This is a genomic window from Streptomyces sp. NPDC107498 (assembly GCF_055582805.1).
In genome coordinates, this window is sequence record NZ_JBVJPE010000012.1 from 57,672 (window position 1) to 115,342 (window position 57,671).

Annotated in this window: 44 protein-coding genes and 2 pseudogenes (2 of these 46 cut by a window edge); 34 read left to right on the plus strand and 12 right to left on the minus strand. The window is 72.7% G+C overall.

The window, feature by feature from the left end; translation table 11 throughout:
- Positions 1 to 809, plus strand: the 3' portion of a protein-coding gene (gene hemL, locus ACZ66Z_RS21815; RefSeq protein WP_469936346.1) for a glutamate-1-semialdehyde 2,1-aminomutase. The gene continues 490 nt to the left of window position 1, outside the view; only the last 809 of its 1,299 coding nucleotides appear in the window; its start codon lies off the left edge, out of view; it ends in the stop codon at positions 807 to 809.
- Between the two features lie 58 nt (positions 810 to 867).
- On the opposite strand, the gene ACZ66Z_RS21820 is transcribed toward hemL, so the two are convergent.
- On the minus strand, positions 868 to 1,284 hold the full coding sequence (locus ACZ66Z_RS21820) for an organic hydroperoxide resistance protein (protein WP_469936347.1): 417 nt from the start codon (positions 1,282 to 1,284) through the stop codon (positions 868 to 870).
- A gap of 152 nt (positions 1,285 to 1,436) precedes the next feature.
- On the opposite strand from ACZ66Z_RS21820, the gene ACZ66Z_RS21825 reads away from it, so the two are divergent.
- Positions 1,437 to 2,531: a CaiB/BaiF CoA transferase family protein gene (locus tag ACZ66Z_RS21825; protein ID WP_469936348.1), complete on the plus strand. Its 1,095-nt coding sequence runs from the start codon at positions 1,437 to 1,439 to the stop codon at positions 2,529 to 2,531.
- Here the strand turns inward: ACZ66Z_RS21825 and ACZ66Z_RS21830 are convergent.
- Both ACZ66Z_RS21830 and ACZ66Z_RS21835 read right to left on the minus strand, forming a co-directional pair.
- A pseudogene (locus ACZ66Z_RS21830) lies at positions 2,519 to 3,150 on the minus strand (response regulator); the annotation flags it as partial. The gene ACZ66Z_RS21825 and the pseudogene ACZ66Z_RS21830 overlap by 13 nt on opposite strands.
- Positions 3,151 to 3,432: 282 nt before the next feature.
- Positions 3,433 to 3,708, minus strand: a pseudogene (locus ACZ66Z_RS21835) (DedA family protein); the annotation flags it as partial.
- Between the two features lie 227 nt (positions 3,709 to 3,935).
- Here ACZ66Z_RS21835 and miaB point away from each other — a divergent pair.
- Positions 3,936 to 5,465 carry a tRNA (N6-isopentenyl adenosine(37)-C2)-methylthiotransferase MiaB gene (miaB, locus tag ACZ66Z_RS21840; RefSeq protein WP_469936349.1) on the plus strand — a complete coding sequence of 510 codons (1,530 nt, stop codon included), beginning with the start codon at positions 3,936 to 3,938 and terminating at the stop codon, positions 5,463 to 5,465.
- Between the two features lie 162 nt (positions 5,466 to 5,627).
- Positions 5,628 to 6,356: a class III extradiol dioxygenase subunit B-like domain-containing protein gene (locus tag ACZ66Z_RS21845; protein ID WP_469936351.1), complete on the plus strand. Its 729-nt coding sequence runs from the start codon at positions 5,628 to 5,630 to the stop codon at positions 6,354 to 6,356.
- A 93-nt stretch (positions 6,357 to 6,449) separates the two neighbouring features.
- Here the strand turns inward: ACZ66Z_RS21845 and ACZ66Z_RS21850 are convergent, their stop codons facing one another.
- Positions 6,450 to 6,722, minus strand: coding sequence for an antitoxin (locus tag ACZ66Z_RS21850; RefSeq protein ID WP_469936353.1), 273 nt, complete (start codon positions 6,720 to 6,722; stop codon positions 6,450 to 6,452).
- Between the two features lie 233 nt (positions 6,723 to 6,955).
- Between ACZ66Z_RS21850 and miaA the strand changes: the two genes are divergently transcribed.
- From miaA to hflX, 6 genes are all read left to right on the plus strand, one after another.
- Positions 6,956 to 7,894, plus strand: coding sequence for a tRNA (adenosine(37)-N6)-dimethylallyltransferase MiaA (miaA, locus tag ACZ66Z_RS21855; protein ID WP_469936355.1), 939 nt, complete (start codon positions 6,956 to 6,958; stop codon positions 7,892 to 7,894).
- A 108-nt stretch (positions 7,895 to 8,002) separates the two neighbouring features.
- The gene (locus tag ACZ66Z_RS21860; protein WP_469936605.1) at positions 8,003 to 8,515 is read left to right on the plus strand and encodes a hypothetical protein; all 513 of its coding nucleotides are present in this window, start codon (positions 8,003 to 8,005) and stop codon (positions 8,513 to 8,515) included.
- A gap of 124 nt (positions 8,516 to 8,639) precedes the next feature.
- Entirely contained in the window at positions 8,640 to 9,518 is an 879-nt protein-coding gene (gene dapF / locus ACZ66Z_RS21865; RefSeq protein ID WP_469936357.1) for a diaminopimelate epimerase, read from the plus strand.
- Positions 9,519 to 9,693: 175 nt separating this feature from the next.
- Positions 9,694 to 11,832 carry a RelA/SpoT family protein gene (locus ACZ66Z_RS21870; protein ID WP_469936359.1) on the plus strand — a complete coding sequence of 713 codons (2,139 nt, stop codon included), beginning with the start codon at positions 9,694 to 9,696 and terminating at the stop codon, positions 11,830 to 11,832.
- A 121-nt stretch (positions 11,833 to 11,953) separates the two neighbouring features.
- Positions 11,954 to 13,444 (plus strand): M1 family metallopeptidase, encoded by a 1,491-nt coding sequence (locus ACZ66Z_RS21875; protein ID WP_469936361.1) that lies wholly within the window; start codon positions 11,954 to 11,956, stop codon positions 13,442 to 13,444.
- 146 nt (positions 13,445 to 13,590) lie between these two features.
- Entirely contained in the window at positions 13,591 to 15,084 is a 1,494-nt protein-coding gene (gene hflX, locus ACZ66Z_RS21880; protein ID WP_469936362.1) for a GTPase HflX, read from the plus strand.
- A gap of 98 nt (positions 15,085 to 15,182) precedes the next feature.
- Here hflX and ACZ66Z_RS21885 read toward each other — a convergent pair whose 3' ends face one another.
- Positions 15,183 to 16,346 (minus strand): trypsin-like serine peptidase, encoded by a 1,164-nt coding sequence (locus ACZ66Z_RS21885; protein WP_469936364.1) that lies wholly within the window; start codon positions 16,344 to 16,346, stop codon positions 15,183 to 15,185.
- Positions 16,347 to 16,462: 116 nt separating this feature from the next.
- A complete protein-coding gene (locus ACZ66Z_RS21890; RefSeq protein WP_469936366.1) occupies positions 16,463 to 17,635 on the minus strand; it encodes a trypsin-like serine peptidase in 1,173 nt (390 codons plus the stop codon).
- A gap of 328 nt (positions 17,636 to 17,963) precedes the next feature.
- Here ACZ66Z_RS21890 and ACZ66Z_RS21895 point away from each other — a divergent pair, with 328 nt between their 5' ends.
- From ACZ66Z_RS21895 to ACZ66Z_RS21915, 5 genes are read left to right on the plus strand one after another with little or no spacing between them, the layout of a single operon-like run.
- Positions 17,964 to 19,409: a diaminobutyrate--2-oxoglutarate transaminase family protein gene (locus ACZ66Z_RS21895; RefSeq protein WP_469936368.1), complete on the plus strand. Its 1,446-nt coding sequence runs from the start codon at positions 17,964 to 17,966 to the stop codon at positions 19,407 to 19,409.
- A 38-nt stretch (positions 19,410 to 19,447) separates the two neighbouring features.
- Complete coding sequence (locus ACZ66Z_RS21900; protein ID WP_469936369.1) at positions 19,448 to 21,670, plus strand: IucA/IucC family protein; 2,223 nt, start codon at positions 19,448 to 19,450, stop codon at positions 21,668 to 21,670.
- Positions 21,671 to 21,730: 60 nt separating this feature from the next.
- Positions 21,731 to 22,387 (plus strand): GNAT family N-acetyltransferase, encoded by a 657-nt coding sequence (locus ACZ66Z_RS21905; protein WP_469936371.1) that lies wholly within the window; start codon positions 21,731 to 21,733, stop codon positions 22,385 to 22,387.
- A 60-nt stretch (positions 22,388 to 22,447) separates the two neighbouring features.
- Positions 22,448 to 24,292, plus strand: coding sequence for an IucA/IucC family protein (locus tag ACZ66Z_RS21910; protein WP_469936373.1), 1,845 nt, complete (start codon positions 22,448 to 22,450; stop codon positions 24,290 to 24,292).
- A 37-nt stretch (positions 24,293 to 24,329) separates the two neighbouring features.
- Positions 24,330 to 26,303, plus strand: coding sequence for an ATP-dependent DNA helicase (locus ACZ66Z_RS21915; RefSeq protein ID WP_469936375.1), 1,974 nt, complete (start codon positions 24,330 to 24,332; stop codon positions 26,301 to 26,303).
- Between the two features lie 73 nt (positions 26,304 to 26,376).
- Here ACZ66Z_RS21915 and lexA read toward each other — a convergent pair whose 3' ends face one another.
- Positions 26,377 to 27,165, minus strand: a complete 789-nt coding sequence (lexA, locus tag ACZ66Z_RS21920) for a transcriptional repressor LexA (protein WP_053648539.1) — start codon at positions 27,163 to 27,165, stop codon at positions 26,377 to 26,379.
- 436 nt (positions 27,166 to 27,601) lie between these two features.
- Here lexA and nrdR point away from each other — a divergent pair, with 436 nt between their 5' ends.
- Both nrdR and ACZ66Z_RS21930 read left to right on the plus strand, forming a co-directional pair.
- Entirely contained in the window at positions 27,602 to 28,111 is a 510-nt protein-coding gene (nrdR, locus tag ACZ66Z_RS21925; protein ID WP_030325324.1) for a transcriptional regulator NrdR, read from the plus strand.
- Positions 28,112 to 28,284: 173 nt separating this feature from the next.
- Positions 28,285 to 31,197, plus strand: coding sequence for a vitamin B12-dependent ribonucleotide reductase (locus ACZ66Z_RS21930; protein ID WP_469936377.1), 2,913 nt, complete (start codon positions 28,285 to 28,287; stop codon positions 31,195 to 31,197).
- A gap of 109 nt (positions 31,198 to 31,306) precedes the next feature.
- Here ACZ66Z_RS21930 and ACZ66Z_RS21935 read toward each other — a convergent pair whose 3' ends face one another.
- Positions 31,307 to 31,837 carry a TerD family protein gene (locus tag ACZ66Z_RS21935; protein ID WP_469936379.1) on the minus strand — a complete coding sequence of 177 codons (531 nt, stop codon included), beginning with the start codon at positions 31,835 to 31,837 and terminating at the stop codon, positions 31,307 to 31,309.
- 236 nt (positions 31,838 to 32,073) lie between these two features.
- Here ACZ66Z_RS21935 and ACZ66Z_RS21940 point away from each other — a divergent pair, with 236 nt between their 5' ends.
- The 4 genes from ACZ66Z_RS21940 (at position 32,074) to ACZ66Z_RS21955 (ending at position 35,130) form a co-directional block, all read left to right on the plus strand.
- The gene (locus ACZ66Z_RS21940) at positions 32,074 to 32,808 is read left to right on the plus strand and encodes an arylamine N-acetyltransferase family protein (protein ID WP_469936381.1); all 735 of its coding nucleotides are present in this window, start codon (positions 32,074 to 32,076) and stop codon (positions 32,806 to 32,808) included.
- A 42-nt stretch (positions 32,809 to 32,850) separates the two neighbouring features.
- On the plus strand, positions 32,851 to 33,456 hold the full coding sequence (locus tag ACZ66Z_RS21945) for a YdbC family protein (RefSeq protein WP_469936383.1): 606 nt from the start codon (positions 32,851 to 32,853) through the stop codon (positions 33,454 to 33,456).
- A gap of 93 nt (positions 33,457 to 33,549) precedes the next feature.
- Complete coding sequence (locus ACZ66Z_RS21950) at positions 33,550 to 34,209, plus strand: histidine phosphatase family protein (RefSeq protein WP_469936385.1); 660 nt, start codon at positions 33,550 to 33,552, stop codon at positions 34,207 to 34,209.
- 12 nt (positions 34,210 to 34,221) lie between these two features.
- Positions 34,222 to 35,130 carry an ADP-ribosylglycohydrolase family protein gene (locus ACZ66Z_RS21955; RefSeq protein WP_469936387.1) on the plus strand — a complete coding sequence of 303 codons (909 nt, stop codon included), beginning with the start codon at positions 34,222 to 34,224 and terminating at the stop codon, positions 35,128 to 35,130.
- Positions 35,131 to 35,390: 260 nt separating this feature from the next.
- Here the strand turns inward: ACZ66Z_RS21955 and ACZ66Z_RS21960 are convergent, their stop codons facing one another.
- Positions 35,391 to 36,944 carry an MFS transporter gene (locus ACZ66Z_RS21960; RefSeq protein WP_469936389.1) on the minus strand — a complete coding sequence of 518 codons (1,554 nt, stop codon included), beginning with the start codon at positions 36,942 to 36,944 and terminating at the stop codon, positions 35,391 to 35,393.
- A 132-nt stretch (positions 36,945 to 37,076) separates the two neighbouring features.
- Here ACZ66Z_RS21960 and ACZ66Z_RS21965 point away from each other — a divergent pair, with 132 nt between their 5' ends.
- The 3 genes from ACZ66Z_RS21965 (at position 37,077) to ACZ66Z_RS21975 (ending at position 39,261) form a co-directional block, all read left to right on the plus strand.
- On the plus strand, positions 37,077 to 37,694 hold the full coding sequence (locus ACZ66Z_RS21965) for a TetR/AcrR family transcriptional regulator (RefSeq protein ID WP_469936391.1): 618 nt from the start codon (positions 37,077 to 37,079) through the stop codon (positions 37,692 to 37,694).
- 116 nt (positions 37,695 to 37,810) lie between these two features.
- Positions 37,811 to 38,521, plus strand: coding sequence for a ribonuclease HII (locus tag ACZ66Z_RS21970; protein WP_469936393.1), 711 nt, complete (start codon positions 37,811 to 37,813; stop codon positions 38,519 to 38,521).
- Positions 38,522 to 38,628: 107 nt separating this feature from the next.
- Positions 38,629 to 39,261 (plus strand): hypothetical protein, encoded by a 633-nt coding sequence (locus ACZ66Z_RS21975; protein ID WP_469936395.1) that lies wholly within the window; start codon positions 38,629 to 38,631, stop codon positions 39,259 to 39,261.
- Positions 39,262 to 39,338: 77 nt separating this feature from the next.
- On the opposite strand, the gene ACZ66Z_RS21980 is transcribed toward ACZ66Z_RS21975, so the two are convergent.
- Both ACZ66Z_RS21980 and ACZ66Z_RS21985 read right to left on the minus strand, forming a co-directional pair.
- A complete protein-coding gene (locus ACZ66Z_RS21980; protein ID WP_469936397.1) occupies positions 39,339 to 39,968 on the minus strand; it encodes a hypothetical protein in 630 nt (209 codons plus the stop codon).
- A gap of 231 nt (positions 39,969 to 40,199) precedes the next feature.
- Positions 40,200 to 42,383 carry a RecQ family ATP-dependent DNA helicase gene (locus ACZ66Z_RS21985; RefSeq protein WP_469936399.1) on the minus strand — a complete coding sequence of 728 codons (2,184 nt, stop codon included), beginning with the start codon at positions 42,381 to 42,383 and terminating at the stop codon, positions 40,200 to 40,202.
- 142 nt (positions 42,384 to 42,525) lie between these two features.
- Here ACZ66Z_RS21985 and ACZ66Z_RS21990 point away from each other — a divergent pair, with 142 nt between their 5' ends.
- The 7 genes from ACZ66Z_RS21990 to ACZ66Z_RS22020 all read left to right on the plus strand — a co-directional run bounded on the left by ACZ66Z_RS21990 (position 42,526) and on the right by ACZ66Z_RS22020 (position 52,934).
- Entirely contained in the window at positions 42,526 to 43,995 is a 1,470-nt protein-coding gene (locus ACZ66Z_RS21990; RefSeq protein ID WP_469936401.1) for a DUF4192 domain-containing protein, read from the plus strand.
- A 115-nt stretch (positions 43,996 to 44,110) separates the two neighbouring features.
- A complete protein-coding gene (locus ACZ66Z_RS21995) occupies positions 44,111 to 46,198 on the plus strand; it encodes a glycogen debranching N-terminal domain-containing protein (RefSeq protein WP_469936403.1) in 2,088 nt (695 codons plus the stop codon).
- Between the two features lie 109 nt (positions 46,199 to 46,307).
- Positions 46,308 to 47,072: an NUDIX hydrolase gene (locus ACZ66Z_RS22000; protein WP_469936405.1), complete on the plus strand. Its 765-nt coding sequence runs from the start codon at positions 46,308 to 46,310 to the stop codon at positions 47,070 to 47,072.
- Positions 47,073 to 47,194: 122 nt separating this feature from the next.
- Positions 47,195 to 49,000: an ATP-binding cassette domain-containing protein gene (locus ACZ66Z_RS22005; RefSeq protein WP_469936407.1), complete on the plus strand. Its 1,806-nt coding sequence runs from the start codon at positions 47,195 to 47,197 to the stop codon at positions 48,998 to 49,000.
- A 160-nt stretch (positions 49,001 to 49,160) separates the two neighbouring features.
- A complete protein-coding gene (locus tag ACZ66Z_RS22010; protein ID WP_469936409.1) occupies positions 49,161 to 50,048 on the plus strand; it encodes a FadR/GntR family transcriptional regulator in 888 nt (295 codons plus the stop codon).
- Between the two features lie 376 nt (positions 50,049 to 50,424).
- On the plus strand, positions 50,425 to 51,972 hold the full coding sequence (locus tag ACZ66Z_RS22015; RefSeq protein ID WP_469936411.1) for an RNA polymerase sigma factor: 1,548 nt from the start codon (positions 50,425 to 50,427) through the stop codon (positions 51,970 to 51,972).
- Positions 51,973 to 52,115: 143 nt separating this feature from the next.
- Positions 52,116 to 52,934 (plus strand): S1 family serine peptidase, encoded by an 819-nt coding sequence (locus ACZ66Z_RS22020; RefSeq protein WP_469936413.1) that lies wholly within the window; start codon positions 52,116 to 52,118, stop codon positions 52,932 to 52,934.
- Positions 52,935 to 53,112: 178 nt separating this feature from the next.
- Here ACZ66Z_RS22020 and ACZ66Z_RS22025 read toward each other — a convergent pair whose 3' ends face one another.
- Entirely contained in the window at positions 53,113 to 53,346 is a 234-nt protein-coding gene (locus tag ACZ66Z_RS22025; protein WP_030687247.1) for a DUF7455 domain-containing protein, read from the minus strand.
- Positions 53,347 to 53,779: 433 nt separating this feature from the next.
- On the opposite strand from ACZ66Z_RS22025, the gene ACZ66Z_RS22030 reads away from it, so the two are divergent.
- The 3 genes from ACZ66Z_RS22030 to ACZ66Z_RS22040 all read left to right on the plus strand — a co-directional run.
- Positions 53,780 to 55,897: a DNA gyrase/topoisomerase IV subunit B gene (locus tag ACZ66Z_RS22030; RefSeq protein WP_469936415.1), complete on the plus strand. Its 2,118-nt coding sequence runs from the start codon at positions 53,780 to 53,782 to the stop codon at positions 55,895 to 55,897.
- A 331-nt stretch (positions 55,898 to 56,228) separates the two neighbouring features.
- Positions 56,229 to 56,672 carry a DUF485 domain-containing protein gene (locus tag ACZ66Z_RS22035; protein WP_469936607.1) on the plus strand — a complete coding sequence of 148 codons (444 nt, stop codon included), beginning with the start codon at positions 56,229 to 56,231 and terminating at the stop codon, positions 56,670 to 56,672.
- Positions 56,669 to 57,671: the 5' portion of a solute symporter family protein gene (locus ACZ66Z_RS22040; protein WP_469936417.1), read on the plus strand. The gene runs 590 nt beyond the window's last position; only the first 1,003 of its 1,593 coding nucleotides appear in the window; the start codon lies at positions 56,669 to 56,671; its stop codon lies off the right edge, out of view. Before ACZ66Z_RS22035 ends, ACZ66Z_RS22040 begins: the two co-directional genes overlap by 4 nt.

Consider the following 57,671-nt stretch of genomic DNA (forward strand, 5'->3'; position numbering starts at 1 on the left):
CGCTGCCCGACACCCCGGGCGTCACCGGCGCCCAGGCGAGCGACACGATCGTCCTGCCGTACAACGACCTGGCGGCGGTCGAGAAGGTCTTCGCCGAGATCGGCGACGAGATCGCCGCCGTCATCACCGAGGCGGCCCCCGGCAACATGGGCGCCGTCCCCCCGCTGCCCGGCTTCAACGCCGGCCTCAAGGAGATCACCGCCCGCCACGGCGCGCTGTTCGTCTCCGACGAGGTCATGACGGGCTTCCGGGCCAGCCGCTCCGGCTGGTACGGCCGGGACGGCGTCGCCCCCGACCTGCTGACCTTCGGCAAGGTCATGGGCGGCGGCTTCCCCGCGGCGGCCTTCGGCGGACGCGCGGACGTCATGGCCCACCTCGCCCCGGCCGGCCCCGTCTACCAGGCGGGCACCCTCTCCGGGAACCCGGTCGCCACCGCCGCCGGCCTCGCCACCCTGCGGCACAGCACCCCCGAGGTGTACGAGCGGCTCGACCGGGTCTCGGCCGCGATCGGCGCCGAGGTCTCCGCCGCCCTCGCCAAGGAGGGCGTGGCGCACCGGCTGCAGTACTCCGGCACCATGTTCTCGGTCTTCTTCGCCGAGGACGAGGTGGTGGACTTCGACGGGGTCCGCGCCACCGAGGCGTACCGCTACACCCCGTTCTTCCACGAGCTGCTGCGGCAGGGCGTCTATCTGCCGCCCTCGCCGTTCGAGGCCTGGTTCGTCTCGGCCTCGCACGACGACCGGGCCGTGAACCGGGTGGTCGAGGCGCTCCCGGCCGCGGCGGCGGCAGCGGCGGCGGCGAAGCGCTGAGCGGTGAGCAAAGGGAAAGCCCCCGTGGACCACGGGGGCTTTCCGCTCTTCGCACGCCTTACTCGGGAAGCTCGATCCGCACCTCGACGTTCCCCCGGATCGCCTTCGAGTACGGGCAGCGCCCGTGGGCGGCGTCGGCGAGCCGCCGCGCCTCGGCGGCGCCGAGCCCGGGCAGCTCGACGGTGAGGACCACCGACAGGTGGAAGCCCCCCTCCTCCTTGTGCAGCGCCACCTCGGCGGTGACGGTGTCGTCCGTGAGCGCGGTCCCGGCCTCGCGCGCGGAGACCCGGAGCGCGCTGTGGAAGCAGGCGGCGTAGCCGGCGGCGAAGAGCTGCTCGGGGTTGGTCGCGGTGCCGGAGCCGCCGACGGCCTTGGGGCTCGACAGCGGCAGGTCGAGGAGCCCGTCGGAGGAGCGCACGGCGCCGTTGCGCCCGTCTCCGGTGGAAGCGACCTCGGCGGTGTAGACGACGGCCATGCGTCATTCCTTTCGACGGCGGAGAAAGGGGAATTCCTCCCAGTCTCCGGCGCCGCCGAATTCCCGGCGCTACGGATCTCCGCAGTCCTCTCCGGTGGAACTCCCCATAGCGTGAAGGGAATCACGCATCCATGAATTCAAGGGAGTCGGCCATGACAGGACCGCTGAGCGGAGTGCGCGTACTGGAATTCGCGGGCTCGGCGCCCACCGCGTTCGTCGGCACCGTCCTGTCCGGTCTCGGCGCCGACGTCGTACGGATCGACCGGGCACCGGGCACCCCGCCCGCGCCCGGTGCCGAGCGCCCGGCGGAGAACCCGCTCTCCCGCGGCCGCCGTTCGGTCGCCCTGGACCTCAAGGGCCCCGAGGGGGTCGAGCGGGCGCTCTCCCTCGCCGGGCACGCCGACATCCTCGTCGAGGGCTTCCGCCCCGGCGTCGCCGACCGCCTCGGCATCGGCCCCGAGGCGGCCCTCGCCCGCAACCCGCGCCTCGTCTACGGCCGGCTCAGCGGCTGGGGCGGCCGGGGCGAATGGGCCGGACGCGCCGCCCACGACCTCGCGGTCCTCGCCCTGACCGGCGCCCTCGACACCGACCCCGCGACCGGGGCACCGGTGCCGCCCCCGACCGCATACCTCTCCAGCTTCGCCGGCGGGGCCAACGCCCATGTGCACGGACTGCTCGCCGCGCTCCACGAGCGGGAGCGCTCGGGCCGGGGCCAGGTCGTCGACACCGCCCTCGCGGACGGCGCCGCCCTGATCGCCACCCTGATCCACCAGTGGCGCGCGGTCCCCGGCAACCACACCGTCACCGACGCCCCGCACTACTCCTTCTACGCGGCCGCCGACGGTCTGCACCTCGCCGTCGCCGCCATCGAACCCCGGCTCTACCAGAACCTCCTGGAGCAGCTGGGCCTGACGGAGCACGACGCCCTCCCCGACCGCGCCGACCCGGCCTCCTGGCCCGCGCTCCGGTCCCTGATCGCCGCCCGCTTCGCGACCCGGGACCGCGAGCACTGGGTCAAGCTCTTCGACGCCGTGGACGCCGGCGTGGCCCCCGTGCTGACCGCCGCCGAGGCGGCCGAACACCACCAACTGGCCGCGCGCGGAGCCTTCGTGGAGGTCGGCGGCACCCTCCAGCCGGCCCCCGCCTCCCGCTTCGACCGCACCCCGGCCGGCGTCCCGGGCCGCGCCCCGCTCCCGGGCGAGCACACCGACGAGGTGCCGGCCGAATGGGCTCGGGCCTCCAGGTAGCGCAGCACGGCCGGGATCCGGCGGCTGTAGCCGTCGGTCCGGTGGAGCTCCAGCTTGTCGAAGACGGTGTCGGGGTACTTCTCCACCGCGCTCAGCGAGAGGTGCGGCTGCCGCGCGACGGCCGCGTTCGTGCACCCCTGGGCCAGCACCTCCAGGACCTCCCGCTCGCGCGGGGTGAGCCGGGCCAGGGGATCGGCACGGGCGCTGCGCACGACGAGCCGGCGCACCACCTCCGGGTCGACCGCCGCCCCGCCCGCGTGGATCCGGTCCAGCGCGTCGAGGAACTCCTCGACCTGGGCCACCCGGTCCTTGAGGAGGTGGCCGACCCGCTCCGCGCCGGCGGCGCGGAGCCGGGCCGCGTAGCTGCGCTCGACGTACCGGGAGAGCACCAGCACCCCCGTGTCCGGCAGCCGCTCGCGGATCTCCACGGCGGCCCGCAGCCCCTCGTCCGTGTGGGTCGGCGACATCCGGATGTCGGCGACCACGACGTCCGGGCGCCGCGCCGCCACCTCGGCGACCAGGCCCTTCGCGTCGCCGAACGCGGCGAGCACCTCATGGCCCCCCCGACGAGCAGCCGCACCAGGCCCTCCCGCAGCAGGGCCGAGTCCTCGGCCAGGATCACGCGCACGGCAACTCCGCGACAAGAGCGGTGGGTCCCCCGAGGGGGCTGTCGACCCGCAGGCTCCCGTCGAGCGCGGCGACCCGGCTGCGCAGCCCGGTGAGCCCGCTCCCGGCCGGGTCCGCGCCGCCCCGGCCGGACGCCGTCGTGGAGGTCGCGCCCGATCCGCCGGCGCTCGGTGTCCACGGCCCGGACCACGGCGGCCCGGCCGAGGACGAGTTCGTCGATGCGCCGCCGCAGCAGTTCCCGCCCGGAGGGCCCGAAGCACGCGCGCGAGGCGGCCCAGAGCGCGTGCATCCGCCGCTGCCCGAAGGGCGCGCCGATCCAGTGGGGGGCCACCGCCCCGACCACCGAACCGAGCGTCGTCCAGAACAGCGCCGGGGCCGGGCCGGGCACGCCCTGTCCGGCGGTGAAGCCGGTCAGGGGCAGGACCACCTCGCCGGGCAGCGGCGGAAAGAGGTTCTCCAGCGCGATGGCGAGCCCCGCGCCCGGCCCGCCCATCGTGTCGACGAGCCCCGCGGCCCATCCGACGAACCCGTCGGCGGCCTCCCCGGCCAGGGCCGGGGGAGGGACGGGTGAGGGACGAGCGCGGTGATCGGCACGGTGGGTCTCCAAGGACGACGAGCGACTCCCGGAGCCCCTGCCCCGGCGCCCCTCCACGCCAGAAATCCCAGCTCACCGCCGGTACGAGGCTTCCCACCCGGCCACCCTGCGGAAAACCGCAGGGGCGGAGCGGGCTCCGGCGCGGTCCGGGGGCTCTCCCCGGACGGCCTACCCTTGGATCCATGACGAGCAGCAGCGACCGGAGCACCGCAGTGAGCGTTGACGGCACCAAGACCTACGAGATCCGCACCTACGGGTGCCAGATGAACGTCCACGACTCCGAGCGGCTCTCCGGTCTGCTGGAGGAGGCGGGTTACGTCCGGGCCCCCAAGGGCGCGGACGGCGACGCCGACGTCGTCGTCTTCAACACCTGCGCGGTCCGCGAGAACGCCGACAACAAGCTGTACGGCAACCTCGGCCGGCTCGCCCCGATGAAGACCGCGCGCCCCGGCATGCAGATCGCCGTCGGCGGCTGCCTCGCCCAGAAGGACCGCGACACCATCGTCAAGAAGGCCCCGTGGGTCGACGTGGTCTTCGGCACGCACAACATCGGCAAGCTGCCGGTCCTCCTGGAGCGCGCCCGCGTCCAGGAGGAGGCGCAGATCGAGATCGCCGAGTCGCTGGAGGCCTTCCCCTCCACGCTGCCGACCCGCCGCGAGTCCGCGTACGCCGCCTGGGTCTCGATCTCCGTCGGCTGCAACAACACCTGCACCTTCTGCATCGTCCCGGCCCTGCGCGGCAAGGAGGAGGACCGCCGGCCCGGCGACATCCTCGCCGAGATCGAGGCGCTGGTCTCCGAAGGCGTCTCCGAGATCACCCTGCTCGGCCAGAACGTCAACGCGTACGGCTCCGACCTGGGCGACCGCGAGGCCTTCAGCAAGCTGCTGCGTGCCTGCGGGCAGATCGAGGGCCTGGAGCGCGTCCGCTTCACCTCCCCCCACCCCCGTGACTTCACGGACGACGTCATCGCGGCCATGGCCGAGACGCCGAACGTCATGCCGCAGCTGCACATGCCGCTCCAGTCCGGCTCGGACACGATCCTGAGGGCGATGCGCCGCTCGTACCGGCAGGAGCGTTTCCTCGGCATCATCGAGAAGGTCCGGGCGGCGATCCCGCACGCCGCGATCTCCACCGACATCATCGTGGGCTTCCCCGGCGAGACCGAGGAGGACTTCGAGCAGACGATGCACACCGTCCGCGAGGCCCGCTTCGCGAACGCCTTCACCTTCCAGTACTCCAAGCGCCCCGGCACCCCGGCGGCCACCATGGAGGGCCAGATCCCCAAGGAGGTCGTGCAGGCGCGCTACGAGCGCCTCGTCGCCCTCCAGGAGGAGATCTCCTGGGAGGAGAACAAGAAGCAGGTCGGCCGCACCCTCGAGGTCATGGTCGCGGAGGGCGAGGGCCGCAAGGACGGCGAGACCCACCGGCTCTCCGGCCGCGCCCCCGACAACCGGCTCGTCCACTTCACGAAGCCGGACGAGGCGGTCCGCCCGGGCGACGTGGTGACGGTCGAGATCACGTACGCGGCCCCGCACCACCTCCTCGCCCAGGGCGCGGTCTCCTCGGTCCGCCGTACGCGCGCGGGCGACGCGTGGGAGAAGCGCACGGAGGCCGCGGCGGCGAAGCCGGCGGGCGTCCTGCTCGGCCTCCCGACGATCGGCGCCCCGGCCCCCCTCCCGACCCCGACACCCCCGGCCTGCGCCGGCCACTGACCCCCACACCCCCGTGTGGGCAATCGTCCCGCTCGAGCAGGGGGACCCCCTTCGCCCCAGCGGAACAGTTGCCCACAACGAGGGTGGGCGGGGGCGCCGCCCCCCCACGGGACGACCGCCCACAACGGGGGAGCGCCGCCCTGGCGCAGTAGGCTGCGGATCATGCTTGTCGCCGCAGCCGTCTGCCCCAGTCCCCCCCTCCTCGTCCCCGACGTCGCGACCGGCGCCGCCCCCGAGTTGGACGCCGCGCGTGCGGCGTGCGCGGATGCCGTCGGGCTGCTCGCCGCCGCCCGCCCCGACCGGCTGTACGTCGTCGGACCCGCGGACGAGGGCGCGCACGGCGGCTACCCGGCCGGCGCGACGGGTTCCTTCGCCGGCTTCGGCGTCGACCTCTCCGTACGACTCGGCGCAGAATCACCCCAGGCCCAGGCCCAGCCTCAGGACGACCGCCCCCTGCCCCCCTCCCTCGCCGTCGGCGCCTGGCTCCTGGCCCGCGCCGGCTGGGCCGACGCGCCGATCGAGGGCCTGGGCGTGGCCGCCTCGACAACGGCGGACGTCTGCGCCGGAACCGGTCGGGAGCTCGCCGCCTCCGCCGAACGCGTCGCCCTCCTCGTACTGGGCGACGGCAGTGCCTGCCGGACCGTGAAGGCACCCGGCTACCTGGACGAGCGGGCCGCGGGCTTCGACGCGGAGGCGGCCCGGGCGCTGGGGACGGCCGACGCGGCGGCGCTGCTCGCGCTGGACGCCGGGCTCGCGTCCGAGCTGAAGGCGGCCGGCCGCGCCTCCTGGCAGGTCCTGGCGGGCGCCGCCGAGGGCGCCGGGCTCGACGGCCGACTGCTCTTCGAGGACGCCCCGTACGGCGTGGGGTACTTCGTCGCGGCCTGGTCCTGAGGGACGGCGGGGAGGGCGGGGACGCCGGGGACGGAAACGGCGGACGGCCGCGGAGCGCGATGCTCCGCGGCCGTCCGCCGTGCGGAGGGACCGTCAGACGGTCGGCGGAGGCGGCGGCGTCGGCGTCGTCGCGCCACCGTCCCCGGGCGTGCCGTCGTCCTTGTGACCGATCCGGTCGATGGCGCCCTTCGCCTTGTCCGTACCGGTGTGGATCTTGTCGCTGTACTTGCCCTTGGTCTTCTCGTCCACCAGCTTCGCGGCCTTGTCCAGGCCGTGGTCGATCTTCTCGCCGTGCTGCTGCGCGAGGTCGGCGACCTTGTCCTTGGCCGGGGCGAGCTTGGCCTTCAGCGAATCCAGGAGACCCATGGGGCACCTTCCCTCCGCGGGCCTCTGGGGCCCGTGTTCCGTGACGTGCGTTCCGCGTCCTGCTTCTTCTGTGCGTCCTTCTGCGAACCCTTCAGCTGAAAGGTTGCAAAAACGGCCATACCCACTCCACAGAGTACTCGGACGGTGGGGATGTCGTGGTCGGCGACGGCCGGAACCCGGGGTGATCCACGGTCGGACCCCGTCCCGGGCGGGAGGTTTGCGAGACTGGGACGGTGAGAAGCGCAGCTCCCGCCCCGCGGGTCATCGCCGTCGTCGGCCCCACGGCAGCCGGAAAGTCCGATCTGGGTGTATTCCTGGCCCAACGGCTCGGCGGCGAGGTCGTCAACGCCGACTCGATGCAGCTCTACCGGGGGATGGACATCGGGACCGCCAAGCTGACGCCGGAGGAGCGCGGCGGCGTCCCGCACCACCTCCTCGACATCTGGGACGTGACCGAGGCCGCCAGCGTCGCCGAGTACCAGCGCCTCGCGCGCGCCGAGATCGACCGCCTGCTCGCCGCCGGCCGCACCCCGGTCCTCGTCGGCGGTTCCGGACTGTACGTACGGGGGGCCGTCGACGCCCTCGAGTTCCCCGGCACCGACCCCGCCGTCCGGGCCCGTCTGGAGGCCGAGTTGGAGGAGCGCGGCTCCGGCGTCCTGCACGCCCGGCTCGCCGCGGCGGACCCCGGGGCGGCCCGCGCGATCCTGCCCAGCAACGGACGCCGCATCGTCCGGGCCCTGGAGGTGATCGAGATCACCGGCAAGCCCTTCACCGCCAACCTGCCGGGCCCGGACTCCGTCTACGACACCGTCCAGATCGGCGTCGACGTGGCCCGCCCCGAGCTCGACGAACGGATCGCCACGCGCGTGGACCGCATGTGGGAGGCCGGTCTCGTCGACGAGGTGCGCGCGCTGGAGGCGCGGGGGCTGCGCGAGGGACGCACGGCGGCCCGCGCCCTGGGCTACCAGCAGGTCCTCGCGGCGCTCGCGGGGGAGTGCTCCGAGGACGAGGCGCGCGCGGAGACCGTGCGGGCCACGAAGCGCTTCGCGCGCCGCCAGGACTCGTGGTTCCGCCGCGACCCGCGGGTGCACTGGCTCAGCGGAGCCGCCGATCACCGCGGGGAACTCCCGCGGGAGGCGCTCTCGTTGCTCGAACGAGCGGTTACAGCCTGATCACGTGATGGCATCGGGACGCACTGCCCGTCATTTCGGCGGTCATGAGCGTGCCATCATCGAGCATCGATCGACCAAGTGGAGTCCGAGTGGGGAGGGCGCGTGGCGATGGAGGCCGGCCCTCGCGACAGAGAACAGCACGAGGCGGCCCTGGGTGACCCGACGGCGGATCCGTCGGGCGACACGCCGGGCCGTCCGACGGACGACACCTCCGTCGGGACCCCGGGGCTGACCCCGGACGGGCCCGACGACGCCGTGGGCACCGCCGTCGAGGTCGACGCCGACGAGGTCGAGGTCGAGCTGCGCCCCCAGCGCCGGCTGCGGATCTGGCAGCTCGCCCCGATCGTGGGCCTGGCCGCCGTCGGCTCGCTGATGTTCGCCTTCCCGCTCGCCTTCGGCTCGGGGGACGGCGGCGCCGTCGTCGCCATGCTCGGCCTCCTCATCAGCTCCTGCGCGGCGGGCTGGGGCATGATGGCCGCCCGCAAGGTCGGCTACACCTGGCCGGGACTCCCGCAGCGCGGTTCGGGCGAGCGCCCGGACTGGCGCGTCCTCGCCCTGTACGTGTCGACGATCGCGGCCCTGGTCGCCCTCGCGGTCTGGCGCGTGGCCCGGCTGCGCTGAGCCTCCGGCGCGGTCCCGTGCGGAACGGGGCCCGGGCCGGGGGAGACCCGGGCGCGCCCGGGGCCGGGGGCCGTCCCGTGGACGGGACGGCGGTCCGTCGGACCCGCCCCGTACAGTTGATCGCGTGACCAGCACGCAGACCTCGCCGATCCCCTTCCTCAAGGGCCACGGCACCGAGAACGACTTCGTGATCGTCCCCGACGCGGAGAACGCCGTCGACCTGCCTCCCGCCCTCGTGGCGCGCCTCTGCGACCGGCGGGCCGGCATCGGGGGCGACGGAGTGCTGCACGTGGTGCGCAGCGCCGCCCACCCCGACGCGCGCCACCTGGCCGACGAGGCCGAGTGGTTCATGGACTACCGCAACGCCGACGGCTCCGTCGCCGAGATGTGCGGGAACGGCGTCCGGGTCTTCGCCCGCTACCTGGAGCACGCGGGGCACGTCACCGCGGGCCAGGTCGCGGTCGCCACCCGGGGCGGCGTCAAGCACGTCCACCTGGACAAGGACGGCTCCGTCACCGTCGCCATGGGCCGCGCGGTCCTCCCCGAGGCCGGGGTCACCGTCACCGTCGACGGCCGCAGCTGGCCCGCGCGCAACGTGAACATGGGCAACCCGCACGCGATCGCCTTCGTCGAGGACCTCGCCCACGCGGGGACCCTGTACGACGAGCCGCCGTACGAGCCCGCCGAGGTCTACCCGGACGGGGTGAACATCGAGTTCGTCGCCGACCGCGGCCCCCGCCACGTCGCCATGCGGGTCCACGAGCGCGGCGCGTCCGAGACCCGCTCCTGCGGCACCGGCGCCTGCGCCGTCGCCGTCGCCACCGCCCGCCGGGACGGCGTCGACCCCGCCGAGAGCGGCACCCCCGTCACGTACACCGTCGACGTGCTCGGCGGGACCCTGGTCATCACCGAGCACCCCGACGGCCGGATCGACATGACGGGACCCGCGGTCATCGTCGCCGAGGGCACCGTCGATCCGACGTGGCTGGGCCCGACGGCGTGATCGCGCGCGACGGAATCGAAACTGTCAACGACTGATCTGTCGCTCGAATGGGTGATCCGTTTCACGCTGGGCGAGAGCGTGACTGCGCCGCGTGGTGGGGTCGGTAGCATCAAGCACCGGCCCCCCGGGCACGCCTGGCCCGCCCACCGCCGGTCGACGTTGCCGGAGGTGCCCCATGAGCGCAGAGGCCACCAACCCCGAGGCCGCCCCCACCGACGTGACCGTCCGCAGACGCGGACGCGCCCGGATCGACCTGCGCCGCCTCGGCCGCACCGCCCTGCTGAACGCCACCGCGGGGCCGGCGCCCCGTGACCGACTGCCCGACGCCATCGGCCATGTGGCGGAGGCGCACCGGGCCCACCACCCCGAGGCCGACCTGACGGTCCTCGGCCGGGCGTACGTCCTCGCCGAGTCCTCGCACCGCGGCCAGTTCCGCAAGAGCGGCGAGCCGTACATCACCCACCCGCTCGCGGTCACCCTCATCCTCGCCGAACTCGGCGCGGAGACCACCACCCTGACCGCCTCCCTCCTCCACGACACCGTCGAGGACACCGAGGTGACGCTCGATCAGGTGCGCCACGAGTTCGGCGACGAGGTCGCCTACCTCGTCGACGGCGTCACCAAGGTCGAGAAGATCGACTACGGCGCCGCCGCCGAGCCCGAGACCTTCCGCAAGATGCTCGTCGCCACCGGCAGCGACGTCCGGGTCATGTCGATCAAGCTCGCCGACCGCCTCCACAACATGCGCACCCTCGGCGTGATGCGCCCCGAGAAACAGGCCAGGATCGCCAAGGTCACCCGGGACGTCCTCATCCCGCTCGCCGAGCGGCTCGGCGTCCAGGCCCTCAAGACCGAGCTGGAGGACCTGGTCTTCGCGATCCTCCACCCCGAGGAGTACGAGACCACCCGCGCACTCGTCGCGGACCACCCCGACGCCGCCGACGCGCTCGACGCCGTCGCCGAACAGGTCGCCGCCGTCCTGCGCGAGGCGGACATCGGCGCCGAGGTCCTCGTCCGCCCCCGCCACTTCGTCTCCGTCCACCGGGTCCGCCTCAAGCGCGGCGAACTGCGGGGCTGCGACTTCGGGCGGCTCCTCGTCCTCGTCGCCGAGGACGCCGACTGCTACGCGGTCCTCGGCGAGCTCCACACCTGTTTCACCCCGGTGATCTCCGAGTTCAAGGACTTCATCGCCGCCCCCAAGTTCAACCTGTACCAGTCCCTGCACACCGCGGTCGCGGCCCCCGACGGAGCCGTCGCCGAGGTCCTCATCCGGACCCACCGGATGCACACGGTCGCCGAGGCCGGGGTCGTCGCCCTCGGCAACCCCCACGTGGGCCAGGAACCGGACGGCCCCCTCCAGGGACCGGAAGACGGCGAACGCGTCGACCCCACCCGCCCCGGCTGGCTCTCCCGGCTCCTCGACTGGCAGCAGTCCGCCCCCGACCCCGACACCTTCTGGACCTCGCTCCGCGCCGACCTCGCCGAGGACGACGAGATCACCGTCTTCCACGCCGACGGCAGCGCCCCCGGCACGATCAGCCTGCCCGCCGGCGCCAGCTGCGTCGACGCCGCGTACGCCCAGCACGGCGAGGACGCCCACGCCTGCCTCGGCGCCCGCGTCAACGGCCGCCTCGCACCGCTGAGCACCGTCCTCGGCGACGGCGACACCGTGCAGCTGCTGCTCGCCCGCGACGCCGTCTCCGGGCCGTCCCCCGCGTGGCTGGACCACGCCCGCACCCCCGCCGCCCGGATCGCGATCACCGGCTGGCTCCAGGCCCACCCCGAGAGCGCCGCGCCCCCCGCCCCCACCGAGCCCCGCCCGCAGGTCAACGTCCCCGCCGACCGCCGCTCCGGCGCCGAACTCCACGCCGACCTCGACGGCGAGCCGGCCGCAGCCGTCCGGCCGGCGGGCTGCTGCACCCCCGTACCGCCCGACGAGATCACCGGCTTCCGGGTCCGCGGCGGATCGGTCACCGTGCACCGCGCCCGCTGCTCGGCCGCCGACACCATGCGCGGCCTCGGGCGCGAGCCCGTCACCGTCCGCTGGGGCGACACCGCCCGGGGCAGGGTCACCCTCGTCGCCGAGTCCTTCGGGCGGCCCGGGCTGCTCGCCGACCTCACCGAGGCCATCGCCGCCTTCGGCGCCGCCGTCGTCTCGGCGAACGTCGAACCGCCCACCGAGCAGCGCGTCCGCCACACCTACACCCTCCAGCTCCCCGACGCGGCCGGTCTCGCCGCCCTCATGAAAGCCATGCGGGACGTACCCGGGGTGTACGACGTCAGCCGCGCCCGCCGCTCGCGCGGCCCGAGCTGACGACCCCCTTCGGGTGGCCCGAGCCGACGACCCCCTTCGGGTGGCCGGTGCGCGCGCCGCCCCGGTGCGCGGCGGCGGCCCTGGTAGCCGTAGGGCCATTCCTCCGGAAAGGCCCTGGCCCATGCCGCTCGTCCGAACGTCCCTGCCCCGCGCGCGGTGGCTCCGCTCCGCCGTCCTGGTCGCCGCCTCGGCCGGGCTCGTCGCCGCCGCGCTGCCCGCCCCCGCGCCGCTCGGCATCGGGGACCCGCTCTTCCCGCACCTCGGCAACCCCGGCTACGACGTCCTCGCCTACACGCTCGACCTCACCTATCCGGGGGTGAACACGAAGCCCCTCACCGCCGTCACCCGGATCGACGCGCGCGCCACCGAGGACCTGGAGCGGGTCAACCTCGACTTCACCCACGGCACGGTCTCCGCCGTCACCGTCGACGGCCTGCCCGCCGAGTACGCCACCAGCGGCGAGGACCTGGTCGTCACCCCCCTCGTCCCGATCGACGCGGGCGAGGAGGTCGAGATCACCGTCACCCACACCAGCGACCCCACCGGCCCCGCCGCCACCGGCGGCTGGGTCCGCACCAGCGACGGCCTCGCCATGGCCAACCAGGCCGACGCCGCCCACCGGGTCTTCCCCTCCAACGACCACCCCTCCGACAAGGCCCGGTTCACCTTCCGGGTGACCGCCCCCAGCGGGCTCACCGTCGTCGCCAACGGACTCCCCGCGGGCCGCGTCGACCACGGCGCCACCACCACCTGGACGTACCGCACCCGGCACCCCATGGCCACGGAGCTCGCCCAGGTCTCCATCGGCCGCTCCACCGTCGTCCACCGCGCGGGCCCCCACGGGCTGCCCGTACGGGACGTCGTGGCCACCGCCGACCGGCAGCTCATGGAGCCTTGGCTGCGCCGCACCCCCGGCCACCTGGAGTGGATGGAGCGGCAGGTCGGCCCGTACCCCTTCGAGACGTACGGCGTGCTCGTCGCCGACGCGGACACCGGCTTCGAGCTGGAGACCCAGACCCTCTCGCTCTTCGAACGCGGACTCTTCACCGAGCCCGCCTACCCCGAGTGGTACGTCGACTCCGTCATGGTCCACGAGCTGGCGCACCAGTGGTTCGGCGACAGCGTCTCTCCCCGGTCCTGGTCCGACCTGTGGCTCAACGAGGGACACGCCAGCTGGTACGAGGCGCTGTACGCCGAGGAGACCGCCGACAAGCCCCTGGAGCGGCGCATGAAGGCCGCCTACGCGGCCTCCGACGGCTGGAGGGCCGCCGGAGGCCCGCCGGCCGCCCCGGAACCCCCCTCGCCCGGCCACAAGATCAGCCTCTTCCGGCCCGTCGTCTACGACGGCAGCGCCCTCGTCCTCTACGCGCTCCGCCGGACGATCGGCACCGAGGCCTTCCGGACCCTGGAGCGCCGCTGGGTCGCCGAGCACCGGGACGGCACCGCCACCACCGCCGACTTCGTCGCGCTGGCCGGCGAGGTCGCCGGCCGGGACCTCACCGCCTTCTTCCACGGCTGGCTGTACGAGGCGAGGACCCCGGCGATGCCCGGGCACCCGGACTGGCGCAGCCGCCCCGCCGAGGCCGGGAGGACCGCGCCGAAACCCGGGTGACGGGCCCGGCGGGGCCGTGACACCATCGTCGGGTCGGCGACGCGGCCGGATCCTCCGGCCGACGCGGCCGGGCCCGGGAATCTTCCGGCGCCCGCAGGCGTTGTGACCGGCACAGACACACATCTCCTCATCGACGTAAGGACCCAATGACCTCCTCTTCTTCCCCTTCCCAGGACGAGCAGAGCTTCGCGGAGACGAGCCGTACCGAGAGCCTTCGGGCCGATGCCCTGATGGAAGAGGACGTCGCCTGGAGCCACGAGATCGACGGAGAGCGGGACGGCGACCAGTTCGACCGCTCCGAGCGTGCGGCCCTGCGCCGCGTCGCGGGCCTCTCCACCGAGCTCGAGGACGTCACCGAGGTCGAGTACCGCCAGCTGCGCCTGGAGCGCGTCGTGCTGGTCGGTGTCTGGACCTCCGGGACGGTGCAGGACGCGGAGAACTCCCTCGCGGAGCTCGCGGCCCTCGCCGAGACGGCCGGCGCCCTCGTGCTCGACGGCGTGATCCAGCGCCGCGACAAGCCGGACCCGGCCACCTTCATCGGCTCGGGCAAGGCCCGCGAGCTGCGCGACATCGTGCTCGAGACCGGCGCCGACACCGTCGTCTGCGACGGCGAGCTCAGCCCCGGCCAGCTCATCGCCCTCGAAGACGTCGTCAAGGTGAAGGTGGTCGACCGGACCGCCCTCATCCTCGACATCTTCGCCCAGCACGCCAAGTCCCGAGAGGGCAAGGCGCAGGTCGCGCTCGCGCAGATGCAGTACATGCTGCCGCGGCTGCGGGGCTGGGGTCAGTCGCTCTCCCGTCAGATGGGTGGCGGCGGCGGTGGCGGCATGGCCACCCGCGGCCCCGGTGAGACCAAGATCGAGACGGACCGGCGCCGCATCCGCGAGAAGATGGCGAAGATGCGCCGGGAGATCGCGGAGATGAAGACCGGCCGCGACATCAAGCGGCAGGAGCGCCGCCGGAACAAGGTGCCGTCGGTCGCCATCGCCGGATACACCAACGCCGGGAAGTCCTCCCTGCTCAACCGCCTGACCGGCGCGGGCGTCCTCGTGGAGAACGCCCTGTTCGCCACCCTCGACCCGACCGTCCGCCGGGCCGAGACGCCCACCGGCCGGGTCTACACCCTGGCCGACACCGTGGGCTTCGTCCGGCACCTGCCGCACCACCTGGTCGAGGCGTTCCGCTCCACCATGGAGGAGGTCGCCGAGTCCGACCTCATCCTGCACGTGGTGGACGGCTCGCACCCCGCCCCGGAGGAGCAGCTGGCCGCCGTGCGCGAGGTCTTCCGCGACGTCGGCGCGGTGAACGTGCCGGAGATCGTCGTCGTCAACAAGGCCGACGCGGCCGATCCGCTGACCCTCCAGCGCCTGCTGCGGATGGAGAAGCACTCCATCCTGGTCTCGGCCCGTTCGGGCCAGGGCATGGACGAGCTGCTCGCGCTCATCGACCGCGAGCTGCCGCGCCCGGAGGTCGGGCTGGAGGCCCTCGTGCCGTACACCCAGGGCGGGCTCGTCTCGCGGGTGCACGCCGAGGGCGAGGTGGAGTCCGAGGAGCACACCCCGGAGGGCACCCTCATCAAGGCCCGGGTGCACGAGGAACTGGCGGCGCTGCTCGCGCCGTACGTCCCCGCCGCGCACTGACGAGGACGAAGGCGTCGGCCCCTCCCGAACGGGAGGGGCCGACGCCTTCTGCTTTTCAGCTGCTCTGCTTTTCGGCTGCTCAGCTGTTTCGGGGTGGGTCAGCGGGCGAACTTCTTGCTGACCGCCTCGTGGACGGCCTTGGCACCGCGGCCCAGCTGCGGTCCGGCCAGCCAGCCGTTGCTGCCGGCCGGGCCGATCGAGGTGTTCGACACGAGCGCCGTCCTGCCGTTCGGCAGCACGCGGAACCAGCCGCCGCCCGAGGAACCGGCGGTCATCGTGCAGCCGATCCGGTACATGGTCGGCGTGGCCGGGGCCGTGGTGAGGCGCGTCGGCCGGGTGAGGCACTTGTGCATGATCACGCCGTTGTACGGCGCCGCCCCCGGGTAGCCCCAGGCGCCCACCGTGCCGGACTGCGCGGCCGTCGGCGCGGAGAAGTCGACGGGCAGGGCGGCACCGACGGTCTCCTCCAGGGACTTCCCGCCGCGCTCGGGCCGCACGTGCAGCACGGCGTAGTCGTACGGCCAGGCCTGGTTGGTGCCGCCCGCGTTGATCCACTCGCCCGAGGTCACGACCCAGTCGGCCCAGAACTGACCGTACGGGTACACCTCGTGCGGCTGCGCGTTCTGCAGCGCGGCGGGGGACTTGCCCAGGTCGTTGAAGGCCGGGACGAAGGCGATGTTGCGGTACCAGCCGCCCCTCTTGCCCGCGTGGACGCAGTGGCCGGCCGTCCAGACCAGGTTCGACTTCCCCGGGCGGCGCGGGTCCTTCACGATGGTGCCGGAGCAGGCCATGTGGCCCTCGGGCGCGTCGAAGAAGATCTTGCCGACCGGGGCCGCGTGGGCGTGGTACGGCGTCTTCTCGCGCTGCGCCTTGACGGGCCGGGGCGTCGGATCGGTGCCGCCGGTGCCGGCCTGCGCGGCGATCGTCTGGTCCGGGCTCTTCGCCGACTGCATGCGCGGCAGGTCCCAGAGCCCGTCGATCACCGGGTTGACGAAGTCCTCGGCCTCACGGAGCCAGGTGTCCCTGTCCCAGTTCTTCCACTCGCCCTGCTTCCACTTGTCCGGGTCGACGCCGTGCTTCCTGAGCTTGTCGGCGAGGTCCTCGGTGAGGCCGGCGTCGCCGCCGTCGGCGGGCGCGGAGGTGCTCGCTCCGGCGGTCGGCTTGCCGTCGGCCGGGGTCTCGGTGGGGCCGCAGGCCGTGGCGGTCAGCGCGAGCGCGCCGGCCAGGCCGAGGGCGGCGGGTAGGAGTCGTACGGAACGCATGAATGTATTCCCCGTTGGTATTGCCATGGACGTGTCATGAGCGGTGCACAGTATGCCGGTCGGACCGGACGCGAGGAGGCGGGGCCCCCGGGACCCCGCCTCCGCACCCGCCGTGCCTACTGGCCGGCGTACTTCTTGCTGACCCCTTCGAAGACGGCCTTGGCCTCGGGACCGAAGCGCGGACCCGCGAGCCAGCCGGCCGTCGACGGGCCGATCGAGGTGTTCGACACCAGCGCCGGCTTGCCGTCGCGGCCCTTGGCGACCCAGCCGCCGCCGGACGAACCACCGGTCATCGAGCAGCCGATCCGGTACATCGTCGGCTGCTCCGCCTTCAGGGACAGCCGGCCCGGCTTGTCCTGGCACTGGAACGCCTTCTGACCGTCGAACGGCGGCGCCGCCGGGTAGCCGGTCGCCGTCATGGCCGCGATCTTCGGCACGGCGGGGGCGTTGAACTCCACCGGGAGCGCCGAACCGACCGTCTCCTCCAGCGACTTGCCCGAGGAGCCCTTCTCCGGGGTCACCTTGATGACCGCGAAGTCGTAGGGAGCGCCGGCACCGCCGGTGGACGCGCCCTCGGCGATCCACTGGTCGGAGGTCTTGACCCAGTCCGCCCACCACACGCCGTACGGGGCGATCTGCTCCCGCGTCGCCTTCTCCAGCGCGGAGGTCTCCATCGCCGCGTCGTTGTACGAGGGCACGAAGGCGATGTTGCGGTACCAGCCGCCCTTCTTGCCCTTGTGCACGCAGTGACCGGCCGTCCAGACCAGGTTGGACTCGCCCGGGTGCGCGGGGTCCTTCACCACGGTGGCCGAGCAGACCATCGAGCCCTCGGGGCCGTCGAAGAAGACCTTGCCGGACTCGGGGGCGCCGTCGTGGTACTTCGCCGCCACGGCCTTGGCCCGCACCGGCACCGGCGTCGGGTCGGTGACGCCCTCGTCGCCCGAGATGTCCTCCTCCTCGACCGGCTTGTCCGGGCGCTCGGCCTCGCGCATCCGGTCCGGGTTCCAGAGGTCCTCGATGATCGGGTTGACGAAGTCCTTGGCCTCACGCAGCCACTTGTCGCGGTCCCAGTTCTTCCACTCGCCGTCGCGCCACTTGTCGGGGTCGATCCCGTGTTCCTTCAGGCGGTCCCTCAGGTCCCCCGGAATCCTTATCTTGGACGGGTCCAGGCTCGCGGGCGCGGCGGGCTTGTCCCCCGCGTTCTCCTCGCTCGGACCGCAGGCCGTGACGGTGAGCGTCAGCGCCGCGACGGCGGAAGCCGCCGTCAGCAGCGGACGAATCGATCGCATCTGGTGATCCCCCTGGGACTACGTCAACGTGTGCAATGTGTGCGTGGGCGAACAGCGGCCGGCCCTCGCGGACACGACCGACCGCCCCCACTATGCCGGTGCCGGAGGGGACGGTACGCGCCCCGTCGGCGGTTCCGGACCCCGCCCGGCCGTTGCCGTGCCGTGATCCGGGACACGCCAAGTTCCTTCCCTCCGGCCCGTGATCCCGGGCAGTCCCCGTCGTTGGTACGTGCGGGGGACACGACGTCGGCGTTGCGGGCGGCCTTTGCGGCGGCTTCGTGACGCCCCGATGTGCAACGCAACTGTTACAGCGGGAGGACACCGAGCCGTGGCCGTGACCGAACCAGCTCCGGCCGTCCCACCGGCCGCGCGCACGCAGAGCCGGCCGACGGACCGAAGGGGCGAGTACGAGGGCATCCTGCGCCGCCAGTCCCAGCGCGAGTCCGCCGCACGCACCTACGCCCGCTCCCTGCCGATCGTCCCCGTGCGGGCCCGGGGACTGACCATCGAGGGCGCCGACGGCCGCCGTTACCTCGACTGTCTGTCCGGCGCCGGGACGCTCGCCCTCGGCCACAACCACCCCGTGGTCCTGGAGGCCATCAGGAGGGTCCTCGACTCGGGCGCGCCCCTCCACGTCCTGGACCTCGCCACCCCCCTCAAGGACGCCTTCACCTCCGAACTGTTCGCCACCCTCCCCGGCGCGCTCGCCGACGACGCCCGCATCCAGTTCTGCGGCCCCGCGGGCACGGACGCGGTCGAGGCGGCCCTGAAACTCGTCCGGACCGCCACCGGCCGGAGCGGGCTCCTCGCCTTCACCGGCGCCTACCACGGCATGACGGCCGGAGCCCTCGACGCCTCCGGCGGCGCGACCGACGTCCGCGTCTCCCGGCTCCCCTACCCGCAGCAGTACCGCTGTCCCTTCGGCGTCGGCGGCGAACGCGGCGCCGAACTCGCCGCCCGTTGGACCGAGAGCCTCCTCGACGACCCCAAGAGCGGCGTCACCACCCCCGCCGGAATGATCGTCGAGGCCGTCCAGGGCGAGGGCGGGGTCATCCCCGCCCCCGACGACTGGATGCGTCGGATGCGCCGGATCACCGCCGACCGCTCCATCCCCCTGGTCGTCGACGAGGTCCAGACCGGGGTCGGCCGCACCGGCGCCTTCTGGGCCGTCGAGCACAGCGGCGTCGTGCCCGACGTGATGGTCCTCTCCAAGGCCATCGGCGGCTCCCTCCCCCTCGCGGTCATCGTCTACAGGTCGGAACTCGACGCCTGGGAACCGGGCGCCCACGCCGGCACCTTCCGCGGCAACCAGCTCGCCATGGCCGCCGGCACGGCCACCCTCGCGTACGTCCGCGAGAACAAGCTCGCCGAACGGGCCGGCACCCTCGGCGCCCGGATCCTCGACCGGCTCCGGGGCCTCGCCTCCGCCCACCCCTGCGTCGGCGACGTCCGCGGCCGGGGCCTGATGATCGGGGTCGAACTCGTCGACCCCGACGCGGCCGGACCGGACGATTCCGTCCCGCCCCCCGCCCCCGCGCTGGCCCTCGCCGTCCAGCAGGAGTGCCTCGCCCGCGGACTCATCGTCGAACTCGGCGGCCGCCACTCCGCCGTGATCCGGCTCCTGCCCCCGCTCACCCTCACCGACGAGCAGGCCACCGCCGTCCTGGACCGCTTCGCCGACGCCCTGGCCGCGGCCGAACGGGCCCGCGCCCCCCACCCGCACGCCTCCCCCCGGGCCACAGCCCCCCGGAACGCCTCCGGCCCGTCCCACTGAACCGGACCGCCCCGGCCCCCACCCCCAAGGAAGCCCCCGTGAACGCCACCCCCGCCTCCCCGTCCCCCACCACCGACCGCCTCCACCCCACCGCCCCCCACCCGGAGCCGTCACGCCGCGCGGAGGCCCTCCGCGCGCAGGCCACGCACGGGGAGGCCATCCACGGGGAGGCCCCCCGCACGGAGGGCACCCGCCCCGAGGTCCCCTACACGGCGGCCATGCACGGGGAGGCCCCCCACGCGGGGACCACCCAGGCGGAGACCACCCACGCGGGGTCTCCCCAGGCAGGTACCACCCAGGCGGCGACTCCTCACATGGCGGCTCTTCACGCGGAGGCCGCCCGCTCCGAGGTCGCCCCTTCCGAGGCCGCCCGCTCCGAGGTCTCCCGCGCGGAGTGCCTCCGCTCCGAGGCCTCCCGCGTCGAGCGTCGGAGCGTCCAGGGACGGGAGTCCGGGTCGGATCCGGTCGGCTGCGACGAGCCCACCGTCCCGCGTCAGCACACCGGGCCGTACGACCCCCGGCCCCTTCGCCCGGCCACCGCCCCCGACCCGCTGGACGATCCCGACCCGCGGCGTGCCGCCGACGCCGCCGCCATCGAGAACCTCCTCCGCTGCTGGGTCCGGGAGAAGAATCTGCCGGCCCCCGGATCCACCACCCTGCGCATCCCCCTCGACGCCAGCGGCACCGCCCTCCTCGTCCCCGTCCGCTACTGGTCGCCCACCGGCTGGCACCGCTTCGGCGCCCCCGCCCTCGAAGGACTCCCGGCCTCGGTGCCGGCCGCCGACGCCGTCACGGTGGCCGCCCTGCTCAGCCGGGAGACGGGCCGCTCCGAGAGCACCGACCTCGTCGGCCGCGTCGCCGATTCCGCCCGCCGCACCGCCGACTTCCTCACCGAGCGCCGCCGCAGGCCCGCGCCGCACCCGGACGCCGACCTCTTCCTCGCCGCCGAGCAGTCCCTGCTGCTCGGCCACCCCCTCCACCCCACCCCCAAGAGCCGCGAAGGACTCTCCGAGGCCGAGGGCCGGCTCTACTCACCCGAACTGCACGGTTCCTTCCCCCTCCACTGGTTCGCCGTCGACCCCACCGTCCTCGCCGTCGACTCCGCCTGGACCGAACAGGGCCGACCCGTCTCCGCCGAACGGCTCGCCTCCGGACTCGCCGAAGGCCTCACACTCCCCGCCGGTACCACCCCCCTGCCGCTGCACCCCTGGCAGGCGCGCGAACTCCTGCACCGCTCCGACGTCCGCGCCCTCCTGGACGCGGGCCTCCTCCACGACCTGGGCCCCCACGGCACCCCCTGGCACCCCACCTCCTCCGTCCGCACCGTGCACCGCCCCGGCGCCCGGGCCATGCTCAAGCTCTCCCTCGGCCTGCGCATCACCAACTCCCGCCGCGAGAACCTCCGCAAGGAACTCCACCGAGGCGTCGAGGTCCACCGGCTGCTCCGCACCGGCCTCGTCGACGAGTGGCAGGCCGCCCACCCGGGCTTCGACATCGTCCGCGACCCCGCCTGGCTCGCCGTCGACGCCCCGGACGGCACCCCCGTCCCCGGCCTCGACGTCATGGTCCGCCACAACCCCTTCGGCCCCGGCGACGACGCCGTCTGCATCGCCTCCCTCACGGCCCCCCGCCCCTGGCCCGGAGCCACCACCATGCGCTCCCGGCTCGCCGACGTCATCGGACGGCTCTCCGCCCGCACCGGCCGCCCCACGACCGCCGTCGCCACCGAGTGGTTCCTCCGCTACCTCGACCAGGTCGTCCGCCCCGTCCTCTGGCTCGACGGCCACGCCGGCATCGCCCTGGAGGCCCACCAGCAGAACACCCTGGTGCTCCTGGACCCGGACGGCTGGCCGATCGGCGGCCGCTACCGCGACAACCAGGGCTACTACTTCCGCGAGTCCCACCGGGGCGAGCTGGAGAGCCGCCTCCCCGGCATCGGCGACGACAGCGACACCTTCGTCTCCGACCAGGTCACCGACGAGCGCTTCGCCTACTACCTCGGCATCAACAACGTCCTCGGTCTCATCGGCGCGTTCGGCGCCCAGCACCTCGCCGACGAACGCGTCCTGCTCGCCGCCTTCCGGAGCTTCCTCACCTCCGCCATCAGCCTCGGTTCCCCCCTTCCGCACCGGCTCCTGGAAGCCGCGACCCTGCGCAGCAAGGCCAACCTCCTCACCCGTCTGCACGGCCTGGACGAGCTCGTCGGGCCCGTCGACACCCAGTCCGTCTACGTCACCGTCACCAACCCCCTCCGTGCCTGAAACCGTGCCGGCGCCGTCCCGCGCCCGCCCCGACCGCACCGCCGAGAGGAGAGCGACACCGTGTCACCCACCCGCCCACCGGTCGACCCACCGGGGGACGACACCCTGGACCTCAGGGTCGACGACCTCGTCGCCCTCCTCGACGGCGACCTGCTCGACTCCGTCGCCGCCTGGGGGCCCGCCGACACCCGCGTCGGCTCCTTCCGGCTCGCACCCGTGCGACTCGAACGGGATCTGCCACTGCTCGCCCGATGGATGAACGACCCCGCCGTCGCCGCCTTCTGGGAGCTCGCCGGCGACGACACCGTCACCGCCGAACACGTCCGCGCCCAGCTCGAGGGCGACGGCCGGAGCGTCCCCTGCCTCGGCGTCCTCGACGGCACGCCCATGAGCTACTTCGAGATCTACCGCGCCGACCTCGACCCGCTCGCCCGCTACTACCCGGCGCTTCCCCACGACACGGGCGTCCATCTGCTGATCGGAGGCACCACCGACCGGGGCCGTGGCGTCGGCACCACGCTGCTGCGCGCCGTCGCCGATCTGGTCCTCGACCACCGCCCCCGCTGCACCCGCGTCGTCGCCGAACCCGACATCCGCAACACCCCCTCCGTCTCCGCGTTCCTCAGCGGCGGCTTCCGCTACGCGGCGGAAGTCGACCTACCCGACAAAAGAGCCGCGCTCATGATCCGTGACCGGGCCCTTCGTCACGTCCTGTGAACCACCCCTCTCTCACCCGCGCCGCCCGACCCACAGCGGCGCCCACCTCGAGGAGTCCCCGTGTCGACATCCCCTGCGCCTCACGACTCCGCACCACCCACTCCCGCCGTCCCGGCTCCCAGGAAGAGCCCCGTCCCGGAGACCGAACTGCTCGCGCCCCCCGAGCTGAACGCCGCCGCCTGGACACGGGCGTCCTCCCGCCTCCTCGCCAAGGCCCTCTCCGAGTTCGCCTACGAGGAGATCATCGAACCCCAGCCCACCGACGACGGTGAACCCGACCGCCACGCGCTCCGGCTCGACGACGGCACCACGCTCACCTTCCGCGCCCGCCGCGGCGCCTACGGCGGCTGGCACGTCGCCGCCGGCTCGATCACCCACGAGGGCCGGCCCCTCACCGACCCCTTCGACTTCCTGGTCCGCGCCCGCCACCTCCTCCGACTCGACGGCGCCACCCTCGGCCACCTGATCCGCGAACTCTCCTCCACCCTCGCCGCCGACGCCCGCCTCGACCACACGGCCCTCACCGCCGACCGGCTCGCCGAGCTGTCCTACGCGGAACTCGAAGGCCATCAGACCGGCCATCCCTGGCTCGTCCTCAACAAGGGACGCATAGGCTTCTCCGCCACCGACGCCGCCCGCTGGGCCCCCGAGGCGCGCCGCGCGACCCGGCTGCCGTGGATCGCCGTCAGCAACCGCCTCGCCGCCTACCGGGGCGTGGCGGGCCTGGAGACCCCCGACCGCCTCTACGCCCGGGAACTCGACCCCGACGTCCACGAAGCCTTCCGGGCCGCCCTGACCGCCCGTGGTCACGATCCCGACGGTTACCTCCTGCTGCCCGTCCACCCCTGGCAGTGGGACGAGGTCCTGCTCCCGCTCTACGCCCCGGCCATCGCCGCCGGGACCGTCGTCCCGCTCCCCGCCGACGGCGACCTCCGGCTGCCGCAGCAGTCCGTCCGCACCTTCCTCAACACCAGCCGCCCCGACCGGCACACCGTCAAGCTGCCCCTGTCGGTGCTCAACACCCTCGTCTGGCGAGGGCTGCCCACCGAGCGGACCCTCGCCGCGCCCGCCGTGACCGCCTGGGTCCACGGTCTGCGCGCAACCGATCCGTTCCTGCGGGACGAGTGCGGAGTGATCCTCCTCGGCGAGGTCGCCTCCGTCACGGTCGAACACCCGCTGTACGACCGGCTTCCCGAAGTCCCGTACCAGTACAAGGAACTGCTCGGCGCGATCTGGCGCGAACCGCTGAGGCTGCCCCCGGGCGAACGGGCCCGCACCCTCGCCTCGCTCCTCCACACCGACCCGGAAGGCCGGGCGTTCGTCGCCGAGCTCGTCGAGCGCTCCGGGCTCGCTCCCGCGATCTGGCTCCAGCACCTCTTCACCGCTCTGCTCCCTCCGCTGCTGCATTTCCTCTACCGGTACGGCACGGTCTTCTCGCCCCACGGCGAGAACGCGATCGTCGTGTACGACGGCGGCGACGTCCCCGTCCGTCTGGCGATCAAGGACTTCGTCGACGATGTGAACATCAGTGCCCAGCCGCTACCCGAGCACGCCACCCTCCCGGATGATGTCCGCGACGTGCTGTTGACGGAGGAGCCCGGATTCCTGACCCAGTTCATCCATTCGGGGCTCTTCGTCGGCGTCTTCCGCTACCTGGCGCCACTCTGCGAGGAACAACTGGGCGTGCCCGAGGAGGACTTCTGGGGCCTCATCCGCGCCGAGATCCTGCGGTACCAGGCGCGCTTCCCCGAGCTGAAGGAACGGTTCGAGCTCTTCGATCTCCTGACCCCGCGGATCGAGCGGCTCTGCCTCAACCGCAACCGTCTGCACCTGGACGGCTACCGGGACCGGCCCGACCGCCCGCACGCGGCCGTCCACGGGAGCGCCCCCAATCCACTCGCGTGACCCGGCTGTCAGTCCCGCCCCGTAGGGTGGGAGCGCTATGACGAAGCCATCCCTCCCCGACCTCCTCCACGCCGCCGTCTCCGCCGTCGGCGGCACGGAGCGGCCCGGCCAGGTCACCATGGCCGAGGCCGTGGCCGAGGCCATCGACGACAACTCCCACCTCCTCGTCCAGGCCGGCACCGGCACCGGCAAGTCGCTCGGCTACCTCGTGCCGGCGCTGGCCCAGGGCGAGCGGGTGGTGGTGGCCACGGCCACGCTGGCGCTCCAGCGCCAGCTCGTCGAGCGCGACCTTCCCCGGACGGTCGAGGCGCTGCACCCGCAGCTTCGTCGCCGGCCGCAGTTCGCCATGCTCAAGGGCCGGTCGAACTACCTCTGCCTGCACCGGCTCCACGAGGGCGTCCCGCAGGACGAGGAGGACGGCCTCTTCGACCCCTTCGAGGCGGCCGCGCCCAGCAGCAAGCTGGGCCAGGACCTGCTGCGGCTGCGGGACTGGTCGGACGAGACGGAGACCGGCGACCGGGACGACCTGACGCCCGGTGTCTCCGACAAGGCCTGGGCCCAGGTCTCGGTCTCCTCCCGGGAGTGCCTCGGCGCGAGCAAGTGCGCGTACGGGCCGGAGTGCTTCGCCGAGGCGGCCCGCGAGCGCGCCAAGCTCGCGGACGTCGTCGTCACCAACCACGCCCTGCTCGCCATCGACGCCATCGAGGGCGCCCCGGTGCTCCCCCAGCACGAGGTGCTGATCGTCGACGAGGCCCATGAGCTGGTGTCCCGGGTCACGGGCGTCGCCACCGGAGAGCTCACCCCGGGCCAGGTCAACCGTGCCGTGCGCCGGGCCGCGAAGCTCGTGGACGAGAAGGCGGCCGACCAGCTGCAGACCGCGGCGGAGGGCTTCGAGCGGGTCATGGAGCTGGCGCTGCCGGGCCGCCTGGAGGAGATCCCGGAGGACCTGGCGTACGCGTTGATGGCGCTGCGGGACGCGGCCCGCGCCGTGATCACCGCCCTGGGCAACACCCGGGACCGGGCCGTGCAGGACGAGGACGCGGTCCGCAAGCAGGCCATGGCCTCGGTGGAGACCGTGCACGGCGTGGCGGAGCGGATCACGCAGGGTTCCGAGTACGACGTCGTCTGGTACGAGCGGCACGACCGGTTCGGGGCCTCGCTGCGGGTCGCGCCGATGACGGTCTCCGGCCTGCTGCGGGAGAAGCTGTTCACCGAGCGGTCCGTGGTGCTCGCCTCGGCCACGCTCAAGCTCGGCGGCGACTTCAACGGGGTCGGGGCGTCGCTCGGCCTGGCCCCCGAGGGCACCAAGGGCGACGACCTGCCCGTCTGGAAGGGCATCGACGTCGGCTCCCCGTTCGACTATCCGAAGCAGGGCATCCTGTACGTCGCCAAGCACCTCTCGCGTCCCGCGCGCGACGGGGAGCGGGGCGACATGCTCGACGAGCTCACCGAGCTGATGCAGGCGGCCGGCGGGAGGACCCTCGGTCTCTTCTCCTCCATGCGTGCCGCGCAGCAGGCGGCGGAGGAGCTGCGGGCCCGGGTCCCGGAGCTGCCGATCCTGCTCCAGGGCGAGGACACGCTGGGCGAGCTGATCAAGAACTTCGCGGCCGACCCGAAGACCTGCCTCTTCGGCACGCTCTCGCTCTGGCAGGGCGTGGACGTTCCGGGCCCCAGCTGTCAGCTGGTCGTCATGGACAAGATCCCCTTCCCGCGCCCGGACGACCCGCTGATGAGCGCCCGGCAGAAGGCCGTGGAGGAAGCCGGCGGGAACGGCTTCATGGCGGTCGCGGCGACCCATGCGGCCCTGCTGATGGCCCAGGGCGCCGGTCGGCTGGTGCGGGCCACCGGCGACCGGGGCGTCGTGGCGGTCCTCGATCCCCGACTGGCCACCGCTCGTTACGGCAGCTATCTGAAGGCCTCGCTGCCCGATTTCTGGTACACGACGGACCGCAACCAGGTCCGGAAGTCGCTCGCGGCCATCGACGCCGCCTCGGAGACGGCGGTGGGCTGAGGAGTCAGGGCACGGCAGGGCCCCGGGACCGGCGCAGTGGGTCCCGGGGCCCGGTCAGAGCCGGCGGGGAGTGTCACACCCGCCGCAGCACCGCCACGACCTTGCCGAGGATGGTGGCCTCGTCGCCGGGGATGGGCTGGTACGCCGCGTTGTGCGGGAGCAACCAGACGTGGCCGTCCTCGCGCTTGAAGCGCTTGACGGTGGCCTCGCCGTCGAGCATCGCGGCGACGATGTCGCCGTTCTCCGCGACGGGCTGACGGCGGACGGTGACCCAGTCGCCGTCACAGATGGCGGCCTCGATCATCGAGTCGCCGACGACCTTCAGGACGAACAGTTCGCCGTCGCCGACCAGTTGGCGGGGGAGGGGGAACACGTCCTCGACGGACTCCTCGGCCAGGATCGGGCCGCCGGCCGCGATGCGGCCGACCAGCGGGACGTACGACGCGGCGGGCTTGCCGGTGGTGTCCGTGGGCTGGGTGCTCGGCTGGTCGGAGCCGCGGACCTCGTAGGCCCGGGGCCGGTGGGGGTCGCGGCGGAGGAACCCCTTGCGCTCCAGTGCCATGAGCTGGTGCGCCACCGAGGAGGTGCTGGAGAGGCCGACCGCCTGTCCGATCTCCCGCATCGACGGCGGGTAGCCGCGCCGCTGGACCGAGTCGCGGATGACCTCGATGACCCGGCGCTGCCGGTCGGTGAGGCCGGAGCTGTCGGCCCGGATGCCGGGAGGTCGCCCGGGAAGGGCGCGGGCGGGGCGCCCGGGCTCCTCGCCGTTCATGTTTACGTCACTCATGGCGTGCACCGCCTCGAGTCGGCCCTGGGAGCGGTCCTGGGCGGTGATGGTGGCACTGTCTGCGGTGGTGGTCACGTCGTCGGCCCCTCTCGAATGGTCTCCCTGGCTGGCACAACGGTAGTTGCTTTCGAAAGGTTGCGCCAAACACACGTTCGAGTGAAAATTCGCGGATTGTCTTACGCGCGTATGTGCGGGGGTGTATGGGCAGCGCCGCCGCCGTCCCGGATCGGGCGTTGCGGTAGCCTTCGCCGCTGGGTCGTGAGCGGTCGGTGCGCCGCCCCAGTGTCGCATCCGGAGGCGTGGATCCCCGGGAGCGCCCGCTTCGCGACACGCGGAGGGGGCGGAAACACCCCCAACCCTAGATCTAGTGGTTGGATGGCATCGACCGCCCAGGGGTAGTGGTCCCCGGTCTGCCGGGGGTGCCCGCATCACCTATGCTGGTGGTCGCTTCGCGGGGCCTTGACGGGCCGGGCGAGGCTCGTCAGTCGTGCCATGAGGAGGGTCGAAACCTATGCACTGCCCCTTCTGCAGGCACCCCGACAGCCGCGTCGTCGACAGTCGCACCACCGACGACGGGACGTCGATCCGACGCCGCCGCCAGTGCCCCGACTGCTCCCGTCGTTTCACGACGGTGGAGACGTGCTCGCTCATGGTGGTGAAGCGCTCGGGCGTCACCGAGCCCTTCAGCCGCACCAAGGTCATCTCCGGCGTGCGCAAGGCGTGCCAGGGGCGGCCGGTCACCGAGGACGCCCTCGCCAAGCTCGGCCAGCGGGTCGAGGAGGCGGTGCGCGCCACCGGGAGCGCCGAGCTGACCACCCACGACGTGGGCCTGGCCATCCTCGGCCCCTTGCAGGAGCTCGATCTCGTCGCCTACCTGCGTTTCGCGTCCGTGTACAAGGCTTTCGACAGCCTCGAAGACTTCGAGGCCGCCATCGCGGAACTCCGCGTGCGGCCTCCCGCCGAGAACCGCGGGACCGGCGCGACCCCCGAGGTCCCCGTTCCCGCCACCGCCGCCGACTGACCGGCGGTCCGGGCCGCTCGACGGCCCGGCGACCGGCCGCCGAGCGGCCCTGCAGACGTGCCCCGGGCGACCCCTGTGGTCCCTGTGGCAGCAGTACAGAACGACGTACAGAAGACGGTGCCCTGGGACTATCTGGGCGCCAAAGTGTGTTTTGCCCGTATATGGGAGGCGGCATGACAGAGACGGCGAGCGGCCCGGCACGTGGTTCCCGCACCAAGGGAGCCAAGTCGGCGAGCAAGGGCCTGCGCATCGAGCGCATCCACACCACCCCCGGCGTGCATCCGTACGACGAGGTGACGTGGGAGCGCCGTGACGTCGTCATGACCAACTGGCGCGACGGCTCGATCAACTTCGAGCAGCGCGGCGTGGAGTTCCCCGACTTCTGGTCGGTGAACGCGGTCAACATCGTCACCAGCAAGTACTTCCGCGGTGCGGTCGGCACCCCGCAGCGCGAGACCGGTCTCAAGCAGCTCATCGACCGGATCGTGAAGACGTACACGAAGGCCGGCGAGGACCACGGCTACTTCGCCTCGCCCGCCGACGCCGAGATCTTCGAGCACGAGCTGGCCTACGCCCTCCTGCACCAGATCTTCAGCTTCAACTCGCCGGTCTGGTTCAACGTCGGCACGCCCCAGCCCCAGCAGGTCTCCGCCTGCTTCATCCTGTCCGTCGACGACTCCATGGAGTCGATCCTCGACTGGTACAAGGAAGAGGGCATGATCTTCAAGGGCGGCTCCGGCGCCGGCCTGAACCTCTCCCGCATCCGCTCCTCCAAGGAGCTGCTCTCCTCCGGCGGCAACGCCTCCGGCCCGGTCTCCTTCATGCGCGGCGCCGACGCCTCCGCGGGAACCATCAAGTCGGGCGGCGCCACCCGCCGCGCGGCCAAGATGGTCATCCTCGACGTCGACCACCCCGACATCGAGGACTTCATCGAGACCAAGGTCAAGGAGGAGGAGAAGATCCGCGCCCTCCGCGACGCGGGCTTCGACATGGACCTGGGCGGCGACGACATCACGTCCGTCCAGTACCAGAACGCCAACAACTCGGTCCGCGTGAACGACGAGTTCATGAAGGCCGTCGAGTCCGGCGGGAAGTTCGGCCTGCGCGCCCGCATGACCGGCGAGGTCATCGAGGAGGTCGAGGCCAAGGCGCTCTTCCGCAAGATGGCCGAGGCCGCGTGGGCCTGTGCCGACCCGGGCATCCAGTACGACGACACGATCAACCACTGGCACACCTGCCCCGAGTCCGGCCGCATCAACGGCTCGAACCCGTGCAGCGAGTACATGCACCTGGACAACACGTCCTGCAACCTCGCCTCGCTGAACCTGATGAAGTTCCTCAAGGACGACGGCAAGGGCAACCAGTCCTTCGACGTCGAGCGCTTCGCCAAGGTCGTCGAGCTCGTCATCACCGCGATGGACATCTCCATCTGCTTCGCCGACTTCCCCACCCAGAAGATCGGCGAGAACACCCGCGCCTACCGCCAGCTCGGCATCGGCTACGCCAACCTCGGCGCCCTGCTGATGGCCACCGGCCACGCGTACGACTCCGACGGCGGCCGCGCCCTCGCCGGCGCCATCACCTCCCTGATGACCGGCACCTCGTACAAGCGCTCCGCCGAACTCGCCGCGGTCGTCGGCCCGTACGACGGCTACGCCCTCAACGCCGAGCCGCACCAGCGCGTCATGCGGCAGCACGCCGACGAGAACACCAAGGCCGTCCGCATGGACGACCTGGACTCGCCGATCTGGGCCGCCGCCACGGAGGCCTGGCAGGACGTCATCCGCCTCGGTGCCAAGAACGGCTTCCGCAACGCCCAGGCCTCGGTCATCGCCCCCACCGGCACCATCGGTCTCGCGATGTCCTGCGACACCACCGGTCTCGAGCCCGACCTCGCCCTGGTCAAGTTCAAGAAGCTCGTCGGCGGCGGCTCGATGCAGATCGTCAACGGCACGGTCCCGCAGGCCCTGCGCCGCCTGGGCTACCAGGAGGAGCAGATCGAGGCGATCGTCGCCCACATCGCCGAGCACGGCAATGTGATCGACGCCCCCGCCCTGAAGACCGAGCACTACGAGGTCTTCGACTGCGCCATGGGCGAGCGCTCCATCTCCGCGATGGGCCACGTCCGCATGATGGCCGCCATCCAGCCGTGGATCTCGGGCGCCCTCTCCAAGACCGTGAACCTGCCGGAGACGGCCACGGTCGAGGACGTCGAGGAGGTCTACTTCGAGGCCTGGAAGATGGGCGTCAAGGCGCTCGCGATCTACCGCGACAACTGCAAGGTCGGCCAGCCGCTCTCCGCCAAGAAGAAGGAGGACGAGAAGGCCGAGGTCACCGCGAAGTCCGAGGCGACGATCCGCGAGGCCGTCGAGAAGGTCGTCGAGTACCGCCCGGTCCGCAAGCGCCTCCCCAAGGGCCGCCCGGGGATCACCACCTCCTTCACCGTCGGTGGCGCCGAGGGCTACATGACCGCCAACTCCTATCCGGACGACGGTCTCGGCGAGGTCTTCCTGAAGATGTCCAAGCAGGGCTCCACCCTCGCCGGCATGATGGACGCCTTCTCCATCGCCGTCTCCGTCGGCCTGCAGTACGGCGTCCCGCTCGAGACCTACGTCTCGAAGTTCACCAACATGCGCTTCGAGCCGGCCGGCATGACGGACGACCCGGACGTGCGGATGGCGCAGTCGATCGTCGACTACATCTTCCGCCGCCTCGCGCTGGACTTCCTGCCCTTCGAGACCCGCTCCGCTCTGGGCATCCACTCGGCCGAGGAGCGCCAGCGCCACCTGGACACCGGCTCGTACGAGCAGCCCGACGACGAGGACGTCGACGTCGAGGCCCTCGCCCAGTCCGCGCCCCGCACCCCGGAGCTGAAGGCCGTCGCCGCCCCGGCCCCGGCCCCGGCCCCGGTGGCCAAGGCCGAGGTCCCGGCCCCGAAGCAGGCGCACACCTCGGCGGAGCTCGTCGAGATGCAGCTCGGCATCAGCGCCGACGCCCCGCTCTGCTTCTCCTGCGGCACGAAGATGCAGCGCGCCGGCTCCTGCTACATCTGCGAGGGCTGCGGCTCGACCAGCGGCTGCAGCTGACCCCGCCCCGGTGCGCTGAGGGGCGGAAGCCGCTGAGCGCACCGGATCGCCCGTGAGGGGGCGCCGACCACCGGTCGGCGCCCCCTTTGCGCGTGCGCGCCGCCGGGCGTCAGGAGGCCGCGGAGCCCAGGAGCGTGCCGAAGGTCTGCGGGTCGGCGTCGAAGCCGCGGGTGATCGAGCGGTACGACCAGCCGTCCGCTTCGTCGCGGGTGAATTCCACGACCGTCGCCGAACGCGCCCCGGGGACGTCCGCGAAGTCATGGGTCAGCAGGTCGGTGTAGCCCTCGCGGACGCGTATGCCCGCGCTCGCTATGTCGCCGAAGGTCAGCCGCCCGCCGCCCTGCTGTATGGCCACGCCCACCACCACGCGCGCGTACCGCGGGTCCAGCCGGTCCAGCTCCAGGGTCATGGCCTCGTCGTAACCGAACCCCTGGCCCGTACGGCTGTCGCGGTGGAGCGTGATCGTGCCGTCCGGGGAGCGGCTGCCGAAGTGCACCAGGTGGACCGGCGCACCGTGGGGGTCCCCGGCGGCGAAGACCCCGGCGACGAGATCCAGGTCGTGGGCCGGAGCGCCGGCCGGGGCGGGGTCCCACTTGAGCGTGACCTCGACGCGTCCCACCCCTTTGTTGAGTCCGCTCATGGTGCTTCCCCTCTCCGCGCGCGCCCGCGCACACCTCGCCTCGTACCGTCGTCCCGTTCAAAAGCCCTTGGTCGTGGGCCGATTGCTCATGGTGTCATGTGCCTACGACAGAGGACCCGGCGCGTGAGGGGGAGAGCGGTTTGTGGAGCGGTGACGAGCTGGATCTCGACGCATATCTGGCTCGAATCGGATACGACATCGGGCGGGACGGGGAACTCGCCCCTGACCCGCGGACCTTGGCGTCCCTTCACCGGGCGCACGTCGCGGCCGTTCCGTTCGAGAACCTCGACGTCGCCCTCGGACGACCGGTTCCCCTGGACCTGAAGAGCCTCCAGGGCAAACTCGTCGAGCGGCGCAGGGGAGGTTACTGCTACGAGCAGAACTCCCTCTTCGCGGCGGCCCTCGAACGGATCGGCTTCCAGGTGGCCGGTCGCGGCGCGCGCAACCGCTCGCGGGGCGCGACGCTGCCGCCGGTCACCCACGCGCTCCTCGTGGTCACGGTCGAAGACGAAGAGTGGCTCGCCGACGTCGGGTTCGGCTGGCAGGGGCTGCTGGAACCCGTGCCCCTGCGGGACGGCGCACGCGTGGAGCAGGGCGGCTGGACGTTCGGCGTCCACGTCGAGGCCGAGGGCGTCCACGTGCTGCGCTCCCTCAGGTCGGAGGGCTGGAAGGACCTGTACGCGTTCTCGCCCCAGGCGTACCACCCCGGTGACTTCACCGTGCTGAACCACTACAGCTCCAGCCACCCGCAGTCGCGCTTCCTCGGCCAGGTCGTGGTTCAGCGGCCGGGCGCGGACGCCGGCAGGTCCCTCGTGCGCGCGACGCTCTCGGTCCTGCGCCCGGACGGGTCGGTTGAGGAACGGACCGTGACCGCCGACGGGTTGGCCGCGACGCTGGAGGCCGAATTCGGCATCGAACTGGACGCCGAGGAGCGCGCGGGTCTGGAGCGGCTGCACGCGGAGGGAGTCTGACGGGGTCTGCCGGGGTGCTCTCCGGCCCCGTACGATGGCGCGGTGCTGGTCAAGTGGATTCGCTGCACCGTGGTGGACCGTCGAGGGTTCGAGCGGGGGCAGCGGAAATGGGCGGGGCTGCTCGGTGAGCCGGGATTCCGGGGCCAGGGCGGCGGGTGGAGCCGGGGTCGCCCGGACGTCGCCCACGTCTTCGCGTTCTGGGAGAGCCGCGCCTTCTACGACTCGTTCATGGCGCGGTCGCACGATCGACTGGCGACCGCGCAGGTGGGAACGTTCAAGGACGCCCAGGTCAAGCTCTTCGACCACCGCTTCGACGTGAAGACCGGGTTCGAACCGCGTTTCGCCGACGCCGACGTGGCGCGGGTGGCGCACTGCCGGGTCCACGAGGACCGTGCCGAGCACTTCGCGCTCATGCAGGAGAAGGTGTGGAATCCGGCCATGGCCGGGTCCCCCGGCATGCTGCGGGGCCTGTTCGGCGAAGCGCCCGGCAGCGAGTTCCTGGTGCTCTCGATGTGGCAGTCCGCAGCCGAGCACGGAAAGTACCGGGCCGAGCGCGTGGAGCGGCTCGGCCTGCGGGCCCGTACCGCGGCCGACGTGGCGGCGCTGAGCGGGGACGTGGTGCAGCTCGAACCGTCCTGGACGGTATGACCGCCGCCGTCGCCTCCGGGGCGCCTCCCTCGGATGGTCTCCGGGCGCGGCCTCGGCTGAGCCCGCCGGAGAGCGGCGATCTAGGGTCGGGGTATGGCACGACCGCGGCGCATCGTTCTCGTACGGCACGGAGAGTCCGAGGGCAATGTCGATGACACGGTGTACGAACGCGAGCCCGACCATGCCCTGAGGCTGACCGAGACCGGTCGGCGCCAGGCCGAGCAGACGGGGGAGCGGCTGCGGGAGCTCTTCGGCGAGGAGCCGGTCAGCGTCTACGTCTCGCCGTACCGCCGCACCCACGAGACCCTCCGGGCCTTCCGGTTCCCCGCGAAGCAGGTCCGGGTGCGGGAGGAGCCCAGGCTCCGGGAGCAGGACTGGGGCAACTGGCAGGAACGAGAGGACGTACGCCTGCAGAAGGCCTACCGGGACGCGTACGGCCACTTCTTCTACCGCTTCGCCCAGGGCGAGTCCGGTGCCGACGTCTACGACCGCGTCGGCGCCTTCCTGGAGAGCCTGTACCGCAGTTTCGAGGCGCCCGACCATCCGCCCAACGTCCTGCTCGTCACCCACGGGCTGACCATGCGGCTGTTCTGCATGCGCTGGTTCCACTGGACGGTCGCGGACTTCGAGTCGCTGTCGAATCCCGGCAACGCCGAGACGCGCATGCTCCTGCTCGGCGAGGACGGCCGGTACCGTCTGGACAGGCCGTTCGAACGCTGGCGCACCCCGGAACCGTACGGCCCCACCGGATAGAGTGGCAGACCGATGACCGCTGACTCCTCATTCGACCGGCGCTTCGACCGCGCCCTGGCCAGCCTGCGCGGGCTGTCCGTGGGAGACGCCCTGGGCTCCCAGTTCTTCGTACCTTCCCACTACCCCCTGCTGAAGCGGCGCGAGCTGCCCGCAGGCCCCTGGCAGTGGACCGACGACACCGAGATGGCCTGCTCCGTCCTGGCCGTCCTCGGCCGTCACGGCCGCATCGACCAGGACGCCCTGGCCCGGTCCTTCGCGGAGCACCACGACTTCGACCGGGGCTACGGCCCTGCCGTCAACCGGATGCTCCGGCTCATCCGCGAGGGCGCCGACTGGCGCGAGCTGGCCGCCGCGCTCTTCAACGGGCAGGGGTCCTGGGGCAACGGCGCCGCGATGCGGATCGCCCCGCTGGGCGCCTGGTACGCCGACGACCCCGAGCAGGCGACCCACCAGGCCGAGATCTCCGCGTACACGACCCATCAGCACCGGGAGGCCGTGGTGGGCGCCATGGCCGTCGCCGCCGCGGCCGCGATCGCCGCCGACCCCGCCGGACCGCCCACGCCCGAGGCGCTGCTCGACGGGGTCATCGCCCTGGTGCCGCGCAGCGCGGTCGGGGCGGGCCTGCGCAGGGCCCGCGACATGCTCGACTACGGCGACGCCGGCACGGTCGCCGCGGTCCTCGGCAGCGGCCGCCGGACGAGCGCCCACGACACGGTCCCCTTCGCGCTCTGGTCGGCCGCGCGCGGGCTCGGCGACTTCGAGCGGGTGTTCTGGACGACCGCGCAGGTCGGCGGTGACGTCGACACGACCTGCGCCATCGCCGGCGGAGTGGTCGCCTCCACCGCGGCCGGTGCGCCGCCGGAGGACTGGCTGCGGCAGACCGAGGCCCTCCCGGAGTGGGTCCCGGAGGGGACGACCTGAGGCACCTCGGCGCCGCTGCGGCCTGAAGGGGACCGGCGCCCCGACGACCTCAGGTGCCCCTGTCCCCTCGCGGCCCGAGACCGCCGGTGTCCCCGCGGTCTCGGGCGGTTCCGTGTCCTGACTGCTTGAGGCCGGTCTGTGTGCCCATGGCCGGAAACGGTTCGGTGCCGCGCTACGGACCGAGACCGCCGGTGTCCCCGTGGCCGGTGACGGGTCGGTGTCCCCCGGATACGAGCGGGGCCGGGGGACACCGTGCGTGATCAGGCCATCGGCCCCGCCGCCTCGGCGCGGCCGCTCAGGGCTTCCAGGTCGCTCTTGCGGACCCGGATCACCAGGACGGCCGTGACCAGCGCGATCAGCACCATGCCGACGGCGGCCGTGAAGGCCGAGGAGATGCCGGAGGTCAGCACCTCGTGACCCCAGGGAGCGGGCAGCTCCTTCGTCTTCAGCGCCTCGGCCCGCTGCTCGGGCGTCGCGTGGGTGAGGAAGTCGGGAAGCTGCCTCTCGCCCTCCTCGCGGCTCGCCGTGCCGAAGACGGTGACCAGGATGGAGAGGCCGAGCGAGCCGCCGACCTGCTGGGTCGCGTTGAGCAGACCCGACGCGGCTCCCGCCTCGTGCTGGGCCACTCCGGAGACGGCCGTGAGCGTGAGCGTCACGAAGTTGAGGCCCATCCCGCAGCCGAACACGACCATCGGGCCGAGCACCCCGCCGACGTAACTGCTGCCCGACGACATGAACGTCAGCCAGAAGAGGCCCACGCCGGTGAGCGCCGAGCCGGTCACCATGAACGGCTTGGGGCCGAGGACCGGCAGGAACCGCTGGGCGAGCCCCGCGCCGACGCCGATCGCGACGGTCACCGGGAGGAAGGCCAGTCCGGACTGGACCGGGCTGTAGCCCAGGACGTTCTGCACCCACAGCACGATGAAGAAGAACATGCCGAACATGGCGGCCGACAGGCTGAGCATGATGACGTACGTGCCCGAGCGGTTGCGGTCCGCGAACATGTGCAGCGGAGTGATCGGTTCCCTGGCCCGCGACTCCACCACGGCGAACGCCACCAGCAGGACCACCGCCGCGGCGAAGGAGCCGATGGTCAGCCCGTCCTTCCACCCCTGCTCGGAAGCCCGGATGAATCCGTAGACCAGCGCGGCCATGCCGAGCGTCGACGTCGTCGCGCCCGCGATGTCGAACCGGCCGGGGTGGCGCTCGGATTCCGCGATGCAGCGCGGGGCGAGGAAGGCGATCAGCAGGCCGATCGGCACGTTGACGAAGAAGACCCAGCGCCAGTCGAGCCACTCGGTGAGCGCTCCGCCGGCGAGCAGACCGATCGCGCCACCGCCGGCCGAGACCGCGGCGAACACGCCGAACGCCCGGTTGCGCTCAGGCCCTTCGGGGAACGTCGTGGTGATCAGCGCGAGCGAGGTCGGCGAGGCGATCGCGCCGCCCACGCCCTGCAGGGCCCGTGCCGCGAGCAGCTGCCACGGCTCCTGGGCGAAGCCGCCGAGCAGCGAGGCGAATGTGAAGAGCAGGATGCCGGCCATGAACACCCGACGGCGGCCCAGGATGTCGCCGGCACGTCCGCCGAGGAGCAGGAGGCCGCCGAAGGTGAGCGTGTAGGCGCTGAGCACCCAGGACAGGTCGGTGGTCGAGAAGGAGAGCGCGTCCTGGATGTGCGGCAGCGCGATGTTCACGATGGTGGCGTCGAGGACGACCATCAGCTGGCAGGCGGCGATGACGGTCAAGGCGATGCCCGGCCGACCTCCGGCGCGAGCTGGCTCGTCCTTGATCTGTGTGTCCACCGGAGAAGTTGTCACTATGGATCCCCCACGGAAGAATTAGTGAACGCATCCGTTCACTGTTTGTCACGGTAGTGAGTCCCCCTCAGTGAACGCAACCGTTCACTGGGCACTGCCGACGAATCGAATCGCGTCAACGGAGAGATCCTGATGGTTACTTCGCGCTCCACGGCCGCCGCTCGGCAGGAGGGGGCGGCGCCCCGGCGTCGCGGACCCGTGCTCGAGAGGGCGATTCTGGAGGCCGCGCTCGATCAGCTGGGCAGCGTCGGCTGGAGCGGTCTCACGATGGAGGGTGTCGCGGTCGGCGCGCAGACGGGCAAAGCCGCGGTGTACCGGCGGTGGCCGTCGAAGGAAGACCTCGTCGCGGACGCCCTTCGGGCCGGACTGCCCACGCTCGACGAGGCTCCGGACACCGGCCGTGTGCGTCAGGACCTCTACGAGCTGTGCCTCCGGGTCCGGGGCGTGCTGTACTCCAAGCCCGGTTTCGCCCTGCGTGCAGTGCTTCACGAATGCGATGTCGAGGCCGCTGGACGTTTCCAGGAGCTGATCGAGACGGGCGTGATCCAACCCTGGAAGCGCCTCTTCCGGGAGGTGCTCCTCCGTGGAATCGCGCGTGGAGAGGTGCGGCACGATGCGATCGACGACCTCGTTCTCGATGTGGTCCCCGCCCTGATGATGTACCGCTCGAAAGTGTGCGGAAGCGAATGGCCGGACAACGAGATCGCCGATGTGATCGACCGGATCATGGTGCCCCTCCTGCGGGTCTGAGGCCCTCGGGCGGGGTGTGGGCGACCTTTCGGGCGGGGCGGGAAAGACGCCTTCGGGCGTCTGCGGCGAATCCGGGTATCGCAGGTGACGTCAGGCGGCGTAACCTGTCTGGCGCCATGCCGTACGAACCTCCCACCCACACCGTCGAGCGGTCGCTCCGAGCCACCACCGGCGCCAGGATCGTCGCCGGGGTCGACGAGGTCGGACGCGGGGCGTGGGCCGGCCCCGTCACGGTGTGCGCGGCCGTCACCGGCCTTCGCCGGCCCCCCGAGGGCCTCACCGACTCGAAACTGCTCACCCCCAGGCGCCGCGACGCGCTGGCCGTGGTGCTGGAGGGGTGGGTCACCGCGTACGCGCTCGGCGACGCCTCCCCTCAGGAGATCGACGAACTCGGGATGACCGCGGCGCTGCGGCTCGCGGCCGTCCGGGCCCTCGACGGGCTTCCGGTGCGGCCCGACGCGGTGATCCTGGACGGCAAGCACGACTACCTCGGCAGCCCCTGGCGGGTCCGCACGGTGATCAAGGGCGACCAGTCCTGCATCGCCGTCGCGGCCGCCTCCGTCATCGCGAAGGTCCGGCGCGACGCCCTCATGGCGGAGCTGGAGGCGGAGGGCGGCCGGTACGCGGCGTATGCCTTCGGTGCCAACGCGGGCTACCCTTCGCCGGTCCACAGAGCGGCACTCGAAGAGCTGGGGCCCACCCCCCACCACCGTCTCTCCTGGTCGTACCTGGACGCGCTGCCCCAGTGGCGCCACCTCAAGAAGGTCCGCCTCTCCGCCGAGGCGACCGCGCTGGAAAGCGGGGGCCAACTCGGCTTCGACTTCTGAACTTCCGGTCACGGGAGCCCTGCTCAAGGGTCACCCGCGCGGCCGGGGTGCACATGTGTGCCCACCCGCCGGTGCTTCGCGCAGCGGCGTTTGATAGACATCCATTCATGCCTCTCATCCCCGAGGAGCCTCAGATTCACGAGAGCGCCCAGGGTCCCCGCGCCGCCGCGGCCACCGGCCGCCCCGCGTCGACCCCCCGTCCCGTACCCGGCCCGCGTTCCGCGGCCTCTCCGCGTCCCGGACGCCCCGTCCCCGGTCCGGCCAGACCCGCCGCGCCGGCACCGCGCCCCGGTGCCGGGCAGTCTCCGGCCAAGGGCCCGGAAAATCGTTCCGACCAGCGATCCACCCCGCAGCTCCAGCTGATCCCGGCCCCCGTCGACGGCGCGCTCGACGCCGCCGAGGAAGCCTTGGACCTGCTCCTGGAGAGCGGGCGGGCACCCGGCGAGATCCTGGTGCTCACCACCGGTGACCCGCACCCGTGGGCGGCTCACGAGCTGACCTTCGGCGAGGCCGCCTACTGGGCCCAACAGGACACCGTCGACGACGTGTTCTTTGCGGACGCCTCCGCCGCGGAGCGGGCCGCCGCCCGTCCCGTGGTCATCGTCGCCGTCAACGGCGGAGACGAGGGGACGGTCGCCCGGGCCCTTCCGGCGGCGATGACCCGCGCGGGCGCGCTGCTCGTCGTCTGCGGAGACCCGCAGCGGATCACGGCGCTCCTCGGCGCCGGCGCCGGCGTCTGACCGACCGGTCTCCTCCGCCGGGCCCCCCAATGGGACCGGCGGGGGGCCCGGCGGAGGGCCCGGCGCCGCTCGCGCGATCAGCGTGCGGCGGCCCGGCGCAGGGGTTCAGTCGCTCCGCTCGCGGTCCTCGGTGTGAGCCGGTCGAGCTCGGCCGGCCCTTCACCCAGCGGCAGGGGAAGCGAGTCGGAGCTCGGTCGACGGCCTCCCCGGCCCTCCCCGAGCACCTGCCAACCCCCTCCGGTCAGCGTGATGTACGCGCCGCAGCGGAGCCCGTGCAGCGTGCAGGCGTCCCGAAGCCCCCACATCCAGGCCCCGTCCTCCTCCGTCCAGCGCTCGTCGCCCTCGCGGCAGTACAGCAGGACCGCGGTCCGCACGGGCGCGCGTCTCCGGAGGTCGTGCGGAATGACCCGCCGCAGATGCGCGAGGAGCGCGTTGCGGAACTCCCAGCCGTCCACCGCGACGGAGCGCCGGACGAACGAGGCACTGGCGGCGATCCGCTCCTCGTGGTCCAGGACGGCGAGGACCGCCGTCGAGGGCGTGGGCGCGTGCCGTGAGTGCAGACCGCTGACGACCTCACGAGGGCTGCGCAGCAGGGGGATTCCCGCCGCCGCCCACTCGGACGGCTCGAGTATCCGGGCGAGGCGGCTGGCGGACTCGGACGACGATCTGAACGAGGCGGCTGTGGGCGGAGCGAATCCGAGGGTCACGGTCCTCCCTTCGGATACGCGCCCGCTGAGCGGCGGGCAAGGTCGGGTGAGGGCGCACCACGGCACAGTCCTTCCGGACCGCTGACGGGCCGTGCGGGGCGGTTTCCCAATTCTTGCTGGCCCGTGCGCGAGCGGCAACGAGCAATTGAGACCGCTGACGGGAATGGGTTGGTATGCCACTCATATCCCTGCCCAGTTGCCCATTGTTCACTCCCCGTTCCCCCTCCTGTTTCACCCCTGGACGGCGAGCACCAGCGGGAACACCCCCTCTGCTCCGGCCCGCCGCAGCAGCCGCGCGGCCACCGCCAACGTCCAGCCGGTGTCGGAGAGATCGTCCACCAGGAGAACCGGCCCGCCGGCGGCGGCCAGCCGCCCGGCCAGCTCCGGAGGGACCGTCAGCGTCCGCTGGAGACCGACGACCCGCTGGGCGCTGTTGGTCCGCGAGAGCCGCAGCTCCTCCGCTTCCGGCGTGTACTCCACCGTGCCGAGGAGGGGCATCCTGCCGATCTCGGCGATCCGCTGCCCCAGGGAACCCACCAGATTCGGCTTGCGGTGCGAGGCGACCGTGACCACACCGGCGGGCCGGGCCGGCGCGTCCGGAGCGCCGGAGGCCCACCCGCCGGGCCCCTTCGCCCAGTCCGCCAGCACGTGCACCACCGCCTGCACGACATCGTCCGGCACGGGCCCGTCCGGCGTGCCGTCGGCCAGCAGCGGACGCAGCCGGTTGCCCCAGCCGATGTCCGAAAGCCGCCCCAGGGCCCGACCGCCGAAAGACTGCTCTCCGACCGGGATGCGGCCCTTCAGGTCGACCCCGACCGCGGCGAGTCCGGTGGGCCACATCTTCCGCGGCTCGACCTCCACACCGGGCCGCCCCAGTTCGCCCTTGGCGGCGTCCAGCGCCGCCTCGGTCACCTTCGGATCGAACCGGTTCCCCGCGCAGTTGTCGCAGCGACCGCACGGAGCGGCCTCCTCGTCGTCCAACTGGCGTCGCAGGAACTCCATCCGGCACCCGGTCGTCGACGCGTAGTCGCGCATCGCCTGCTGCTCGGCCGCCCGCTGCCGCGCCACCCAGGCGTACCGCTCGGTGTCGTACACCCAGGGCCGCCCGGTGCTCTCCCAGCCGCCCTTCACCCGGTGCACCGCGCCGTCCACGTCCAGGACCTTGAGCATGGTCTCCAGCCGGGTCCTGCGCAGCTCGACCAGCGGCTCCAGGGCGGGCAGGGACAAGGGCCGGCCCGCCTGCGCGAGCACGTCGATCGTGCGGCGCACCTGCTCCTCGGGCGGAAAGGCCACCGAGGCGAAGTAGCGCCAGATCGCCTCGTCCTCCTGCCCGGGCAGCAGCAGCACCTCCGCGTGCTCCACCCCTCGCCCGGCCCGGCCTACCTGCTGGTAGTACGCGATGGGGGAGGACGGCGACCCGAGGTGCACCACGAAGCCCAGGTCCGGCTTGTCGAACCCCATGCCCAGGGCCGAGGTCGCCACGAGCGCCTTGACCCGGTTGGCCTGGAGGTCGTCCTCCGCCTGCTGCCGGTCGGCGTTCTCCGTCCGACCGGTGTAGGAGGACACGACGTGGCCGCACTGTCGCAGGTAGGCGGTGACCTCGTCGGCCGCGGCGACCGTCAGCGTGTAGATGATCCCGGAGCCGGGCAGCTCGCCGAGGTGGTCGGCGAGCCAGGCCAGCCGGTGCGCCGCGTCCGGCAACCGGACCACGCCCAGGCTCAGGCTCTCCCGGTCGAGCGGCCCGCGCAGCACGAGGGCGTCCGTGCCCGCGCCCGTGCCGAGCTGCTCGGCCACGTCCGCCGTCACCCGCGCGTTCGCCGTCGCCGTCGTGGCCAGGACCGGGACACCGGCGGGCAGGTCCGCCAGCATCGTCCGCAGCCGACGGTAGTCCGGCCGGAAATCGTGGCCCCAGTCCGAGATGCAGTGCGCCTCGTCCACCACGAGCAGCCCGGTGGCGGCGGCCAGCCGGGGCAGCACCTGGTCGCGGAAGTCGGGATTGTTGAGCCGCTCCGGGCTCACGAGGAGCACGTCCACCTCGCCGGCGGCCACCTCCTCCTGGACCGTCTCCCACTCCTCGGTGTTGGACGAGTTGATCGTCCGTGCGCGGATGCCCGCCCGGGCCGCCGCCTCCACCTGGTTGCGCATCAGCGCGAGCAACGGGGAGACGATCACGGTGGGGCCGCTGCCGCGCTCGCGGAGCAGCGAGGTCGCCACGAAGTACACGGCCGACTTGCCCCAGCCGGTCCGCTGCACCACCAGGGCCCGGCGCCGGTCGGCGACGAGCGCCTCGATCGCCCGCCACTGGTCCTCGCGCAGTCTGGCCCTGCCGGTCGGGTCGGAGACGAGACGGGCGAGCACGGCATCGGCGGCGGATCGGAGGGCGGCGCGGTCTTCCGGCGGGGCTGCTTGGGTCATGCCCCCATGCAACCCGATGCCTCGGACATCGCGCGAACGAGACGTCGAACCTGTGGACAACTCGACGGGCGTGCGGATGCCCCGTTCCAGGAGTTATCCACAGGGGTTTCGGATTTCGGGAGATCACGAGACCGTCCTGACCATGAACGCGAATCACCACGAAACCAGCGGACCCTCCCGTACCCAGCAGATCACCCTGCGCGGCCCGGCGGAACTGGCCGACGCCCTGCCGTTCGTGCTGGGCTTCCACCCCACCGACTCCGTCGTCCTGGTCGCCCTCCACGGCGAGCACGGCCGCTTCGGGGGCCGGGTCAGGCTCGGCATCCCGCGCTCGTCCCGGGAGTGGGCGTCCACCGCCGACCACCTCGCCGAGTGCCTCGTCGAGGGAGGCGCCCGAACCGGCTCGCGGCCGGACGGCATCGTCGTCTTCCTGTGCCAGGACCCCGAGCCCGGCGAGACGGGCCGCAGGGTCATGGAGCGGCTGCGGCCCTTCGCACAGCGGCTCCGGACCGCCTGCGGCGCCCTCGACATCCCCGTCTACGAGGCCCTCTGCATCACCGACGGGCTCTACTTCTCGTACTGCTGTCCCGACCAGCGCTGCTGCCCGCCCGACGGGACCCCGCTCGCGCTCAGCGGCACCTCGGTGATGGCGGCGACCGCGACGTACGCCGGAGTGCAGGTACGGGGCTCCCTGCGGGACATGGAGGCCCGGCTGAAGCCCCGCGGCGGGCCCGGGGACGAGGAGCAGCGGGCCGCCCTCGACGCGGCCGCCGCCTCGATCGTCCCCCGGATCGTCGAAGGCGCCGACGCGCGGGGCCGGGAAGAGGTGCGCGAGGCCACGCTGCGCCTCGCCCGGGAGGTTCTCCGTCGGTTCGTGAACCCGAAGGGCCCGAAGACCCCGAAGAGCACGAACGGCGCCGGAAGCCGCCCGGGTGCGGCGGGTGCGCTGAGCACGGCGCGCCCGGTGCGGCCGCTCGTGCCGGGACGAGCCGTCGCCGCCACGACCACGGCCGCGGCCGACGCGGCCGACGACGCCCTGATCACGACCGACGAGGCGGCGGCTCTGGTCATCGGCCTCCAGGACCGGGTCACCCGGGACCGTGCCGCCGAATGGATGGAAGGCTGGGAGGGAACCGCCGCCCTGCGGCTCTGGCGCGTCCTGGCCCGGCGCTGCGTCGCGCCCTACCAGGAGCATGCCGCCGCACCCCTCACCCTCGCCGGCTGGACGGCCTGGTCCACGGGCGACGAGCCGACCGCCCGGGTCGCCCTCGGGCTCGCGCTCGACGCAGACCCCGAGTACGTCTTCGCCCGTCTGCTGCACCAGGCGTGCAACGAAGGACTGGACCCCGAGTCGCTCCGTTCCTGTCTGAGGAGCGAGCGGGACGCCCGGGCCGCTTCGGCGCAGAAGGATCCGTCGCCCTCCCGGCGGGTGCGGATGCGGGCCACTCGTAGGCCGGGCACCCCGCTGACCCTCAAGAAGCCGGGCCGGCAGACCGGCGGAACCGGGCGCCGGGAGACGGCCGGTGTCCGCCCCGGTGGGCCCGCGGCGGGGCGGCCGGGGAGCGGGGCTCCACGGCACGGCGGACAGCGCGGCTCCAGGAGTGGCCGATGACGACCGTGACCCGGCCGCCCGCGAGCGCGTTCACCTCTCTGGCGGAGGCGCACGAACCGTCCCGCCGACACCCTGCCGGCCGCCCGGTCCGCACAGAGAGCACTCCGTACCCGCCATGGCTCCCAGCCCCGTTCCGGCCCCTGGCCGCCCCGCCGGACCGCCCACCGGCCAGTCGTCCGGACATGCCTCCGGACACACGTCAGGTGCCGGCGTCGCGTTCCCGCGCGCGGCGCGTCCCGCGGAACTCCCCTCGGTGCACGGTGCGCTCCTCTGCGTGGCCCTGCCCGCCCTCGCCGTCTGCGCCGAACACGGGCAGCTCACCGGAGAAGGACCCGAGGGGGTGTACGAGGCGGGGCGACGCCTCCTGTCCCGCTGCGTCCTGCGGGTGGCGGGGCGTGAACCCGTCGCGCTCCAGGGCCGCATGGCGGCCTCCGACCGGGCGGTGTTCCTCGGTGCCCTGCGCGTCCCCGGCGACACCGGCCCCGACCCCGCCCTCACCGTCGAACGCGTCCGGAGCGCCGACGGCACCGAGCGGATCACCCTGCGCAGCGCCGCGGCCCGGCCCCTCCGGCTCCCCGTGGAGGTCGCTCTGGGGACGGATCTCGCGGACATGGCAACGGTGGCGTCCGGGAGAACCGGCCCCGAGCTCGCCGCGAGCGTCCACGGCACCGGACTGCGCTGGACCGGCGGCGACGGCCGATCCGTCGCCGTCACGGCGGACCCGCCGCCCATGGACTCCCTGGCGGCGGCGGGAGTACTGCGCTGGGAAGTCGAACTGGCGCCCGGAGCGGCGTTCACGCTCCGTCTGCGGCTGCGGGGGGAGTCGGCCGCCCGCCCCACCGCCTCCACGGGGGCGGGCTCCGGGCGGCCCGGCGGCCACCTCCTGGCCGAAGCCCGGGCCGAGGGCGACGATCCCAGGCCGGGGGAACTGCTCCGGGCCTCCGTCGACGACCTGCGCGCCCTGCTCCAGCGCGACCCGGCCCACCCCGCGGACGTGTACCTCGCGGCCGGTGTCCCCTGGCGCTGCGGACCGGTCACCTCCGAGGCGCTCTGGGCGGCGCGGATGGTCCTGCCGCTCGGCACCCGGCTCGCCGCCACCACCCTGCGCGCCCTCGGGCGCACCCAACTCCCCGGCGACGGAGCGGAGTCCGGTCGTCTCCAGGGCCCCCTCAGGGACGCGGGCCCGCACCTCCCGCCCCGCTGCACGGGCATCGAGGCGACCCTCGCCTTTCCGGCCGTGCTCGCCGAGGCGCGCCGCTGGGGGCTCCCGCCCGCGGACCTGGAGGAGCTGCTTCCCGTGGCGGAGCGATGCCTCGACTGGCTCCGGCGCACGGCCGGCCGGAACGGGTTCGTGCCGGACCCGGGGCCCGCCGGGCCCTGGCGGGCCGAGACCCAGGCGCACGCCCACCGTGCGGCCCTGCTCGGTGCCGACCTCCTCGACGGCTGCGGGCGACCCGGGGGAGACGCCCTGTGCGACGGGGCGCGGATCCTGCGCGAGCGGTTCCGGCGGGAGTTCTGGCTCGACGACCCGGCGGGCGGTCGCCCCGCCGTCGCCCGGGCGCCGGACGGCCGGACCTGGCCCCAGCTGGGCGGGTGGGCCGCGCACCTGCTCGACACCGGGCTGCTGGGCGGCGGCCGGTACGCCCAGGGCCTCCTGGACAGGACGGAGACGGAACAGGTGGCCAGGCTGCTCGGTGCCCCGGCGCTCGACTCCGGCTGGGGGCTGCGGAGCCTCGGGACCAAGGAGCCGGGTCACAACCCCTTCGGTCACCGGGCCGGAGCGGTCCGGGTGCACGAGACGGCGGTCGCCGTGGCCGGGCTCGCCGCCGTCGGTCACGAGAAGGAGGCCGCCTCCCTCCTGCGGGGGCTGCTCGACGCGTCGGAGGCCTTCACCCATCGGCTCCCGGAGATGTACGCGGGGGAGCAGCGGACGGCGGGTGGGCGCCCGGTGCCCCACCCGGCGGCGTGCCGGCCGGCGGCCGTCGCGGCCGCCGGAGCGGTTCAGGCGCTCCTCGCCCTCGCGGGCATCAGACCTGACGTGCCGGGCCGGTCCGTCTCGGTGCACCCGCTGGCCTCGGCCCCGCTCGGCGCGATCAGGCTGTCGGGGCTGGTGGTGGCCGGCGAACCCTTCGCCGTACGGGTCGGCAGGCTGGGGCTCGGTATGGTCGAGGAGGCCGCAGAGGGCCTTCAGCTGGGGGTGTGACGGGATGCCGGGCGCAGAGACGGGGGAAGCCTTGCGACGCGGTGAGAAGGCCGCGGCCGATGCCTCGGCGAGACGTGCTTATCGTCAGGAAGACGACTATGATCGCGGCATGCCTCCCTACGACCCGTCGGCCTTTCCCCCCTTCGCCGTGACCGTCGATCTGGTCGTGCTCACCGTGCGCAGCCACGCGCTCTGCACCCTGGTCGTACGGCGAGGCGAGACGCCGTATCAGGGGCGTTGGGCGCTGCCCGGCGGTTTCGTGCGGGCCGAGGAGGACCTCGGAGCCGCGGCGGCGCGCGAGCTAGTCGAGGAGACCGGTCTCTGTGCCCACGACCCCGCCGCCCCGTCGCCCGTGCCGAGCAACGGCGCACATCTGGAGCAGCTGGCGACGTACGGGGCGCCGGACCGCGACCCGCGCATGCGGGTGGTGAGCGTCGCGCACCTGGCGTTGGCGCCGGACCTTCCCGCCCCGCGCGCGGGCGGCGACGCGAACAGCGCCCGTTGGGCCCCGGTCGAGGAGCTCCTCGGCGAGGACGAGGCCGCCGAGGACGGGGGACCGGGGGCGCTCGCCTTCGACCACGCCCGGATCCTCGCGGACGGGGTGGAACGCGCCCGGTCCAAGATCGAGTACTCCTCCCTGGCCACGGCCTTCTGTCCGCCCGAGTTCACGGTCGGAGAGCTGCGCCGCGTCTACGAGGCGGTCTGGGGCGTGTCCCTCGATCCGCGCAACTTCCACCGCAAGGTGACCGGCACGCCCGGCTTCCTGGTCCCGGCCGGCGGCACCACGACGCGTCAGGGAGGGCGTCCCGCGCAGCTCTTCCGGGCAGGTGGGGCCACTCTTCTCAACCCGCCGATGCTGCGCCCCGAGGTCTGAGAACCGTGTGCCTCCGGCGCTCCTGGGCGCCAACCATGCGCGGAAAGTCCGAAATGTAGCGTTATCTTGCTGCGATAGCGCCGCCCTGCCGCGGAGCGGTGTCACCTACCGCGAGAGAAGCGATGCTCCAGGCAATCGGACTGACCAGCACCCCCCGCCGCGATCGCCCGCCCGCCGTGGACGATCTGACCTTCGAGGCCCGGCCGGGCGCCGTGACCGCCCTCCTCGGCCCCCGGGGGTCCGGCAAGACGACCGCCCTCCGGCTCATGCTCGAACTCGAGCCGGGCCGTGGGGTCACCTACTTCCGCGGCCGGCCGCTGCACCGCATCGCCCACCCGCCCCGCGAGGTCGGCGTGCTCCTCGGCGACGTCCCCGGGCACCCGTCCCGTACCCTCCGGGGGCAGCTGCGGATGCTCTGCGCCGCCACGGGAGTTCCCGCCGCACGGGCCGACGAACTGGTGCGGACCGTGGGCCTCGCCGGCCTGGAGCGCCGGCGGATCGGCACCCTCCCGATCGGCGCGGACCGTCGACTCGGGCTCGCCGCGGCCCTGTTGGGAACGCCCCACACCCTGCTGCTCGACGAGCCGGCCGCGGGTCTCTCCGTGCCCGAGAGCGGGTGGCTCCACGAGCTGCTGCGGGCTCATGCCGCCGAGGGGGGAACCGTGCTGTACACCACGGAGGACCCCAAGGACGCGGCCGGCAACGCCGACCGCGTCGTCACCCTCGACGGCGGCCGGCTCGTCGCGGACCAGGACGCCGTCGAGTTCGCCCGCACCCGCTTGCGCCCCCGGGTCGTCGTCCGGACCCCGCACGCCGCGCGTCTGGCCGCGGCCGTCACCCAGGAGGCCAGAGCCGCCCGCCGTCCCGTCGAGGTGGTCGCCGAGGACGGCAACCGCCTCTCCGTCTACGGGAGCGACTGCGCGGCCGTCGGTGACACCGCCTTCCGGCACGGCGTACCGATCCACCGGCTCGCCGACGAGAGAGGGGGCGACGGCGGTGCCGGTGCCGGTCGCGGCAACGTCGCCGGGCGGGCGCGGAGCGCGCGGGAAGGCGAGGAGGCGGGGGGCTCCGGGAGCCGGACCGCCGTGTCGACGGACGCCGGGCAGCCGTCCGGGGCCACCGGGCGGGAGGCCCCGGGCGGGCGGCGGCGCCCCGCGCGCTCACCCCTGCGCCCGCTGCGGTACGAGCTCCACCGCCTCCTCGGCGTGCCCTCCACCCCGCTCGTCGCAGCCGCCGTCCTGCTCGTCTCCGTGACGCTCGCCCTGCTCCTCGGCCGCGGCGGCCGAGTCGAGCTGCCCGTCGTGCTCACCGGCTGGCCCCCGCTCTCCCCGCTGCCGCCCGCGGCCCTCGGCGCGGGGCTGCTCGGGGCCTTCTCCTTCGGCGAGGAGTACCGCTATCCCGCACTCACCACGGGGCGCGGAGCCGTCCCCCGCAGACCGGGCCTGCTGCTCGCGAAGCTCGCCGTGGCCGCGGTCGTCGCCCTGGTGCTGGGGACCCTCGTCGTGGGGATCGACCTGGAGGTGCTGCGGTTCGTCTACGGCGCCGAGTTGGTCCCCGTACCCAGGAACTGGCCGACCCTCTGCTCGAGTTGGCTGGGGCTGGTCGTCGGCTGCGCGTGGGCGGGGGTGCTCGGCGCCGGGGTGTTCCGGGCCGCCGCGGCCGGGGTGGCGGCGGTGCTCGCGGTGCCCGTCGCCTTCGTTCCGCTGTTGCAGAAGGTGCTGACGGGTCCGTCGGTGCGATCGGCGGCCGGACTCCCGGCGCGGCTGCGCGAGTTCGCCGGACCGCAGTGGTCCCCGACCCTGGACCGGTGGCTTGCGGGGGTGCTGCGGGTGGTCGGTCAGCCCGCGGGGGTGGCGCTCTCGTTGACGTTGACGGGGTTGCTCTGCGCCTATGTGTTCACCGGCCTTCGCCGTAAGGCCCGTTGGTGACCGCTTGCTGACCGAAAGAGCTCGGTTACCCGTCAACTACCTTGGAATATGTCGCAAATGTCCCATTAATCGTCAATTGTGTAGCGGGTGCCGATCACCCTTTCGTGTGCTTTTCACCAAAGACCTCAAGGGTCACGGAGGCAACGCCGACAAAGGATGCGTGAGTACCCTTGCGCACACCATGATGACCGCCGCCCGTTCTGCCGACTCCGGCCTCGGCGCCCCGGGCGATCTCGACCGCTACCCCTACCCGGAGGCGTCCGCCGCCGGCCGTGTGGGTCCGCCCTCCTGGGAGGGAGTGGACACCGACCTGGGTCGCGTCGGCCGCCGGACCGCCGGAAACCGGGGTCGCGGACTGCACGGGCAGCTCGTCCAGCAGCTCGGCCAGATGATCGTCTCCGGCGACCTCGGGGCCGACCGTCCGCTCGTCCCCGAGGAGATCGGCCAGCGGTTCGAGGTCTCGCGCACCGTCGTGCGCGAGTCGCTGCGCGTCCTGGAGGCGAAGGGGCTCGTCAGTGCCCGCCCGAACGTCGGCACGCGGGTCAGGCCCGTCAGCGACTGGAACCTCCTCGACCCCGACATCATCGAATGGCGGGCCTTCGGTCCGCAGCGCGACGACCAGCGCCGCGAGCTGAACGAGCTGCGGTGGACGATCGAGCCCCTGGCCGCCCGCCTGGCCGCCGGGCACGGCCGCGAGGACGTGCAGCAGCGCCTCGCCGACATGGTCGAGATCATGGGCCACGCGTTCGCCCAGGGCGACGGCATCACCTTCTCGCGGGCCGACGTGGAGTTCCACTCCCTCCTGATCCAGCTGGCCGGGAACCGCATGCTGGAGCACCTCTCCGGCATCGTCACCGCCGCCCTCCAGGTCTCCGGGGGGCCCGTCACCGGCTGCGACCGGCCGGGCGAGGCCTGTCTGGCCCACCACGCCCGGATCGTGGACGCGCTCGCCGCCGGGGACGCCCTCGGAGCCGAGAACGCCATGCGGCAGCTGCTCACGGTCCACCCCGAGGTGGAGCGCGTCGTTCCCGCCCCTCGCGAACACTGACCCGCGAGCCGTGGCCGGGAGCGCGGAGGCGCGCGCACCGCGTGCCGCCGGGTTCCGGGCGTCACCCGGGGCCCGGCAGGGCTCCCCGGGCGGCGCCCGGGTTCCGGCGGCGCAAATGTGCCGTGATCGACCGATCTGGCCGTTTCGTCGTGCATGGGGTGTGACTCGGGCCACGAAGATTGGGCGTAACACTCCTCCGAGCCGTGCGATGACCTAAGAGGTGACAGCCGAGGAAGGAATACAGCAGCCGACGGAGGCGCTGTGCAGTTCCCCGGTCCAGCCCGCGCCGTCGACACATTCCCCGTCGGCGGTCGTCGGCTCCAGCCCGATCCAGGGTGGGGCCGGAAGCCGTTTCCATCGTTCCGAGAGGTTGTTCGTGTCGGCCAGCACATCCCGTACGCTCCCGCCGGAGATCGCCGAGTCCGAGTCTGTGATGGCGCTCATCGAGCGGGGAAAGGCTGATGGGCAGATCGCCGGCGATGACGTGCGTCGGGCCTTCGAAGCCGACCAGATTCCGCCAACCCAGTGGAAGAATGTTCTGCGCAGCCTCAATCAGATCCTCGAGGAAGAGGGTGTGACGCTGATGGTCAGTGCAGCGGAGTCGCCGAAGCGCGCCCGCAAGAGCGTCGCAGCGAAGAGCCCGGCCAAGCGCACCGCCACCAAGACCGTCACCGCCAGGACGACCGTGACGAAGAGCACCGTCGCGGCCTCCACGGCTCCCGCGGCCGAGGGCACCGACCCGGCCGACGAGGCCGGATCCCCCGCCAAGAAGGCGGCCGCGAAGAAGACCGTCGCCAAGAAGGCGGTGGCCAAGAAGACCGTCGCCAAGAAGACGGCGGCCAAGAAGACCACGTCCAAGAAGGACGCCGACGAGCTCATCGAGGGCGAGGAGCTCCTCGAGGACGTCGCACCCGGCAAGGGCGAGGACGAGGAGACCGAGGGCGAGAGCAAGGGCTTCGTCCTGTCCGACGAGGACGAGGACGACGCTCCGGCGCAGCAGGTCGCCGTCGCCGGTGCCACCGCCGACCCGGTCAAGGACTACCTCAAGCAGATCGGCAAGGTCCCGCTGCTCAACGCCGAGCAGGAGGTCGAGCTCGCCAAGCGCATCGAGGCCGGTCTGTTCGCCGAGGACAAGCTCGCGAACTCGGACAAGCTCGCTCCGAAGCTCAAGCGCGAGCTGGAGATCATCGCCGAGGACGGCCGCCGGGCCAAGAACCACCTCCTGGAGGCCAACCTCCGCCTGGTGGTCTCGCTGGCCAAGCGCTACACCGGCCGCGGCATGCTCTTCCTGGACCTGATCCAGGAGGGCAACCTGGGTCTGATCCGCGCCGTCGAGAAGTTCGACTACACCAAGGGCTACAAGTTCTCCACGTACGCCACCTGGTGGATCCGTCAGGCGATCACCCGCGCCATGGCCGACCAGGCCCGCACCATCCGCATCCCGGTGCACATGGTCGAGGTCATCAACAAGCTCGCGCGCGTGCAGCGCCAGATGCTCCAGGACCTGGGCCGTGAGCCCACCCCGGAGGAGCTGGCCAAGGAACTCGACATGACCCCCGAGAAGGTCATCGAGGTCCAGAAGTACGGCCGTGAGCCGATCTCCCTCCACACCCCGCTGGGTGAGGACGGCGACAGTGAGTTCGGCGACCTCATCGAGGACTCCGAGGCGGTCGTGCCGGCCGACGCGGTCAGCTTCACGCTCCTCCAGGAGCAGCTGCACTCCGTCCTCGACACGCTCTCCGAGCGCGAGGCGGGCGTCGTCTCCATGCGCTTCGGCCTCACCGACGGCCAGCCGAAGACGCTGGACGAGATCGGCAAGGTCTACGGCGTGACGCGCGAGCGGATCCGCCAGATCGAGTCGAAGACGATGTCGAAGCTCCGTCACCCGTCGCGCTCGCAGGTCCTGCGCGACTACCTCGACTGATCCGTACGAGGTACGCGGCGGCACACGGAAGGGCCCGGTTCCCCGAGAGGGGGAGCCGGGCCCTCCGGCTGTGCGCGGGTGCACGGCGGGGACGCGTGCTGGACGCTGGGTGAACCGACATCACCCGAGAGTCAGGAGGCTCCATGCGTGGTTTCCTCACCCGAGCAGTGACGGGTGCCCTGGGCCTGGTCGCCGCGGCCACGGGGCAGCTCGCCACCGCCGGTCCCGTGGCCGCCGACAGCGTCGTGGTGGGCGGGCAGCCGACCCGGATCACGGACGCGCCGTGGGTCGTGGCGCTGTCCAGCCGTGACCGGTTCGGAGGTACGCGGGCGGGGCAGTTCTGCGGGGGCGTGGTCGTCGCACCGACCAAGGTGCTCACGGCGGCCCACTGCCTGGGCCGCGAGGTGCTCGGTGGGGAGCCCCGGGAGGTGCGCGACTTCGTGGTCATCGCCGGCCGTGCGGTGCTGCGCGGACAGGAGGGCGAGGAGGTCCGGATCTCCGACACCTGGGTCAACCCCGACTACGACCCGACGACCAACTCGGGCGACCTCGCCGTGCTGACACTGGTGAGCGCGCTGCCGCAGTCGTACATGATCGGCGTCGCCCGGCCGGGAGACGCGGCGTACGCGTCCGGGACGGAGGCGGACGTCTACGGCTGGGGTGACACGACCGGGAACGGGGCCTACGCCTCCACGCTGCGGACGGCGCGCGTGCAGGTGCTGCCGGACACGGCGTGCGAGCGGGCGTACCCGGGTGGCTTCGGCGTCCGCTACCAACGCGGGACGATGCTGTGCGCGGGCGACCCGCGGGGCGGGAAGGACGCGTGCCAGGGGGACAGCGGGGGGCCGCTGGTGGCCAGGGGGCTCCTCGTCGGCCTCGTGTCCTGGGGCAGCGGCTGCGGACAGGCGGAGAACCCGGGCGTCTACACGCGGGTCTCGGCGGTGCTTCCGGCGCTCTTCTGAGCCGCGCCCCGCGGGGCGGGCCCGGGGCGGCCCGGGATCTCCCGAGGACGGGAGGACGTCGATGCCACCGGGCGGGAAGGGCGTCGGGTACGAGAACGGGCGGTCACCCCCGCGAAACGCGTGGGGCGACCGCCCGTCGTCCGGTCAGCGACCGGCCCTGGGCTCGTCGTGGATGGCGTCAGGCGTGGTCTTCGCCCATCGTGCGGGCCGGCACGTCCGTGAGCCGGTCCGTCTCATCCTGTATCTCAACGGCGATCTTCTTGAGTTCCGGCTCGAACTTGCGTCCGTGGTGGGCGCAGAAGAGCAAGTCACCTCCGCTGGTCAGAACGACGCGCAGGTATGCCTGGGCGCCGCAGCGGTCGCAACGGTCAGCGGCCGTCAGGGGGCTCGCGGGGGTCAGAACAGTAGTCACGTCGCCTCTTCTCTAGCTCGACGAGCTGTCGTACCAGGGTCAACATCCAACCAGGCCGAAAACGTTCCCGCTCGTGCCTTTTCCTTGAAACTTCTTCCCAAGGCGGCTGTCTGCTGCCGGTTGGCGGCGAATGAGCCGTATTGCATCGCTCTACGGATTTCGCGTTGCTTGTGTGGGTCGGCCCTCCCGGCTGGGTTGCCGGTTGTTCATGAGGACGTGCCCGGAGCCTAAATGGTTCATGCCTGGAAGGGAACGTGATGTTCACGTCACCCCATCGAGGGATCGAACATCCATGCGAGGCTGGACTAGCATGAGGAATCGGGGAGGGTGGCGTGACAACGGCTCTACCAGGCATCGGTACCCTCTGAGCGGTGACCGACGCCGGGCCTTACCCCACCGGGCCAGATTTCAAATTCAGCGAGGAGCGAACCGCGTGACCGCCGAGAAGTCCGTGCCGTCCAGTGCGCTGCTGACCGCAGACCGTGACGGTTCCAACTACACCGCTCGGCACCTGCTCGTACTCGAAGGGCTCGAAGCGGTCCGCAAGCGCCCCGGAATGTACATCGGGTCCACCGACAGCCGCGGCCTGATGCACTGCATCTGGGAGATCATCGACAACTCGGTCGACGAGGCCCTCGGCGGCTACTGCGACCACATCGAGGTCGTCCTCCACGACGACGGATCCGTCGAGGTCCAGGACAACGGCCGTGGCATCCCGGTCGACGTCGAGCCGAAGACCGGTCTCTCCGGCGTCGAGGTCGTCATGACCAAGCTGCACGCCGGCGGAAAGTTCGGCGGCGGGTCGTACGCCGCGTCCGGCGGTCTGCACGGCGTCGGCGCCTCCGTCGTCAACGCCCTGTCCGCCCGCCTCGACGTCGAGGTCGACCGGAACAGCGCGACCCACTCGATCTCCTTCCGCCGCGGCGTCCCCGGCATCTTCACCGAGCAGGGCCCCGACAGCCCCTTCGACCCGGCCAACGGCCTCGTCAAGGGCAAGCGCGTCCCCAAGGCCCGCACCGGCACGCGCATCCGCTACTGGGCGGACCGGCAGATCTTCCTCAAGGACGCCAAGCTCTCCCTGGAGACGCTCCACCAGCGCGCCCGGCAGACCGCCTTCCTCGTCCCGGGCCTCACCATCGTCGTCCGCGACGAGCGGGACCTGGCCGGCGTCGGCAAGAGCGAGGAGACCTTCCGCTTCGACGGCGGCATCAGCGAGTTCTGCGAGTACCTCGCCCAGGACAAGGCCGTCTGCGACATCCAGCGCCTCACCGGGCAGGGCACCTTCAAGGAGACCGTCCCGGTCCTCGACGAGCGCGGCCACATGACCCCGACCGAGGTCACCCGCGAGCTCGCCGTCGACGTCGCCCTGCGCTGGGGCACCGGCTACGACAGCACGGTCAAGTCCTTCGTCAACATCATCGCCACCCCCAAGGGCGGCACCCACGTCTCGGGTTTCGAGCAGGCCATCACCAAGACGGTGAACGAGGTGCTGCGCTCGGCCAAGATGCTGCGCGTCGCCGAGGACGACATCGTCAAGGACGACGCCCTGGAGGGGCTCACCGCCGTCGTGACGGTCCGCCTCGCCGAGCCGCAGTTCGAGGGGCAGACCAAGGAGGTCCTCGGCACCTCCGCCGCCCGCCGGATCGTGGCCAACGTGGTGGCCAAGGAGCTCAAGGCCTTCCTCACCTCCACCAAGCGGGACGCCAAGGCGCAGGCCCGCGCCGTGCTCGAGAAGGCCGTCGCCGCGGCGCGGACCCGGATCGCGGCCCGGCAGCACAAGGAGGCGCAGCGCAGGAAGACCGCGCTCGAGTCCTCCTCGCTGCCGGCCAAGCTCGCCGACTGCCGCAGCGACGACGTGGAGCGCAGCGAGCTCTTCATCGTCGAGGGGGACTCGGCCCTCGGCACGGCCAAGCTCGCCCGGAACAGCGAGTTCCAGGCCCTGCTGCCGATCCGCGGAAAGATCCTCAACGTCCAGAAGTCGTCCGTCTCGGACATGCTGAAGAACGCCGAGTGCGGCGCGATCATCCAGGTCATAGGAGCGGGCTCGGGCCGCACCTTCGACATCGACGCCGCCCGGTACGGCAAGGTCATCATGATGACCGACGCCGACGTCGACGGTTCCCACATCCGCACCCTGCTGCTCACGCTCTTCCAGCGCTACATGCGGCCCATGGTCGAGCAGGGCCGGGTCTTCGCCGCCGTGCCGCCGCTGCACCGGATCGAGCTCGTCCAGCCCAAGAAGGGCCAGGACAAGTACGTCTACACGTACTCGGACAACGAGCTGCGGCAGACCCTCCTGGAGTTCCAGCGCAAGGGGGTCCGCTACAAGGACGCCATCCAGCGCTACAAGGGTCTGGGCGAGATGGACGCCGACCAGCTCGCGGAGACCACGATGGACCCGCGTCACCGCACCCTGCGCCGGATCAACATCGGCGACCTGGACGCGGCGGAGCAGGTCTTCGACCTCCTCATGGGCAACGACGTGGCGCCCCGCAAGGAGTTCATCACCGGTTCGGCGGCGACGCTCGACCGCTCGCGCATCGACGCCTGAGCGGCACCGGCCGTGGGTGGAGCGACACGCTCCACCCACGGGCCGATCACCTCGAGGCTGCTCGCCCGGGAGGCGGGGGCCGCCTCGATCGACGACCGCTTCGCCAGGACCGGGGTGCGCGACCGTCCCCGGGCCGTGCGGTACGCATATCAGCACGGTCCGGTCAGGGAGCCCGGGCGAAGAGTCACCTGATGGGGTGAAGAGAGGGGGGAGAAGAGTCCGGGATCTTCCCGCTCTGTCCATCCTTGTCACGCGACCGGAACGGTTCGCTGACAAGGAGAATTGGTCGGTGGAGCAGGTGGACAGGCAAAAGGGGCGCGACGCCACGGCGATGGCGGTCGACGACCCCTGGTACGACGCGACGGCTTCCGGTGGGGACGGGGGAGCGGTGGCCGGGGCGCCCGGCGACGGCCGGCCCGACGCGGTGCCGCGGCAACGGGTCCACAGTACGGCGGAGATCTATCTGGAGGTCCAGCGGAGCCCCGCCTTCCAGGAAGTGCGCGGCCGCTACCGTCGGTTCGTCTTCCCTGCCAGCCTGGCGTTCCTCCTGTGGTACCTCGCCTATGTGGTGGCGGCGACCGTCGCGCCCGGGCTGATGGCGCGGCCGGTGGCCGGAGCGGTGAACGTGGCGATGGTCGCGGGACTCGGCCAGTTCCTCACCACCTTCCTGCTGACCTGGGCGTACGCGCGCCATGCGCGGCTGCGCAGGGACCGGGCCGCGCTGGAACTGCGCTGGGACACGCAGGAGATGACCCGAGGGGTGGTGCAGCCGTGACCGGGAGCCACCAGACCCTGGCGCTCGTGCTGTTCAGCGTGTTCGTCGCCGTGACCCTGGGGATCACCACCTGGGTGAGCCGCCACCGCCACGGTTCGGCGGAGGAGTTCTACGCCGGAGGGCGACTGTTCTCCCCTCTGGAGAACGGGTTCGCCATCGCCGGGGACTACATGTCCGCGGCCTCCTTCCTGGGCATCTCCGGGCTGATCACGCTCTACGGCTATGACGGCATGCTGTACTCCGTCGGCTTCCTCGTCGCCTGGCTGGTCGTGCTCCTGCTGGTCGCCGAACTGGTGCGCAACTGCGGGCGGTTCACGCTGGCCGACGTCGTCGCCGCGCGGATGTCGGAGCGGCCGGTGCGGATCGCCGCGGGAACCTCCTCGGTGGCCGTCTCCGTGCTGTACCTCGTGGCCCAGATGGTGGGTGCGGGGAGCCTGGTGGCGCTGCTGCTCGGGGGTTCCAGCGAGGCGGCGCGCTCGTGGACGGTGATCGGCGTGGGCGCGCTGATGGTGATCTACGTGACGCTCGGCGGCATGCGGGCCACCACGTGGATCCAGATCGTCAAGGCGGTCCTGCTCATGGCGGGCACGATCGCGCTCACCGTCCTCGTCCTGCTCCGGTTCCACGGCGACGTGAACAGCCTGCTCTCCACCGCGGCCGAGCGCAGCGGACACGGCCTGGACTTCCTCGCGCCCGGACTGCGTTACGGCGGGGACTGGACGGCCCGCCTCGACTTCATCAGCCTCGGGCTCGCCCTCGTCCTGGGCACGGCGGGGCTGCCGCACATCCTGTCGCGCTTCTACACCGTGCCGACCGCCCGTGCCGCCCGCCGCTCCGTCGTCTGGTCCATCGTGCTCATCGGCGGCTTCTACCTGATGACCATCGTGCTCGGCTTCGGCGCGGCCGCCCTGATCGGCCCCGACGAGGTCCGCGCGTCCAACGCCTCCGGGAACACCGCCGTACCGCTGCTCGCCCTCGACCTCGGCGGCGGCGCCGGCT

What these genes read in the sequence shown, in the direction of transcription:
- ACZ66Z_RS21950 (WP_469936385.1), top strand. Translation starts at nt 33,550, where the DNA reads ATGGCACGACCGCGGCGCATCGTTCTCGTACGGCACGGAGAGTCCGAG.
- ACZ66Z_RS21995 (WP_469936403.1), top strand. Translation starts at nt 44,111, where the DNA reads ATGGCTCCCAGCCCCGTTCCGGCCCCTGGCCGCCCCGCCGGACCGCCC.
- ACZ66Z_RS21965 (WP_469936391.1), top strand. Translation starts at nt 37,077, where the DNA reads ATGGTTACTTCGCGCTCCACGGCCGCCGCTCGGCAGGAGGGGGCGGCG.
- ACZ66Z_RS21890 (WP_469936366.1), bottom strand. Translation starts at nt 17,635, where the DNA reads ATGCGATCGATTCGTCCGCTGCTGACGGCGGCTTCCGCCGTCGCGGCG.
- ACZ66Z_RS22035 (WP_469936607.1), top strand. Translation starts at nt 56,229, where the DNA reads ATGGCGGTCGACGACCCCTGGTACGACGCGACGGCTTCCGGTGGGGAC.
- ACZ66Z_RS21990 (WP_469936401.1), top strand. Translation starts at nt 42,526, where the DNA reads ATGAACGCGAATCACCACGAAACCAGCGGACCCTCCCGTACCCAGCAG.
- ACZ66Z_RS22000 (WP_469936405.1), top strand. Translation starts at nt 46,308, where the DNA reads ATGCCTCCCTACGACCCGTCGGCCTTTCCCCCCTTCGCCGTGACCGTC.
- ACZ66Z_RS21915 (WP_469936375.1), top strand. Translation starts at nt 24,330, where the DNA reads ATGACGAAGCCATCCCTCCCCGACCTCCTCCACGCCGCCGTCTCCGCC.
- ACZ66Z_RS21850 (WP_469936353.1), bottom strand. Translation starts at nt 6,722, where the DNA reads ATGGGTCTCCTGGATTCGCTGAAGGCCAAGCTCGCCCCGGCCAAGGAC.
- ACZ66Z_RS21875 (WP_469936361.1), top strand. Translation starts at nt 11,954, where the DNA reads ATGCCGCTCGTCCGAACGTCCCTGCCCCGCGCGCGGTGGCTCCGCTCC.
- miaB (WP_469936349.1), top strand. Translation starts at nt 3,936, where the DNA reads ATGACGAGCAGCAGCGACCGGAGCACCGCAGTGAGCGTTGACGGCACC.
- ACZ66Z_RS22005 (WP_469936407.1), top strand. Translation starts at nt 47,195, where the DNA reads ATGCTCCAGGCAATCGGACTGACCAGCACCCCCCGCCGCGATCGCCCG.
- ACZ66Z_RS21970 (WP_469936393.1), top strand. Translation starts at nt 37,811, where the DNA reads ATGCCGTACGAACCTCCCACCCACACCGTCGAGCGGTCGCTCCGAGCC.
- ACZ66Z_RS22020 (WP_469936413.1), top strand. Translation starts at nt 52,116, where the DNA reads ATGCGTGGTTTCCTCACCCGAGCAGTGACGGGTGCCCTGGGCCTGGTC.
- ACZ66Z_RS21885 (WP_469936364.1), bottom strand. Translation starts at nt 16,346, where the DNA reads ATGCGTTCCGTACGACTCCTACCCGCCGCCCTCGGCCTGGCCGGCGCG.
- ACZ66Z_RS21825 (WP_469936348.1), top strand. Translation starts at nt 1,437, where the DNA reads ATGACAGGACCGCTGAGCGGAGTGCGCGTACTGGAATTCGCGGGCTCG.
- ACZ66Z_RS21860 (WP_469936605.1), top strand. Translation starts at nt 8,003, where the DNA reads ATGGAGGCCGGCCCTCGCGACAGAGAACAGCACGAGGCGGCCCTGGGT.
- ACZ66Z_RS21820 (WP_469936347.1), bottom strand. Translation starts at nt 1,284, where the DNA reads ATGGCCGTCGTCTACACCGCCGAGGTCGCTTCCACCGGAGACGGGCGC.
- ACZ66Z_RS21870 (WP_469936359.1), top strand. Translation starts at nt 9,694, where the DNA reads ATGAGCGCAGAGGCCACCAACCCCGAGGCCGCCCCCACCGACGTGACC.
- ACZ66Z_RS21935 (WP_469936379.1), bottom strand. Translation starts at nt 31,837, where the DNA reads ATGAGCGGACTCAACAAAGGGGTGGGACGCGTCGAGGTCACGCTCAAG.
- ACZ66Z_RS21975 (WP_469936395.1), top strand. Translation starts at nt 38,629, where the DNA reads ATGCCTCTCATCCCCGAGGAGCCTCAGATTCACGAGAGCGCCCAGGGT.
- ACZ66Z_RS21930 (WP_469936377.1), top strand. Translation starts at nt 28,285, where the DNA reads ATGACAGAGACGGCGAGCGGCCCGGCACGTGGTTCCCGCACCAAGGGA.
- ACZ66Z_RS21985 (WP_469936399.1), bottom strand. Translation starts at nt 42,383, where the DNA reads ATGACCCAAGCAGCCCCGCCGGAAGACCGCGCCGCCCTCCGATCCGCC.
- nrdR (WP_030325324.1), top strand. Translation starts at nt 27,602, where the DNA reads ATGCACTGCCCCTTCTGCAGGCACCCCGACAGCCGCGTCGTCGACAGT.
- ACZ66Z_RS21845 (WP_469936351.1), top strand. Translation starts at nt 5,628, where the DNA reads ATGCTTGTCGCCGCAGCCGTCTGCCCCAGTCCCCCCCTCCTCGTCCCC.
- ACZ66Z_RS21955 (WP_469936387.1), top strand. Translation starts at nt 34,222, where the DNA reads ATGACCGCTGACTCCTCATTCGACCGGCGCTTCGACCGCGCCCTGGCC.
- hflX (WP_469936362.1), top strand. Translation starts at nt 13,591, where the DNA reads ATGACCTCCTCTTCTTCCCCTTCCCAGGACGAGCAGAGCTTCGCGGAG.